The sequence below is a fragment of the Brevundimonas sp. 2YAF1 genome, from assembly GCF_052114745.1.
GTDB lineage: Bacteria > Pseudomonadota > Alphaproteobacteria > Caulobacterales > Caulobacteraceae > Brevundimonas.
Genome location: NZ_JBFRFI010000004.1, coordinates 1 through 56,269, shown reverse-complemented (window position 1 = coordinate 56,269; position 56,269 = coordinate 1). Strand labels below are relative to the sequence as shown.

The window sequence follows — 56,269 nt, the reverse complement described above, 5'->3', positions numbered from 1 at the left end:
CACGGGTATGCCCTTTCGACGTTGAGCGCGCCCGACGGCGAAGGCGTGAGGATCAGCTCTTCCGGCGCCGTCAGGTCGAGCCAGTGGACGCCGGCGCCGGGCGGCAAGACGACGATCTGCCGGTCGTGGAAGGGCGCAATGTCCGGACCCGGGGCCGTCGTCAGCATGGCGAAGGCGCCTTCCCTGACGATGCCGGCGATCCAGAACCACGGCTGGTCCGCCATGGTGAAAAGCCATTTGGTCTTCTTGCCCTGTACCCGGGGCTCCGTGAACTCGTAGAAGCCGTCGGCCGGGATCAGGCAGCGGGTCGAGCTCGAGAAGGAGCGGCCGTCAGATCGAAAGTTGAAAACCGGCTTTCCGGCAGGACCCTTCCAGGCCCAGGGCGTCATGGCCAGTTGCGGCGAGCCGTCGGCCAGGGTGACGACAGGGGCGCTGTCGCCGATATGGTAGTCGGCGGGCGCGAGGTTCGGAAAGCCGCCGGAGAAGGCCAGTGACCGGCCGGCGTCGCGAAACGGCGCCGCGAGCTGTTTGGCGGGGACGTGCAGGCGGTAGTTGTTGCACATGGGCGGAACCTGACACGCCGTTCTCCCATTGTGGAGTCGTAACGGGCGAGTAGCGGCGGCCCGACGACAAGCGCTCTGGATCCCTTCCTTGACTATGGCCTCTCGCCCTTGGCGGCGGGGGGCTTTTTTTGATCGGGTATCCGCGCGCTGTCGGCTCCTTGTCGCGGTGCTCGTTCATCTCACACCAGGTCGGCCAAGTTCAGACCCATCTCCTGCCGTCCCATGATGGGAGGGGGAGGGGGGGAGGGATGCCGCATGACTCGACTTCCGCAACTACGGCGGGCTTACTCCTTGGTTCACCTGGGGAGGGCAAATGAAGCTCAAAGCACTCGGCCTTTTCGCCGCCGCCGCCGCCATGACGCTGGCGTCCGCGAGCTACGCCGGCTCGCACCGCTCGTCGGGCTCCCGTCCCCACTACAGCGGCAGCCGTCACTCGTCGTCGCATGGCGGGTCCTATCGGGGCGGACGGGGCTCGTCGCACCGTGGCGGGCACTACGCAAACCGATCAGGGGCTCGCCAGTACGGCGCCCATAGCGGCCGTCGACACTAGCATGAAGCTCGCCCTCATCGCGGCGTCGGCCGCAGTCCTGGCTCTGCCGGTTGCGGTTTCGGCCCATAGCGGCGGCGTCAACGCCGATGGCTGCCACAATAACCGGAAGACGGGCGACTATCACTGTCATGGGGGCGGACGGCGAAGCTCCGCTCCGGCACGGCCTCAGGGCCTGATCGGAAGTGCGCCCTCAAAGCGAGGCGGCGGCGCGTATGCGAACTGCGCCGAAGCCCGGGCGGCGGGGGCCGCTCCGATCAGGCGCGGCCAGCCCGGCTATGGCGCTCACCTCGACCGCGACGGAGATGGCGTCGGGTGTGAGCGGGGCTGACCAGGTCTGCAGCCCCGATAAGGCGACGCCATGGACGAGGGCGACGATCGTCATTTCCGCGCAGGCCAGCTCATATGCAAACGCTTCGGAGTGATGATGCGGTTGAACGCTATGCCCCATGGTCGACACAGGACCCCAGGCGATCCTCGAAACACTGGCCTCACGCCACTCAGCGCTGGGGGAGCGGATCAGGCAGACAATCCGCGTATGCGAGACCCAGAGGGAAGTGCTGCGGTTGCGCGATGACAACCGATCGGCGCGCGCTCAGATGGCCGCAACGTGGAGCATCCACCTTCAATTTACCTAGTCCAGCGAATGCTTGTGTTCTGGTCCTGAACCACAAGCCGGGGGCGTTGCGTCTGGCGACGACAAAGGTGCGGATACAGTGATCGAGCGGATGCTCAACCTGATCAGGCGAGCGAAAGGGGCTCATGATGCTGGTCATGGCAACTACCGCAACGTCGGCGAGACGAACCTCGCGTGCATTTCCTGCACGATGTCTGTGACCTAAGCTGCACCAATTCACCCCTGAACCTCAGGAGTTCCCCGTGGCCGATAATCTAGTGGTGGGACCTGCGTCCTACTTTCCGTCCATCGAGAAGAAGTATGGACGTCCGATCTCTGATTGGCAGGAAATTGTCCGCAACGCCTATCCTGCCAAGCACATGGAACTGGTGGCGATGCTGAAGAATGATCATGATCTGGGGCACGGACACGCCAATGCCATCGTCGCCTATACCTTGGCCGAGGACGGCCTGAGATGACTACGTGACCCCTCGCGCCCCACACCGAGGTTCACATTATCGAGACTAAGAAGCAGGCTCGGCAAATCTGGAATCCATGTGCAGATGGCGGGCCCGCCTTTCCAAGGCGGATCGCGCCCGTGGCCGGCGCCTCTCGTCTAAGCCCCGCCAAGGCCGTTCATGCGTGAAGTGCGGCTCTTTCGGCTCCTCCATCAGAAGGACCCGCTCCGAGGCGGAATGGCCTGCTTTGTTTTGGGGGCCGGTTTATCCCTCGGGGACATCCTAGCGGCCCGCCAGGCAGCTGTTGAAGCGACGAAAGCCCGCTCCGGGCAAAACCGGAACGGGCCTCGAAGGCGGAGCCTTTTTGCTCGACGCGACGATCAGTCCCGGACCAAGCCTAAGCCGGTGTCTGATCCCAGATTGAGGAACGGTGGCGGCGCGGAAAGGTTGCCCTCTGGAGCGGACCCCTGCGCCGGCCAGCCAACTCCTTAATCCTCTTTCGCTGAAGACCCGGCAGAGACCCCGGGCTTGTGCATACCTCGACGGCAGGTCCCTTGGGATGGAGCGGCAGAGACGAAGGACCCACCCGAGAGGAACGGCAGCTCAAGAGGCTCGCGCCAACTCGAGCGCGGAACGCGCCGCCTTCCAAACGACTTAGCGCAGGGTCCGTTCAATGTTCAGAGATTTGGCCATGCCCGACCGCTTGAAGATGCAGGATCCGCGTCATCAGTATCCGCAGCCGCCATTTCCCGGCCAGCCGCAGCCCGCCCCTGGCCTGGCATCCCAGATGGAGCCCAAGCCCGATCACGGCGAGGATAGCTACCAGGGCTCAGGACGGTTGAAGGGGCGAAAGGCCCTGATCACCGGCGGGGATTCCGGCATCGGTCGCGCCACGGCCATCGCCTATGCCCGCGAAGGCGCCGATGTGGCTATTGGCTACATGCCCTCGGAAGAAGTCGACGCGAAGGATGTCATCGCTCTGCTCGAGAAGGCAGGGGTGAAAGCCCTGGCCCTGCCCGGCGACATCTGCGACGAAGGTTGGAACGCGACGATGGTGAACCGAGTGCTCGACGCTTTCGGCGGGCTGGACATCCTGGTCGTGAACGCTGGGCATCAGCAGTTCCGCGAGGACATATCCCATGTTTCGACGGACGATTTCGACGCGACGCTCAAGAGCAACCTCTACGCTCTGCACTGGCTTTGTCAGGCGGCCGCGCCTCATCTGCCGCCTGGCGGAGCCGTCATCACCACCGCATCGATCCAGGCCTATGAGCCGTCTGACATCCTTCTGGACTACGCCACGACCAAGGCCGGAATCGTCGCTTACACCAAGGCGCTGGCCAAGCAGATGATTGAGAAGGGCGTGCGCGTGAACGCCGTCGCCCCCGGCCCGTTCTGGACCGCGCTGCAGCCCAGCGGCGGCCAGCCCCAGGAAAAGGTCGAGAAATTCGGCGCCCACAGCGCCTTCGGCCGCCCTGGCCAGCCGGTCGAGATCGCCCCGGTCTATGTTCTGCTGGCGTCACAGGAAGCAAGCTTCGTCACCGGCGAGGTCTGGGGCGTCACCGGCGGGGCCGGAATCGGCTGATTGATAAACGCGAGGGGCACATCGCTCCGGTCCAGGTCGAGTCCGACAGTTGAACGAAGGATCGTCCATCCAGCCGACGCCAAGCCTGGTGCCTTGCGGAACCAAAGATGCTGACCCGACCTGAATCCCCTTCGTCAGGAGGCGCTCATGTCGACGATGAAGAAGCTGATCCGGGCGCAGGCTGGCTTTAAGCTGGAGCGGATCGAGCACCTGGGGGCCAGACAGCGAAGAGAAGTCTGGTTTAAATTGTCGAGTGGTCGAGCCGCGCCTGGACGCATCATTGCTGATGAAGCCGAGGCGCAGTTGGCCTTTTCCCGTGAAGTGGCCGCCTTGCTGGAGGACCCCTTCACAATGGGGCGGATCAGACAGGGCGCGCTGGACCATTGAGAACGAATCCTTCGCCAGCCGGGCACAGGGACGCCCGCAGCGATAGGCCCGGGGCCGCGGCAGCCAGAGCCAATGAATATGGCGACGCTGGCGTCGTGCAGTGTCGTTGTGCCGTATCTCAACCGCGACGCTGAAACTCTCAGGCCACGAGCCGATTATCCCTCTGTCTCAATCGAACAGCAGGTGACGATCATGCAGAACGCGGACGAGCACGCTGGATTAGGCGTGACTCAGACATCATCGACGGAGCTCACGGCGGCTGCGGGAAAGCAACTCCAGGCGGGGGGAAGGGAAGACGAGGCTCCGGGTGGAGCCACGTCATCCGTTGGCAAGCCAGCCAGTCCGTCCAAGGCGGGAGGAAAAACCTTGAGCAAGGGGAGGGGGAACGGCGCAGATTCCACCGACGCCATTGCGTTGCTCAAATCTGATCACCGCCGGGTGGAAGGTCTCTTTGCGGAATACGAAACGGCCTCCCCTCCGCGCAAGCAAGAACTGGTCAGCCAGATTTGCAGGGATCTGATTACTCATACCATTCTGGAAGAAGAGATCTTCTACCCCGCTTGCCGCAGGGCGGCCGCCTCCGACGACGAGCCCCTGGACGAAGCCCAGGTGGAGCATGACAGCGCCAAGCTTCTGATCATAGAGCTTCTTGACGGGCGGCCGGATGACGGTTTTCGCGATGCCCAGGTCAAGGTGTTGTCGGAGCAGATCAAACACCATGTCGCCGAGGAGGAGGCCGCCGGAACCGGCATCTTCGCCAAGGCGCAGGCAGCCGGCGTCGACACCGCCGAGCTGGGTCGACGTATCCAGAAGAGACGGCGTCGGCTTGATGAGCAGGGCGGACCTCTTCGTCCAACCCGGCCCGTGTCGTTCCAGCAACTTCAAAATACAGATTCATCAGGCGAGGAGTTTGACATGGCTAGACATCAAGGTCCCGAGCGCGACGAACGCGGCCGTTTCATCGGCGATGACGACGATCGCGGTTCGCGAGGCGGCTATTCTTCAGCCGGATCTCGCGGGGGCGGCTCGAGAGAGGACGACGATCGTCGCGAAGGCCGCGGGCGGAGCGGTTGGTTTGGCGACCCCGAGGGCCATTCCATGGCGGCGCGAAGCCGCGGCGAGAGCCGCAGCTACGAGGATGACCGGCGTGATTACATGGGGTCTGACGACCGGCGTCGCGACGACGAGGGCCGCTACATGAGCCGTGACGATGACTACCGGGCTTCGGGAAGGCAGGAGGTCGGTGGTGACGGGCGCCGCGGATGGTACGGAGATTCTCGCGGCCACGCTGAGGCCGCTCGCCGCGGCTGGGATGAAAGGGGCAGGTCATCGCGGGACGACGACGTCGGCCGCTCCTCCCGGGAGATGTCTGATCGTGAGAGGGATGATCACGGCCGATTCATGAGCCATGACGATGATCGCTCATACCGCAGTCGCGAACGAGATGATGACATGAATCGCTCCCGTTCCGGAGACGACGGCGACGGACGGGGTTGGTATGGCGATTCCCGGGGTCATGCAGAAGCTGCGCGACGCGGTTGGGAAAGCCGCGGGAGGAACGAACATTACGATGACAATCGTTCCTCGGGTCCCTCTGATCAGGGCCATGGGGGATGGTTCGGGGACTCCCGTGGGCATGCGGAAGCGTCCCGGCGTGGCTGGGAACACCGCCGTTAACTGAGAAGGCGCAAGGACGACTGCGGCGACCCGCGTGCGGGTCGCCGTTCTTTGCCGAGGCGCTGCGTCCCAGGTCTAGGCCATGGTCGCCGCAACCGCCTTGGCGAGCTGAGCCTGGGAAAAGGGCTTGGAAAGCCGGGGCAGGCTGACTCTGAGAGCGCTGCTGTCCGGGTCGAGATCCGCATAACCCGTGGCTAGAAGGACCGGCAGGTCCGGTCGTCGCTGCCGCACGGCGGCTGCGAGTTCGGACCCCGTCATACCGGGCATCATTTCGTCGGTTACGATCAGGTCGATGTCGGGACGATTCCCAAGCGCGCGCAGCGCCTCCGCCCCGGACCTGGCTGCAATAACGGCGTGCCCGAGATCATCGAGCATCGCGGTCGTGTTGACGAGCACCAGATCATCATCGTCCACCACGAGAATGGTCGTCCTTCCCGTGGAGACGGTCGCGGACTCAGGGGAACGAACGACATGGCCCCGGCGCTGCTGCTCGCTGTCGGCGACGGGCAGCCAGAGATGCACGGTCGTTCCCCGATCCAGCTTGCTTTCAAGGACGACGGCGCCGCCCGCCTGAGCCGCGAGACCATGGACCATCGACAGACCCAGTCCGGTCCCCTTGCCGACGCCCTTGGTGGTGAAAAATGGCTCAGTGGCCCGGGCGAGCGTCTCGGGGGCCATGCCCGCGCCGTTGTCCGCCACGCTCAGCACCACGTAATCCCCGGCGGCGAGGCCGGAAGTCGCGCGGGCGGCATGCTCGCGCCGGGCCGAGACGGTCACTTTTCCCCCGCCCGGCATGGCATCCCTGGCGTTCACCGCTAGATTCAGAATCGCGGCCTCCAGTTGGCAGGGGTCGGTCAGGACGGGCGGAAGATCGGGCGGCAATGATAGGCCCACCTCGATCGGACCGCCGATGGTGCGCTGGAGAAACTCCAGCATTCCCCCGACAAGGTCGGGCAGGTCGACGGTTTCGATCTTGAGCTCCTGCTTGCGCGCAAAGGCCAGCATGCGCTCCGTGAGGGCGGTTCCCCGCTCAGCAGCCTTGATGGCGTTCTCGAGAAGCGGGGTGACGCGCGGATCGTCGGAGATTCGTTTGCGAACCAGTTCCAGGCTGCCGAGAATCGCCGCGAGGAGATTATTGAAGTCATGAGCGACGCCGCCGGTAAGTTGGCCCACCGCCTCGATCTTCTGTGACTGAAACAGGGCTTCGCGCGTGGCCGCGAGCTCCCGTTCCTGTTCCAATCGGGCCGTGATGTCGCGCGTGACCTTGGCGAAACCAATGACGTCGTTCTGCTCGTTCCGTATGGCGTCGATCACGACATGGGCCCAGAACCGGTCGCCCCCATTTCGGACCCGCCATCCTTCGGTCTCGAAACGACCTTCGGAGGCCGCGATTTCCAGGTTTCGTCGTGGCGCGCCTCCAGCCTGATCCTCGGGCGTGTAGAAACGCGAAAAATGATCGCCGATGATCTCCTCGGGCCGATACCCCTTGATCCGTTCGGCGCCGGCGTTCCAGCTCATGATTTCGCCTTGCCGGCCCAGCATGTAGATCGCGTAATCGGTGACGCCCTGGACGAGCATCCGGAGTTGCTCCTGGGTCTTGCGGAGGGCCTCCTGCGCCTGCATCCGTTCCGTTAGATCGCGGGTGATCTTGGCGAAGCCAAGGAGCTCTCCTTCGGGGCTTCGCACAGGGTCGATGACGACATGGGCCCACAGACGTGTGCCGTCCTTGCGAATCCGCCAACCCTCGGCCTCGAAGCGTCCCTCTTCGACGGCGCGGGCCAGGGCCTTCCGGGGCAGGTCTCTCGCGCGGTCTTCTCCTGTGTAGAATCGCGCAAAGTTCTCGCCGATGATTTCGTCTGCCTCATAACCCTTGAATCGCCGCGCTCCGGGGTTCCAGCTGGTGATGCGCCCATCCGTATCCAGCATGTAGATCGCATAGTCGGTGATGGATTCGATGAGGAGACGATATCGATCGTCCGTCGGGCTCTTGGCCATCTGCGGTCTCGATTTCAACTGACTTCCCCCCGCGGCCACGCGTCCAGCAACGTACGCCGTAGGACGTCGGTTCCGCGATGTCGAAGTCCAATAGCGTAGGAGCAATCCCTCCAGCCTTGGTCTCCCCGCGCCCCCGACTGCTGCCGCAAGCGCAATGCGACAGATTTTCCCGCGGCGCATCGATGTGCAGCCAGCACGTCCTCTAGGACCGTAGGAGGAACCATATCCAGGTCCCGGCGCTAACTCGGTGCACCCTCTCCGTCCAAAGGTGCACACGGCCCGGATTGCCAGCCCGTAGCGGCGGCGTCCGGGTCGTTCCTCCTTAAAGAAGCCCCTCAAAGCGGAACGCTTAGCTTGCCGTCGGGCATGACCGTTCGCCTTTGCGACCGCCCCACCTCTTCGTAGCCCGCCACGGCCCGCCGTTACGCCTGTACGTGCCGCGGCTGTGGGCCGCCCGAAGGTCACACAATGTCCCGGGTAGGCGAGGGGACTACTCACCTGTCTGGCGGTGAGGCGCATCGACAGGCTTGGATTCCGGCGATTCCCGCTGCCGCAGGTAGATGGACAAGACCACCAGCACTGCGGTGGAAAGGAATTCGCTCTGCCAGTTCTGGAAGGATTCGAACCAGAGCTGGGGATCGCCCAGATAGGCGACGACGCCTTGTGGGATTTCGCCATGCAGAACCGCTTCTTCTGCGGCGACCCGGGCGCTCTGGGTCCAGTGGATGACGAAGGACATGACGAACAGGAGAGCGAGCGTCAGGCCCAGCGACCGCGAATAGACGGCACGCGAGAAGGCCCCCCAGCGTAGGGCGGAAGGCGCGGAGGCGTCGCGGGCCTTACGCTCCAGATTGTCGTCGCGCGGCGGCGCATCCGGATTCCGGGACTCGGAGGATCCGCGCTGGATGAGAAGGGCGGTGAGGACGACATAGGCGGCCATCTGGAGGAATTCACTCTCCCAGTTCTCAAAGACGCTCGAGAGGAACTGCGGACTGACCACGTAGGCGGTGAGCGTGGATGCATCTTGACCATGACTGAGCGCATCCGAAATACCGACGCGCCACCCCGCCAGGGCATGACCCAGTATGCTGGCTGCGAAGAGCAGCATGAGAACGATGGTCAGCCCGTTGTCGCGCAATATCTGCATGGTCTTCTCCGCATTTTGTTGTGGGGCAACGTCGCGGTCGCGGTATCGCTCCCGAACCGTCAGGCTCCCAGAAGCCGATGCGGGGGCTGGCCAAGACTTTTGAAGCGAACCCAGGCGCGCCCGTCGGAATTCGACGCCTTTGGGCGGCCGGCCGAGCCGCCCCGGGAAGTCGTGCGCCGGGCTTGATGGCGGGGTTCGAACGCATCGAGGCGACTTGAAGCGTTTTGGAGCCGCCAGGAATTTGGCGGGAAAGGGCCGCAAAAGGGAAACCCCATTGCCGCCCGCGCGCTTCTGTAATCACACAAACGGGAGAACCGAGATGAAGCGTGACGCCCTCTTCGCCGCTGCTGCGGCTGCGTTCCTTGCCGCCTGCAGCCCTCAAGGAGGAAACAAGGCCGTAGACAAAACCCAGGACGCGATATCGGCGCCGGTCGGCCAGACCTCTGCAGCCACCCTGGGAAGCAACCTCGTGAGCGCCTATGTGCCGGCGGCCGCCATGGGAGACATGTATGAAATCCAGGCGGCGAATATTGCGCTCGAGCGCGGCGCTCGCGCCGATGTCAAAGCGCTCGCGCAGATGATCAAGACCGATCACACCGCCGCCAGTAACGCCTTGAAGGCGGCAGCGCCGACGGCCGCGCCGGGCGTCGCCCTCCCTACGGAGCTCGACCAGCGCCGCAAGGGGCTTCTGGACAATCTCCAGTCCGCCGCCGCAGCCGATTTCGACAGGGTCTATATCGATCAGCAGGTGGCCGCTCACCAGGAGGCCCTGACCCTGCATCGCGGCTTCTCGGACAACACCGACGCCCCGGTGCTCGCCGAGCATGCGCGTAGCGTCCTTCCTAAGATCGAGGCCCATTTGCAAAAGGCGCAGGAGATCCAGAAGGCTATATCCGCCTAGGTCAAAGCATGGCCCTGAGGCTGAAGATCTTTGAATGGTCGGACGGCTTTCACCGCTTCACCGTGGCGGCCTCCTCGCGGCCCAAGGCCCTGGCGGCGTGGGGCATCCAGCAGGATATCTTCGCCTCGGGTCTGGCTCGAGAGGCGCCGGACAGCGAGGACGCTGAGGCAGCACGCGCCGCTCCAGGCCAGGTCATGGAGCGCGGTCTGGTCGTCGACGTCGGGCAGGCTGAACCTCGCCCCGAAAAGAAGAATATCCCGGCCGGACCGACCGCCGCTCAGAGGCGCCGGGTCGAAATCCTGGAAGGCCAGTTGCAGGACCTCAAGCGGTCGCATGCCGAAGCCATGGGCGACCTGGAGCGCGACATGAAGGCCCTTGAGGGGCGGCAAGATGAAGAGCAGCAGCGTTTCGGCGACGCACAGGCCCGGCTTGTCCGCGATCTGGAAGCGGCTCGAGAGAAGCTCTGACCGCAATGATCGGGCTTTACGCCCGATCCATCACGGAGGTGAAGCCGAGGGAGTTGGCGTCGACAGGCTTTCTGGATGACGATGCCCGTGAGGGCGCCACATCCATCCATGCGGTGATGATCGATCGGCCGCGTTCGGAACTCTACGCCTTGGAGTTTCGGAACCTGCCCTTGTTCATGGTCGATGGCCGTTGCCTTGCCGAGGAAGGCAGGCGCTGGATGATCGCCGCGCCAGGCGGCGTCCACATCGATCTGGAGACCTCGCCTGCAGCGGCGCATCCATGGAGCCGCCCTCATTCGTTCTGCGCCGTCAGCGCCGCCGTGCGAACTTTGCGATCAGTGCGAGCCTTAACGGAGTTGGCTGTCTTTGCTGCCCCGGCGGTTGATGCCGCCTATGACTATCCGGCCATCGCGACCGGATTGACACGGAACACACGTCCTAACGCCTGGCATAGCCAGGCGCCGGGCTTCGGTAATGGCCTCACCGCATTCGACGCACTCCGCCGATCCAGGACCTGTCGGGATTCGAGCGCGAGCCGTGAGTACCCCGTCGACGACCGTGTCATGAATTTGGTCCAGAACGGCGCCGTCTCGGGTCCATCCGCCAGCCATGCTTCCTCCAACGAAAAGGACAATATGGTTATAGGGGCGTTGATCCAAGCGGCGCCGCAGATGCGCTCGAGTTCGTAGCTTTCGCACTCCATCTCGGGCTGCCGCCCCGGTCGTCGCCAATGGCGTCGTTGTTCCTTTCCCGGCCACCGCAAGCAAATCGCCGGACGCGATCTCCCGGGAAGACGTTGGGGGATGCTGCGCGAGCGGCGGCGAAGTGTTTTTGCGCTCACGACTTCAGTTGCTCCATCCGACACTGCTCCGCCGCCTTGTCAGGTCTGAAGCGCAGCAATCCTGTCCCATGACGGAAGCGCTCGTCCGTTACATAGTCGAACGACACCTCCACGACCATTTCGGGCCGCAGCGGTTCCCATTCGGCGGACTGGCCTTCGGACCAGCGGCTCGGCCCCCCTGGCGTCCGTCCGGTGAAGCCTGTTCCCCCTCTGAGCGCCTCTAGTCGATGGGTCAGTTCCGCCCTGTCGACGCCGGCGAAACCTGAGGTGAACCCGACATGGTTAAGGCGACCCGCGTCGTCGTAAAGTCCAAGAAGCAGGGAACCTGCGACGCGGCCGCTCCTGGCGTAGCGGAAGCCGCCGACGACGCAGTCGGCCGACCGTAGCCGCTTGATCTTCACCATCGCCCGCTCGCCCTCGGCGTAGGGGCCGTCCAGCCTTTTGGCGACGACGCCTTCCAGCAGGGCGCCATCGAGCCAGGCCTGAGCCTGGATCGGATCGGCCGTTCCCGGACTGAGCGTCAGCCCGACGTCGCCGTGGATCTCGGTGAACGCCTCCAGCCGCGCATGACGGTAGCTCAGCGGCTCTTTTCGAAGGTCAGCGCCGTCGGTATCGACCAGCATGTCGAAGACGGCTAAGGCGGCCGGTGTTTCGACAGCGAGGCGGCGAACACGCGACGCTGCAGGATGCAAACGCGCCTGCAGAACTTCAAAGGACCAGTCGTCGCCGGCCTGCGCCAGCAGTTCGCCGTCGAGTCCGAACCGGGCCTCGGGCACGGCTCTGAGACGCTCCACAACCTCGGGGAAGAACCGGTTCAGCGACTTGCCGGATTTTGCCAGCAGTTCCACCCGATCGTCCGCCTTGAAGGCCAGGCACCGGAAACCGTCCCATTTGGGTTCGTACCACCAGCCTGGCCCCTTCGGCAGCGCCCTTGCCGGCTGAGCTTCCATGGGCCTGGCTGCCATTATTTCGCTCATGCGGTCTCACCCTCCATGGCGCGGAAAAAGCGGGATCCGGCTTCGGCGAACCGCCAGGGCGTAGCAAGGCCGACGCTGATTCCGATCCGCCTGCCCCGGGTGATCGCAGGGGCGGAGGGCGCCATGGACATCGCCATCGGCGTCTCGAGGACGGACGCGCCGTTCAGACCGCTGTCGATCGCAAGAGCCTGACAGAGTTTCCCGGGGCCGGAGCAGAGATCGCGGGCGGTCGCAACACCGCGGCGCGCGCGCATGGTTTCAATGCCCACAGTCGGTTCGAGAGCGCGAACCAGGACAGCGCTGCCCGCATTCGACGCATCGCAGACGATGTTGAAGCACCAGTGCAGGCCGTAAACCCGATAAACGTAGGCCCGGCCGGGCGGTCCGAACATTGGCGCGTTGCGCGCGGTCGGCCCTCGAAAGCTGTGGGAAGCCGGGTCACCCGCGTCATAAGCTTCCGTCTCGACGATGCGGCCGCCCACACCATCGACCATTATGGTCGCGCCGATCAGTTCGCGGGCGACGGTTTCTGCGGGACGATCAAAAAACTCGGGAGCCATGCCTCTTCCAACGACTGGCCGTGACGCAGGCGCTTGAGGCTCGCCTGGGCTAGAAGAGGAAAGGCGACAATCGGATCTTTCGAGCGACATGGCTACATCGGCGAAAGTGGTTGATCGGCGCAGGCGGAAACCAGGGCGAGCAGAATAAAGCCCCCGCCGGCTTGGCGAGGGCTCCTGGCAAGGCTCAGCGATATCGCGAGCGTTCTTCGTTGATCTGGTCGATGGAGTAGGGATCGGATCGAGGATCAAAGGTTGTCCAGCCGCTCTGGCGATAGGCCTCGCCTCGCGTAGCCGCATCGAACCCCCGGCGGCCCTGGAGAATGGTTTCGACCCGGGCGCGATCAGCATCGGTCGTTTTGACGCTCACCAGGGTGCCGCCACGGCGAACCCCTTCTGCGTATACATTGGCTTCCTCGTCATTATGTCCAGCCTCTTTGAGTGCGCCGAGCAGGCCACCCGTGGCGCCGCCCGCTGCACCGCCAACGACCGCGCCCAGGGCTGCTGACGCCAGCCAGCCCGCGGCAACGACAGGGCCAAGGCCAGGAATAGCCAGCATGCCCAGCCCAGCCAGGATGCCCGCTCCCGCGCCGATTGCGCCGCCAGTCGCCGCGCCCTTGCCGGCTCCGTGGGCGACATCGTTCTCCCCGGCGCCGTTCCGATCGCCCAAGGCGCCATCCGCCCCGTCGATGCGGTCATGGCCGGAATGCCAGTTGTCGGCGTTGTTTGACACGATGCTTATGGAGGAGTGGTCAAACCCCGCCGCCTCGAGTTCAGCCACGGCGTCAAGCGCCTCGGCATGATGATCAAAAAGTCGCGTGACAGTAGCCATGAAGAGCTCCTTCAAAAGAGTGGGGAAAGGCCTGGGGGTCAGCCAGCGACGACTTCGCCCTTGTAATCGACCGACACCTTGGTCTTAGCGCCGTTCTTGGTGGCCGTTGCGCTCCAGATGCCCTGGGTGTCCTGGCTCAGGGGACCAATCGCGGTGTAGCCTTTCTTCTCGATCGCCGATCGCGCCTGGGCTTCAGTGAAGGAGTTCGCTCCGGGAGTCAGAGGTTCTGTGCCGCCGGTGTCGACCGCAGGATTTCGCGGGCTTTCGGATGGGGCCACTGCCGGACCTTCGACGCGGCCTTCATCGGCCTTTTTGTGGTCGCTGCATGCCGTCAGAAGTAAAGCTGTCGTGACGAGAGCCGGGAGCAGTAGTTTCATGGACAGATCCTCTCCGATTTGCGTCAAAAGAAGGCTGGCGCGGCTCAAACGGTTCCCAGGAAATTTCTTGATGTCAGTGGAACCTGCCGTCGGGCGGGGGCGTGAATGCAATGACTTTCGGGGTCATGGCTGAGAGGTCCAAGCAGAGCGGCTAAACTACAATCTGGGATTGCCTGCCGGGACGGACGGTGCCGCCTTGGCGAACCCGTCGTCTTCGTTGCTGTCGGTCATGACGGTCGTTCGCTTTGACCGCGTCGCTTGCGTTGCCCATGGCGATGGAGAAGCCGCTTTTTTGAATATCATGTCGTCGTTGGGCGACCTGCTCGGGCGTGATATCCACCCGCTTGGCCAGCGTGAGGAAGACAGCGCCCTTGTTTGCTTCGGGCCCGACCCCCGACCAGCCGGACCAGATCCGCGCGCGCGGCGGTATCACGCCGAACAAGGCCGCCACGCCGGGCCAGGTCTCGAAAGTGGTTTCGAGGATCAGGGTGTAAGGCTCGTTGCGAAGACCGATCTGCGCCTGCGGGTCGACAGGCGCTCGCTCGGGTGAAGGGCTAAGCAGCCTCTGCGCACGCTGTCAGGATAGAGGCGAGCAGGCGGTCCCATGCGATAAGCGCTGAACGCTTCTCCGCCATGAAGTCGTAAAGGGCGTAGGTCGAAAGTGTGACCGCAGCAGCGCCGCCTTTCTCGCTCGTGTGATTGAGAATTCGTCCGATGACGAAAGGTGAAATCCGAAGACGTTCACTCGCCATATTACTCGCCGCCGTACGTCTCAGGTCGTGCGGGGTAAGCGTTGGCAACGAGAGGGCGCTTCGTACATCCCGCAGGGCGCGACTCAACGCAGCTGGAGTCAGCGATTTGCTGCGGTCCCACCGTGCGGGAAAGACGAACGGCGTGGGTTCGTTGACGAGCGCCATCGCCTCCCGAATGAGGGCCAAGGCGCACGGTGACAGCGGCACATGCGTAGCTCGGCCGTTCTTGGTTCGCGAGGCCGGTATCGTCCAGACAGCTTGTTCGAGGTCGACCTCCGCTCGCGTCATATTTGCGACCTCATGGCGGCGCTGCAAGGTGAGGAGCAGCAGCTTGATCGCAATGCCGACGGGGCGGCTGACGTAAACGCGCTGGTTCTTGCGTCGTGCGCTCTTCGCGCACGTCAGGACCGTTGGGTCGTCCAAGCCTCGCCAAATCGCGCCGATCTCTTCGTCGCGCAGTACGCGGTCACGGGGCGACTCGTCTCCCAACGGCGGAACCTTGGCGACGGGATTCACTGTGACCGCCTCGGCCTCCAGAATCGCATAATTGAACATCTGACGGATCTGTGCGCGGACGCGATTAGAGCTCGTGTCCTGGCCCTTCGCGATCAGTCTCCGCAGGAGCGTCTTAATGGCCGCCGGGGTCACGTCCTCAAGTCGAAGCGCCCCAAGAGTCGGTTCGATATGCTTCGTCCAAAGCCATTGCTCGCCGGCGATCGTGGACTCCCGCTTGCGTTTTCCGCGTGGCTTCCATTCTCCGCGTTCAGTGGCTGCGAAATAGGCGACGCTGAGATCCTGGAATGTCTTGATGGTCTGCGAGCGGCGCTCGACCTTCTTTCGACGCTTCTCACCAGAGGGATCGGCGCCATCCGAGGCCTGGAGGCGGGCTTGGGCGCATCGCTTTCGAGCGTCGGCCAGTGAAACAGCGGGATAGATGCCGAGGCCGAGGCGGCGCTGGTCGCCGTCTTCGGTCCGGTAGCGGAGCGTCCAGGACTTCCGCCCGGTTTCGCTAACTCGCAGCATGAGGCCCGCGCCGAGTGGGTTCTCGTCGAAGATGTCGAGCCGCATCCCCGACGGGGCGGCGATGGACGCAACGTATTTGTCTGTCAGGCGGACCTTGGGCATGAGGCAAGTATGCCAGATTTGTCTGTGCCCCAAAGCATTTTGGGGCACATATGGGGCACAAAAAGCAGAGACTACATGGAAAGCGTTGGACGGTACTGAGCGGGAAAATCAAATATAAACAGGTATTTATCAAATTACCTGAAAAGCCCTGAAACCCAATGAAATCAATACTTCGTCTTACTTTTAATCAGAGGGTCCTCGGTTCGAGCCCGAGGGGGCGTACCATCTCCCCTTTTTTCTGAACTCCCAGGCCCGGCGACGGAACGACCGTTCGTCGCCCTTGGTTTTGGTCAGAAGTGCAAGGGAGATCGGCCATGCCGCATCAGAACACCACCTCTTCCAACGCCACGTCCCAGAACGCAGTGAACGATCCGTCTGCGCCGAACGATCAGGCGCGCGAGCAGAACCGAGCCGTTCACCCCGAACCCAAGTCCTACACCGCGCACGACGTGGCCGATTCGACCCTGGCGGCCCCGGCGGCGGGCGAGGTGGCGGAATATGCTGACGAGGGCGACGCCACCGGCGCCGAGGGTCAGCAGCAAGGTCGCAATCACAACACCCGCCCTATCCGCACCGAGGCGCACGGTGGTCAGGGCAAGAAAACGCGCAAGGCCAACCAGGACCGCTTCAACGCCCGCCCCATCCGCTGACGCCTTATCCGTCGACGCCCCATCCGCTCAAGGGCGACTTCACCCCCGGCGTCCGCCATGATCTAAGGCGGCATGCGCATTGTTCTGCTTGTTTCCGCTGTGATGGCGACGACCTTGTCTGGCTGCAACGCCGGCCGTTCCGCTGTGGGCGGCGCGCGCGAGGTCGGGGCCGGCTTCGGCGAGGCCGCCACTGCGCCGCTGGAGGACTTCAACCTGCGTCGGGAATACATTCCGACGGTGCTGCTGCAGGCGGAATCCAATCCCTATGATCTGCGCAACCTGAACCAGTGCACGACCATCGGCGCCGAGATCGCGCGGTTGGACGAGGCGCTGGGTCCGGACGCCGACCGGCCGCCGTCGCAGGACGGAAGCTTCCTCAGCGAACGCGCCGCCGACGCGGCGGCGCGCGCCACACTGGAGGCCATCCGCAACACGACGACGGACTTCATCCCCGGTCGCAACTGGATCAGGAAACTGTCGGGCGCCGACCAGCACAGCAAGCACGTCCAGTCCGCCATCCAGGCGGGGCGGATGCGCCGCGCCTTCCTGAAGGGCATAGGGATGCAGCGGAACTGCGCCCCGCCCGCCGCCCCCGACTGGTTCCGGCCGAGGCCTGCGGTGCAGCCGAGCTAAGCGTCGTCAGCGTTTGACGTGGCGGGCGTGGAAGTCGCGCCGGAACTGTTCGAAGCGGCCTTCGCTGATCGCTTCCCGCATCGCCGCCGTCAGGGCCTGGAAGAAGGCGATGTTGTGCCAGCTGAGCAGCACCTTGCCGAGAATCTCGTCGGCGCGGATCAGGTGGTGCAGGTAGGCCTTCGAATAGTCGTTGGACGCGGGGCAGGGCACGGCCATGTCCAGCGGGTCCTGATCCTCGGCGAAGCGGGCGTTCTTCAGGTTGATCGGCCCGTCCCAGGTCCAGGCCTGACCGTGGCGACCAGCGCGGGTCGGCAGGACGCAGTCGAACATGTCAACGCCGCGATAGACCGCCTCGACCAGATCAATGGGCTTGCCGACGCCCATCAGATAGCGGGGGCGGTCCTTGGGCAGGAACTCGGGCGCATAGTCCAGCACCTCGCACATGGCTTCATGGCCTTCGCCGACAGCCAGACCGCCCAGGGCGTAGCCGTCGAAGCCGATCTCTTGCAGCCGTTCCGAGGATTCCCGGCGCAGGTTTTCATAGGTCGAGCCCTGCTGGATGCCGAACAGGGCCTGTGTGTCGCGCGTGCCGAAGGCGTTCTTGGAGCGCTGCGCCCAGCGGGCTGACAGCTCCATGCCCTGACGGGCGCGCTTTTCCTCGGCGGGCCAGGCGACGCATTCGTCCAACTGCATGACAATGTCGGAGCCGAGCCGGTCGGCCTGAATCTGGATCGAACGTTCCGGCGTCAGGACGTGCTTGGAGCCGTCGATATGGCTGGAGAAGGTCACGGCCTCCTCGGTCAGCTTGGAAATGCCCGACAGGCTCATGACCTGGAAGCCGCCGGAGTCGGTCAGGATCGGCTTGTCCCAGCGCATGAAATTATGCAGCCCGCCGAGGCGCTCCATCCGCTCCGGGCCGGGGCGCAGCATCAGGTGATAGGTGTTGCCTAGCAGGATATCCGCGCCTGTCTGCTTGACCTGATCCACCGTCAGCGCCTTGACCGTGGCGGCGGTGCCGACGGGCATGAAGGCGGGGGTGCGGATGTCGCCGCGCGGGGTCTTCAGCACCCCGGTGCGGGCGCGGCCTTCGGTGGCGGAAATTTCAAACGGGAAGGGCAACAGGGACTCCGCTCATCCCGGCGGACGCCGGGATCCAGTGAGAGCCGCAGACTGGCGGCGTGAATTCGAGATTGCTCAACCACGGAACGGTCCGCCCTGTCACCCAAAGAACTGGATCCCGGCGTCCGCCGGGATGAGCGGGGGAAGAAAGTTAGCGCAGGCTTTCCAGCATTTCGGCGCGCTGCAGGTCCTTGGGCCGGCCGAACAGGCGGCAGGTCTCGATCTGCTCGGTGATCGACGGGGTGAAGACGGTGAAGTCCTCCAGCACGATCGGCACGCGGGTCGAGAAGGTCACGGGCACCCAGTCGCCGCCCGCCCGCACGTCCAGGCCCGCCATGACGTCCAGCGGCACCGGCGTGGTCAGGATCTGGCCGAACACCTGCGAACGGAACACGCCCTCGCCGGGGTCTTCGACCACCTGGCCGTGCAGGGCCTCGATCAGGCGGCGGGCGTCGCGCGGGCTGGCCATGATGTCAATGTCGGGCGCGCGCCAGTCCTGAAGCCCCGCCAGCACCATGGCCGCCCCGCCGAAAATCCACCACGGGTCCTGAAGCTCGCTCGCCGCCGAGGCGAGGATGTCGAGAGAGGCGGCGAGATCATCGGGCAGGTCGTCGGTCATGCGTCGCTCCGGAACAGCAGGCTCCCGTCGCCATAGGAATAGAAGCGATAGCCGCTGTCGATGGCGTGGGCGTAGGCGGCGCGCATGGTCTTGATGCCGGCGAAGGCCGAGACCAGCATGAACAGGGTCGAGCGCGGCAGGTGGAAATTGGTCATGAGCACGTCGCAGGCGCGGAAGCGGTAGCCGGGCGTGATGAAGATGGCGGTGTCGCCGTGGAAGGGCTGGACCACGCCGTCCTCGGTCGTGGCGCTTTCCAGAAGGCGCAAGCTGGTGGTGCCGACGCAGACGATGCGGCCGCCGGCGGCGCGGACGGCGTTCAGGGCTGCGGCGGTCTCGGCCGAGACCTCGCCCCACTCGCTGTGCATCTTGTGATCGGCGGTGTCGTCCGCCTTGACGGGCAGGAAGGTGCCGGCGCCGACGTGCAGGGTCACGGCGTGGGTGCTGACGCCGCGCGCGCGGATGGCGTCCAGCAGGGTGGGGGTGAAGTGCAGGCCCGCCGTGGGCGCGGCGACCGAGCCGTCATAGGTCGCGAAGACTGTCTGATAGTCCTTCAGATCGCGGTCGTCCTCGGGCCGCTTGGTCGCGATATAGGGGGGCAGGGGCATGACCCCGACGTCGCGGATGGCGTCGTCCAGCGCGGGGCCGGCCAGATCGAAACGCAGGGTGATCAGGCCGTCTTCGTTCTTGGCCTCGACCGTGGCGTCCAGCCGACCCAGTTCGCAGGCGGCGTCGCTGTTGCGCCCGAAATGGATCCGGTCGCCCGGCTTGATGCGCTTGCCCGGCTTCATGAAGGCGGACCAGACGTCGGGGGCGTCGCGGTGGTGCAGGGTGGCCTCGACCTCGACGGTCAGGGTCTCGCCTTCCGGCCCCCCGATCACGGGGTTGGGGCGCTGGCGCACGCCCGAGAGGCGCGCCGGGATCACCCGCGTGTCGTTGAACACCAGGGCGTCGCCGGGCTGCAGGAAGTCCGGCAGGTCGTGGACGATCCGGTCGTTCAGCGCGCCGTCCTTGACCACCAGCAGGCGCGCGGAATCGCGCGGCTCGGCAGGGCGCAGCGCGATGCAGTCATCGGGCAGGTCGAAGTCGAAATCTGAGGTCAGCATGAGGTGGGGCAAAGGCCATGACCGCGCCGCCGGGTCAAGGCGGGCGGCGAGACAGGGCGGTTGGTGCGGTCGCGCGAACCGACTATCTGAAGGCCGAATTCGCATGAGGAAGACGACATGGCCGATCGCTATCTGGACGACCTGACGGTCGGCGAGAGCTGGGAGGGCGAGCCCTTCACTATCACCGAGGCCGAGGTGATCGCCTTCGCCGAGCAGTTCGACCCCCAGCCCATGCACATTGATCCCGCCGCTGCCGCCGAGGGCCGGTTCGGTGGTCTGATCGCCAGCGGCTGGCACGTCGCCGCGCGGGTCATGCGAGAATACGTGGACGCCGCCTATTTCGGCGCGACGCCCATGCTGGGCCTCGGCATCGACGACCTGCGCTGGCTGCGCCCGGTGCGGCCCGGCGACACGCTGAAGGCGCGTCGCGAGATCCTCGAAATCCGCCCGTCCAAGAGCCAGCCCGACCGCGGCGTGGTCCGCACCAAGACCTGGGTCACCAATCAGGACGGCGAACTGGCCATGAGTTTCGAGAACCAGATGCAATTGCCGAGGCACGCATCCGCGCGGCTCTAGGCCCCTCCGATCAGGCGTGGACGCCCCAACTGTTGAACCAGAGGGCTCCACATCGTGGCGATATGGCTGCCGCCATAGACCACGAGGAGGCGACGATGTGTCTCCAGCCGCGACCGGATCAGGTCGAACAGATGCTGATCCCTGATTTTCATGTGCAGCTTCAACTCGCGCTGGACCGGCCCTGCGTAGTCGGGATCATTGCTCGCCAGCCAGTTCAGATCGGCGTTCAGGTCGAGGCCGGAGCGGTCGCGATACCAGGCGCGAAAGGCGAGGGCGCTGGTGTCGGGCGCTGGCGTCAGGTCGCGCGCGTTCCCTTTGGCCCAGCGCTCAAAGGCGGGATCGAAGCGGGGGTCGTTCGGTCCGCTGATGCCACCCTCCCTCACGCTCTGGGCGAGCGGGCCGAAGAGGAAGGCGTAGAAGGCGTCCTCGGGATCGCTGCCTGCCGCCAGCAGGGCGGAGAATATGTCCTGATCGGACGGCTCGCCGCCCCAAAAAGGGATGTCGCGGTTCATCGCCAACTGCGCCGTGTAGACGGCTTCGCCTGCCGCGAACGGGTTCGAAGGCGCCTTCAGGCGGCGAGCCTGGTCCACGATCGGACGCGGCCGTTCGCCCAGCGCCGTCTCGATGCCTTCGATGATGGCAGCGCGGGGCTGGACTGCATCGAAGGCGGTTCGCACCAGAGCGAAGGTCGGATGGTCGCCGTCGATGGAATGTCTCGCCGCCACAAAGCCCAGCGTCTGGTCGCCGCGCTCGAACACGGCCAGGAAGGGCGGCTGGCGAGGCAAGCGGGACTGCAGCGCCAGACTGAACTCGGACACGCCTTCGGATGACAATGGGGCGGACGTGCATCCGGCGGCCGAAAGACCGCCGAGGAGCGCTAATCTACGGTTCAGCTTGACCATGGCGCAGGATGAACACAGCGGGCGGGCCGCGCCTACTTAAATGCCTGTCATGCTCGCTGCGCGGCTCTGATCCGCCCGCTGCTGTTGACCCCGCGCGTTCAAGGCTTCAAAGCCCGATGCATGCTTCAGAACCTTGAAACCCTGTCCCGTGAGGCCCGTTCGTGGCCGTTTGAGCAAGCGCGCAACCTGCTGGCCCACGTGCTCAAAAAACGGCTGTCGGATGCGGAGCGCGATGCGGCGAAACTGCTCATCGACGCGGGCAAGGCGGACGAGGCTCTGGCGACCTTCGAGGCGTTGAACGCGCCGGTGATCCTGGAGACGGGTTACGGCCCGTCGGGCCTGCCGCACATGGGCACGTTCGGCGAAGTCGCGCGCACGACCATGGTGCGCAACGCTTTTCGCGCCCTGACCGGCGACCACTGGCGCACGCGCCTGATCGCCTTCTCGGACGACATGGACGGCCTGCGCAAGGTGCCGGAGGGCATCCCCAACGCCGAGATGCTGCGCGAAGACCTGAACCTGCCGCTGACCAAGGTGCGCGATCCGTTCGGCACGCACGACAGCTTCGGCGCGCACAACAACGCCCGCCTGCGCGCCTTCCTCGACAGCTTCGGTTTCGACTACGAGTTCATGTCCTCGACCGAGACCTATCGGTCGGGCCGGTTCGACGCGACCCTGCTGACGCTGCTGGAGCGCTTCGACAAGGTCATGGGCATCATGCTGCCGACCCTGGGCGAGGAGCGCCGCGCCACCTATTCGCCCTTCCTGCCGATCAGCCCGATCACCGGCCATGTGCTGCAGGTGCCGACGCTGGAACGCGATGTCGAGCGCGGCACCATCACCTTCGACGACCCGGCGGGCGGTCGCACCGAGGTCCCCGTCACCGGCGGCCATGTGAAGCTGCAGTGGAAGCCCGACTGGGCCATGCGCTGGACCGCCCTGGGCGTCGACTATGAGATGTCGGGCAAGGACCTGATCGAAAGCGTGCGCGAGTCGTCCAAGGTCTGCCGCGCCCTGGGCGGCGTGCCCCCGGAAGGCTTCAACTACGAGCTGTTCCTCGACGTCGAGGGCAAGAAGATCTCCAAGTCCAAGGGCAACGGCCTGACGATGGACGAGTGGCTGCGCTATGGCACGCCCGAGAGCCTGTCCTGGTATATGTTCCAGTCGCCGAAGTCGGCCAAGAGCCTGCATTTCAACGTCATTCCGCGCGCGACGGACGACTATCTGTCCTTCATCGAGCAGTACAAGACGCAGGAACCGGCCAAGCAGATCGACAACGCCGTCTGGCACATCCACTCAGGGACCCCGCCCGAGAGCGCCTCGCCGGTGTCCTTCGCCCTGCTGCTGAACCTGGTCGGCGTGGCCAACGCCTCGACCAAGGATCAGCTGTGGGCCTATTTCGCCAAGTACCTGCCCGAAGCCACACCCGAGAACGAGCCGGTGCTGGACCGCCTGATGGGCTATGCGCTGAACTACTACGAGGACTTCGTGAAGCCCTCGAAGACCTATCGTCTGCCCGACGACAAGGAGAAGGCGGCGTTGCTCGATCTGGCGGAACGTCTGAAGGCCCTGCCGGTCGACACGACCGACGGCGAGGCCATCCAGGGCGAGGTCTATGCCGTGGGCAAGGCGCACGAGTTTGAACCGCTGCGGGCCTGGTTCCAGGCCTTGTACGAGGTGCTGCTGGGCGCCTCGCAGGGGCCGCGGTTCGGGTCGTTCGCGGCCATCTATGGTTTGCCGCAGACCATCGCCCTGATCGAAGCCGGGGCGAACGGCGAATTGGCTGAGGGCTGAATGATCTGGGGTCGTCGCGGGAAACCGCGGCGGCTCTTTTTCTTCTCGGCCTCAAGTAGCGCCTTAACCATTATGAACCGAGAATAACGGCGAGGCTCCGGGAGCCTTCACCTTGAGCTAGGCATTCTTTCCCTCACGACCCTCGATGACAGGAGAGAGAGTATGTCGAAATTCTTCAAGGCGGGCCTCGCCGCCACCGCAATGTTCGCCGCCCTCGGTTCGGCCGCCGTGCCGATGACCGCCAGCGCGCAAGCCAACGGCATCACCAACTGCGACGCCCCGGGCGGTCGCCAGCAAGCGGGCGCGGCGATCGGCGCCGTGCTGGGCGGCCTGGCCGGCAGCCAGGTGTCCAAGCATGAGCGCGCCCTTGGCGCCGTGGTCGGCGCCGGCGCCGGCGCCGCCGCCGGTTCCTACGTCGGCTGCAACCAGCAACGTGCGCGTGCGGCCAATCAGGCGGCCGCCAACTCGTACCGCGCGAGCTCGAACCTGCGCATCCGCACGGGGCCGGGCACCAACTATCGCCAGACCGGCAGGCTGTCGGCCGGCCAGCCCTTCACGGCCATAGGCTCGCAAGGCGAGTGGGTGCAGATCGCCGGCGGCGGCTGGGTGAACGCCCACCACGTTACGCGGAACTAAGGGTCTGACAGGCTGAACAAGGAGGGCCGTCCATCGGGGGCGGCTCTTTCTTTTTGCGCTATCGGCCTTCGGCCTGCTTGAGCGCGGCTTTGTGCGCCACCGGCCTTTGGCCCGTTTGAGCGCGCTACTGGCTGACCCACAGGATGCGGGCCATCCAGAGGATGTCGCGGCGGGGCAGGGCGCGCGGCGGATAGGCGGGATTGATCGAGGCCAAGGTGACCTCACGCGCATTCATGGCCGCGATCTCCTTGGCCAGGGTCTCGCCGTCGGTGGTGCGCACCGCGACCCGGTCGCCGCGCCGCACGTCGGACGCTTCCAGGTCCACGATCACGCGATCGCCGGGCCGATAGAGCGGGGCCATGGAATCGCCGTCGATCGTCAGGCTGAACAGGCTGTCCTTGCGGGTCGGCAGGTCGGTCTGGTCCCACCCGTCGGCCAGCGGCAGGCCAGCGTCGTCGAAGAAGCCGTCGGCGCCCGCCTTGGCCAGGCCCAGCAGGGGAATGGACCGATCCTCAGGCGGCGCGTCGTCGGCCAGGGCGGCGAAGGCGCCGAGGGAAACACCGGTCGCCTCCAGAACCCGGGTCAGGCTCTCCGTCGAGGGCCAGCGCGGCCGCGGCGGCTCGCCCGGTCCAAGCCGTTTCGACGGGTTGAAACTGGTCGCGTCCAGACCGGCGCGCCGCGCCAGGCCGGAAGGCGAGGTGCCCTCGCGATGCGCCAGGGCGTCGATCGCTTTCCAGAGTTTGGCGTGGGACAGAGGCACTGACGGCGTTCCGAGACGGTGACGCCGCAGCCTATCGTGAGATGATAGGAATATCCACCTATTCGGCTTCGGCGCCGATGGCGCGCCGTTCCTGCCAGGCCCAGAAGGTGCCGACGGCGATGGCCAGCATGATGCCGTAGCCGGTCATGTTGACGACCGTGTAGAAGGCCGAGATCGGCGTCCGTAGATCCGCCATGATCATGACGTGGCTGGTCACGACCAGAAGTTGCAGCGCGCAGGCCCACACCGGCCAAGACCGCGGCGCCTTCCAGACCATAGCGCCGAAGATTATCAGCATCACCACGTCGATGGCGAACATCGCCCATTGGACGCCGCGACCGGCGTTGCTCTGCACCATCACCGAGGCGAACCAGCCAAACAGGAAAGCGCCTGCGCCAATCTTTTCAGGTTCGCCGCCTTTCAGGAAGGCGAACAGGCCAACGGCCACGACGAGGCCCGCACCCACATAGGCAGCAATGGTCTCGAACAACGAACGCCCCCACCGTCGCAATGACAATGGGGGCGAACATATAGCAAAGTTGTCAGGAACCGGAGACCCGATATCCTAGATTACGGTTATTTCACGCAACGCGCAGATGCGAGTCCTTGCGGGTCATCGGACGGTCGTCCCATTCGTCGGGCTTGTTGACCGGGCCGACCGAATAGACGCCGTAGCCGAGGCGACGGTGGTCCTTCTGGAGCTCGGCGTGGCAGGCCACGACGGCGTCGCGGGCGGTGCTGAGGGCCATGATGGCTTCGATAGCCTTGGCCTGCGAACCGGCGCCGGCCACCGGCGAGATCGACAGGGCGGCGCGGGCGCCGATCATCGACTGGACCAGGGTGGTGGCGTGGGTGATGGCGGCATCGACCGCATTTTCGGTTGCGTAGAGGTCGCCTGCGACGCTGGCGACGATTTCAGTGCGGTCCATGGCTTTACCCCTCAATAAAGGACAACGGCCATTTCTTAACGCGCATTAAGGGAATTTGGCAACGATTTGTTTACCAATGGTTACGATTCAACTTTTAGTTAACAGTAATTAACCATTTTAGGTTGCATCATCGCCCTCGTCGAGCAGGAAGTGAGCCGTCAGGGCGGCGATGGGATGGTCGCGACTTTCCTGCCAGGCCTCCGCCACTACATGGGCGACGCGGCGACCGGCCTTGTTGATCCGGGCGCGGGCATAGACGTCGCTGGGCTTGCCCGAGCGCAGATAGGCCACGGTGACGTTGATCGGGCGCGGCAGGCGCAGCCGTGGGTAGGTCAGCGACACCTGGGCGACGGCGGTCATTTCCAGCAAGGCCGCGGTCGAGCCGCCATGCAGGGCCGGCAGCATGGGGTTGCCGATCAGCTTGTCCTGGAAGGGCATGACCACGGTCAGCTCGTTGCCGTTGACCTGAGTCCTGAGGTCCAGAAAACGGGCGTAAGGCAGGCTGTCGAGCAGGGGAGCGATCATGCGGCGTCTCCGGCGGCGCGGGCCGCGCGCAGGTTGGCGCCGGCGCGATGATCGCCCTCGGCGCTGATGACATAGGCGGACTGGGCGGCCGCCACCGGATCGGCGGGATCGTCCTCGAACGCCCAGGCGCGAACGAAGCCGAGGGTGCGCGTCAGGCGATAGCAGCGCGCCTCGGCCAGCAGGTCGCGGCCGGGAATGGCGGCGCGCATATAGTCGACCCGAAGATCCAGGGTGGCGATCGGCTGATAGGTCTTCAGCGCCACCCAGACCGCCAGACCGCCGACATGGTCGAGCAGGGTGGTGACCAGGCCGCCCGCCAGGACGCCGGTTTCGGGATCTCCGACCAGATCGTCGCGGTAAGGGACGCGGATTCGCACGCGATCGCCCTCCAGGCCCTCATAGCCGAAGCCGAGCGCGTGGGTGTGGGCGGCCCCCGAGGCCAACTGGGGCAGGAGGGTCGTCAGAAACGTGTCGGTCATCAGGGCGTCCTGTCTTGGCCGGCGCCCGAACGGGCGGCCTGATCAGCTCGACCTTCGTGAACCCGCGCGCGCAGCCTTGTCCAGCCGTGCTCGGCCGGGGGCGTTCAGTTCAGCAGCGGAAGCGGATGGAGTCGCCCGGACGCCCGGCCCGGGCGGGACGCGTCAGGCGACGCCGCGTTCGCGCGCGATGTCGGTCGCGGCCGGATCGGACGCCAGCGCCGCGTTCATCGCCATTCGCAGGCGTTCCGGCTTGATCGGCTTTTCGACGACCGCCGCCATGCCCGCCGCCAGATAGTGTCTGGCGTCCTCGGGATCGGCGTTGGCGGTCAGGGCGATGATGGCGATGTTGCGCGCGTCGCCGCTGAGGGCGCGGATGGCCTGGGTCGCCTGGACTCCGTCTAGGCGCGGCATCTTGATGTCCATCAGGATCAGATCGAACGGACGCGCTTGCACGGCTTCCAGCGCCTCCTGGCCGTCCTCGACGGTTTCCGAGGTGCAGCCGAACATTTCGCACAGGGCCTGGGCGACGACGCGGTTGGTGGCGTTGTCGTCGGCGATCAGGATGTGGGGGCGGGCCTGCAGGTCCAGTTCGCCCAGGGTGGAGACGTTCGACGGCTCTTCCTGCTGGATGACGGCGCGCAGCGCCGACAGGTCGAAGGCGAATGTGGCGCCGCGACCGGCGTTGTTCTCGGCCCAGATGCGGCCGTCCATCTGTTCGACGATATGGCGGCAGATCGACAGGCTGAGACCGGCGCCGTCCGGGCCGGCGGCGTGGTCGAAAATCTGATTGATGCGGGCCGGGTCCACGCCGGGGCCGTCGTCGCGCACGCGGGCCTCCAGGCGGACCTGATCGCCGACGACGTGCGCCTTCAGACTGGCTTCCACCATGCCGTTGCGCGCGAATTTCAGCGCATGGCCGATCAGGTTGTTGAACACCTGGCTCAGACGCCGGCCGTCCAGCACGCTCGCCAGTTCGGTGTCGCCCTCATAGCCGACCATCAGGGTGACGCCGTCCTGGGCGGCGCGCGGCGCCCACAGGGCCTGAACCTCGTCCATCACGGCGCGCAGCGGCGTCGGCGCGAGCGTCAGCTCAAGCTCGCCAGCCTCGGCGCGGGCCAGATCCAGCGCGTCCTGCAGGGTGTCCAGCAGGGTCTCGGAGGAATCGATGATGGTCTGGACGTGGGCCAGGGCGGCGTCGTTCAGCGGTTGGCGACGCAGCAGTTCGGCCACCGCCAGCACGCCGTTCATCGGCGTGCGCAGTTCGCGGCTCATCAGCCCCATGAACTGGCTCTTGGCGCGAGCGGTCGCCGCGGCCTGGATCTCGGCGTCGCCGAGCGCGCGCACCTGATCCGACAGGTCGCGGTTCTGCTGGCGCTGGATGGCGTTGAGGGCGCGCAGCAGGGACACGGCCGTGCCGACGCCGCGGTAGGCGCCATTGCGGGTGACGATGAAGCCGCGCATCAGCGCGCCGGGGCCGCTCTTCAGAATGATGTCGGAAAAGGCGTCGATACGGACGCCGGCCTCGACCACAGCGGGCTCGTTGTCCATGATGTGGATGACTTCGCGGGCGCCGTACAGGCTCTGGCCCAGCGGTCCGGCCAGCTTCATCAGGAAGTCGCTGCGTTCGATCAGGCCCAGAGGGCGGTCGCCGTCGACAACGGGGATGACAAGGGTGTCCGGCTCCCGTTCAAAACGAACGAAGACCTCGCCCGCCATGGTGGTGGCGGTCACCGGCTCTACGCGCTCGGTCAGCACTTCGATCGTCGGCATACGGCCGGCACTCCACTATGGAGTTTTACATTTGATGAGAATCCTTTGCGGAAGGGTTAAGGACGAATCGAATTTGCTCACCTTGACGAAAAGGTCGGAGGCGACGCCTTTTGCGGCGGCGGGCTGACTGGCGTATAGGAAGCGTCGATCCATTTTTTCCGGTCCTTCTTTGGATGCGCGCGGCCGCCGGCCGACCGCAGGTTCGTCATGAGCGTTACGTCACAAAACTCTGAAAAGTCGGCCCTTGTCCTGTTCTCTGGCGGGCAGGACAGCGCCACCTGCCTGGCCTGGGCGCTGGAGCGGTATGAGCGGGTCGAGACCGTCGGCTTCGACTATGGCCAGCGCCATGCGGTCGAGATGCAGGCGCGCCAGACGGTGCGCGCCGAGATGGCGACCGTCCTGCCGCAATGGGCCGACCGACTGGGGCCGGACCATGTCGTTGATCTGACCGGCTTCGGGGCCATCGGCGAGACGGCCATGACCACGGATCGCGCCATCGAGGCCGACGCGCGTGGCCTGCCCAATACCTTCGTGCCGGGGCGCAACCTGATCTTCCTGGTCGCGGCGGCGGCGCTGGCGGACCGGCGGGGGCTCCAGGTTCTGGTCGGCGGCATGTGCGAGACCGACTTCTCGGGCTATCCCGACTGCCGCAACGACACGATCCAGGCCATGGCCCACGCCCTGACCCTGGGTCTGGCCAAGCCGTCGCCGGTCGAGACGCCGCTGATGTTCCTGACCAAGGCCGACACCTGGGCCCTGGCCGAGCGGATCGGCGGGGCGGCGCTGGTGGAGATGATCGTCGAGGCCAGCCACACCTGCTACCTGGGCGACCGGACGCATCGGCACGACTGGGGTTATGGCTGCGGGACCTGCCCCGCCTGCGAACTGCGCGCGGCCGGATACGGCGAATGGGCGGCGCGCGCGTGACCTATTCCGCCAAGGAAGTCTTCCTGACGGTGCAGGGCGAGGGCGGTCAGGCCGGGCGGCCCGCCGTCTTCCTGCGCTTTGCCGGGTGCAACCTGTGGAGCGGGCTGGAGCGGGACCGCGCGACCGCCGTCTGCAGCTTCTGCGACACGGATTTCGTCGGCGTGAACGGCGACGGCGGCGGCAAGTTCAAGACCGCCGACCTGCTGGCCGACCATGTCGCCGGCATGTGGCGGGGCCGCGAGGGCGATCCCAAGCTGGTGGTCTGCACCGGCGGCGAGCCCTTGATGCAGTTGGACGCGCCGCTGATCGACGCCCTCCACGCGCGCGGGTTCGAAGTCGCCATCGAGTCCAACGGCACACTGGCCGCGCCCGAAGGCATCGACTGGATCTGCATCAGCCCCAAGGCCGACGCCCCGGTGGTCCAGACCTCGGGCCAGGAGCTGAAGCTGGTCTATCCGCAGCCCCTGGCCATGCCGGAGCGGTTCGAGGGCCTCGATTTCGAACGCTTCTGGCTCCAGCCCATGGACGGCCCCGACCAGGCCGCGAACACCGCCGCCGCCATCGAATATTGCCTGACCCACCCCCAATGGCGGCTCAGCGTCCAGACGCACAAATACATTGGCGTGCGATAGGGCGGCGCGCGCCAGCGGGAGGCAAACGTTGCTGACCGCGCCGCGCGCCGTCGCACAAGAGCCGGCGGCCGGGAGGCCGGGTCGTTTTTCATTACGTTACGAAACAAGAGCCGCCCGCCGCATCTCATAATAGGAGGGCGCGCGAAAAAGTATTCGGAAGCGTTTTTCGATCACAGCCATCGGCATTAGAGGTTCCGCGCGCTGATGCGACAACGTGAAGCGGGTCGATCGTCATTTAGTTTTGGCGCGCCTGCCTTTGAAGCCGGATGCCGCACGCATTGCGGAGGACGAAAAGCCCGCGTCTTTCTCTGCTCACTACCTCGAAACTGTCGGTGGGATGCCCGTCGCGCTGAGTCAGCTACGCGCTAGCTACGGGTAATTACCAATTCCACGCTCCGACTGCCCATCCTAGTGGTCATGGTGCCGTCGTCAAAAAGGATATTTGTCGCCATGGATCCCGCCACAAATAATTTTCCGAAGGCGTCATGAACGCCGTCCCCACGGGAAATGTATCGGACCTGCTTTCACACCATGACGCCGTACGTCAGGGTGTGAAGGAGGGGCGTTGCCACACCGTAAGCCTAGCCCCAGTGCGCGAGGCTTTGGGGGCTCGGTGGTCCAGGCACGAAGGCTTGGTGGAGGATTTTGTTTTGCGCTCGTTCCGGCGAGGAGCGCTGGACGACGATCTGATCCTCAGGGTCAACGACGTCGACTTTGTTCTGATACAGCCCAGCCGTTCTCCGATGAGCGCCCTGAACCGGGTGGCGTTGCTCACCCGCCTGACCTTGGGTCACTTCCTGGGTCAGGTGCAGCCTGACCATATCCGGATCTCGATTATTGAACAGGCGGAGCCGGGCCAGATTGAAGCGCGGCGTGTGACGCCGGCTCAATTGGAAGAAGCTGCTCGATTGACAGTTTCGCTAGCGGATCCCGATGAAGACTCGCCGCCATGGGAGGCTTTCGGCACGAGACAAAAGCCGCGCAAAGTCGTCATCTTCAAGCGGCCCGAGGGCGGTGAGTTAGAGGCGCTTTATTACTGCGAGCCGATATGGAACACCGCCCACGATGCCGTAGCCGTCTTCCACCTTCGCGCCCAAACCTTCCATACGCTCCCCACTCAGCGCGCCGTGGTGTCTCCCGATGATCTCACCTCGCGCGCTCATGGCCTGATCGCTCATCGGCGCCTTCGACATGCGAGTGAAATCCTATCTCAATCGTCCCATCAGAATGTCGCCTTATCGGTCCCTTTATCCCTGGACGCCTTCGCCCATTCGTCCAGCCGCATCGCGATCATGCGCAAATTAAGGAAGATTGCGGACAATGAAGAAATCGGACGCCGTCTTTTCGTCGAACTGACTGATCTGTCTCCTAATGTTTCGGTCACCCGTGTTGCGGAGGCGGTCGCCCAGATTAGGGGGTTTGTACGCCGGACCACCGTTCGGCTACCCCGCCATTGCGCGGACTATTCGCAATGGGAACATACAGGCGCGGATGGACTAAGCGTGTCGCTCGACGGATGGGCGACCGAACGCGGCGCACGACGGCGCTTGGTCAGCCTCAGGGAACACGCACGACGAGCCGGAGCGTTCGCTGCAGCGGACGGCATTCGGGAGCCTTCTATGGCGGCTCTTGCTCACGCAAGTGGTTTGAAGGAGCTGTCCGGCGACCTGATCACACATGCGTTCGGCGATGGTTTCGAGGTTCGCCCTCTCGCTCTAGAGGGTGTGCTCACGCCGCGGTTTGCGGCATGAGCGTCGTTTGCGTGACTTGGGACGGCTTTACCGCCGACTTACAGGTCGTTGGCGAAGGCGACGTGCGAAAATCTTTTCGCCGCGATGTCCGCATCCCACTTTTTGAGGTCTATCAAACTATGGGTGAGCCTAAAGTCAGTTGAGGGTCGAATTCGGTCTAGGGCCTCAGCGCCGAAACCAGACATTGGCTTCTTGGCCAAGGAGCGGACTTTGCTTTCGTCCGCTAGGGATGGTTAGCGGGCCTCCCTGTGTAAGGTTGTTGAATGATGGTTTCGTTCTTCAGTCTCACGCCACTTATCGCGGCTTTGGGCTCCAGCTCGGCACCGCTTTATACCGGCTGCCGAGACGACGGCCCGCTTCCGGACCATCAGTTCGCGCGGACTTCTCGGGCCGCGGTCGGACCAGCGAAGACGAGCGACACATTCAGTCCTCCAAATGCGAAGGCGTTCTGCAGCAGAAGACTGCCCTCGTTCAACGGGCGCGCCACACCGATGACGAGATCGAGGTCACAGGCCTCGTCGCGCGCCGTGAAGTTCAGGATCGGCGGGGCGAGACGCTCATTGAGCGCCGTCACGCCCAGAACCGCCTGTAGGGCCGCCGAGCCGCCGATGACGTGGCCATGGGCGCTCTTGGTGGCGATGACCGGCAGGTGACGACCCCGTTCGCCAAAGACCGCCAACAGCGCCAGGGTCTCGGCCGGGTCATTGAGCGGCGTGCCGGTGCCATGGGCCGAGATGAGCACGTCGCCTGTCTCCAGGATGCCGGCTTGGCCACAGGCTTTGCGGATGGCGCGCGCCTGGCCTTCCGGCGAGGGCTGGGTGATGTGGAAGGCGTCCGACGACATGCCGACCCCGACCAGTTCGGCCAGGATCGGGGCGCCGCGCGCCAGGGCATGGTCAAGATCCTCAAGGACAAGTGCCGCGCCGCCCTCGCCGATGACCATGCCGTCGCGGTCGGCGCTGAACGGCCGACAGGTGGTCGGCGACGTGGCACGGATCGCCTCCCAGCACCGCAGGCTGCCTCCGGTCGAGATCGCCTCGCTGCCGCCGACAATCGCCACGTCCGCTAGGTCGGCGAGGATCAGGGCCGCGCCTTGGGCGATGGCGTGAGCCGATGAGGCGCAGGCGCTGGAGACGGCGAACACCGGCCCGTGCACGCCGAACGCCATCGCCGCGGCGCTGACGGCGGCGCTCTGCATGACCCGCGATATGGTCGCCGGATGCACGCGTGTCGATTTCTGACCGAAGAACCGCTCGTAGGCGGCCTCCATGGTTTCCAGCCCGCCGAGACCATGGCCGAACACGATCGCGGTCCGCTCCTCCAGCACCGGGGCCCCGCGCAACCCGGCCTGGTCGAGCGCCTCCAGCGCCGCGGTCAGGGACATACGGGCGAAGGGGTCGAGGGACGTGATGATCGGGCGGCCCAGCCGCTCATCGACATCGGCGTCGTAGCCGTCGGCGACCCGCGCGGCGGGCATTTCGACGGCGGATGGGGCGCTGTCGGGAACCGACGCGGTCTGGAGACGGATGCCGCCCCGTCCGGCAACAGCCGAGGCCCAGTTCTCGGGTAGCGATTTCCCGAGCGCCGATACCGCGCCCATGCCGCTGACGGCGATCCGTCTTGCGCCGAGCGTCATCGGATCAGGCCGCTGCGGCGAGGCGACTCTTGAACAGGTCCAGCATGTCGCCGAGCGTCTTGCACCCGCCGATTTCCTCGCCCTCGAGTTGAACCCCGTAGCGATCCTCGATCTCGAACAGGATGGAGACGACATCAAGGGAATCGATGCCGAGGTCTTCAAGCGGCAGATCCCGCTTGAGCGTGGCTCGGTCTTTCAGAGCCTCCTTGGCGATGATGTCGAAGAACTCGCTGTCTGTGGGCAGGGCTTGAGGCATGATGGCCGCCATCGAAAAGTTGTCGTCGGGAGACGCGTCGGCGTCTGAGCGACGCTGTCACCGGTCCAACGCTCCACACCTCGTTTCAGATGCAAAAAAGTACGCCGTCCTCCATGCGCGCCACCCGGCTTGCATGCGCCATGAGCCGGGGGTCATGGGAAACACAGACAATGGCGGTGCCGTCCTCCTGCGCTGCGGCGCTCAGCATCCGCGCGATCTGGCGGCCGTTTTCGGAATCGAGGGCGGAGGTCGGCTCGTCAGCGAAGATCACCTGCGGGGCCTTGGCCAGCGCGCGCGCGATGGCGACCCGTTGGCATTCACCCCCGGACAGTTCGGCCGGGCGATTGGCGAAGCGGCTGGCCAGGCCCACGCGTTCGAGGGCGTGGCGGGCCCGTTCATAGGCCTCGGCCCGACTCGCGCCCTGTCGTTCGAGCAGGATGCTCACCTGCTCGACGGCGGTAAGGGCCGGCAGCAGATGGAACCCCTGGAAGACGAAGCCGAAGTGGGCGAGGCGGAAATGATCGAATTGGTCGCGAGTGAGCCCGGCCAGATCCTGGCCCAGGACCTCGACGCGCCCCGCGGTCGGCCGCAACAGACCTGAGATGATCGCCAGCAGGGTCGATTTCCCAGAGCCCGATGGTCCCGAGATCACCAGGAACTCGCCTCTGGCCACCGACAGGTCCGTGGGCGTCAGGGCGACGATGCGCGTGACGCCCTGATCGTAGGTCTTCTGGATGCCCGACGCCGCCAGGACCTCCATCCTCAGCCGCCCGTGACCAAGGCCAACTGCAGTTGGGCGATCAGCACCCGAGCCGCCGCCTGGTCGTGATCTTCCATCGCCGCGGCCTGACGATCCTCCAGCAGGGCGAGACCGAGGCCGTCGAGGGTTCCGGCCGTATGGCGAATCCGCCCGCGCCGGACCGCGTCCTGGGCGTCGGCAAGGCCGCCCCGCGCCTGGTCCAGCACCGTCCTGGCGGCGGTCGCATCGACTACGGCCTGGCGCACTTCGGCCCAGCCCTGAACCACGACCTTTCGATAGGCGAGGTCGGCGGCGTCGGCCTCGGCGGTCGCGGCGTCGATCCGGGCGCGCCCGGCCTGTCCGTCAACCAGAGCCTGGGACAAGGTCGCGGCCAGCGCCCAGGCCAGCGACCGAGCATCCAGCAGGTTCACGATGGCGGCGTCGGGAGCGCCCAGCGCGGCGCTGATCATGAACTGAGGTTGGGCAGAGGCGACAGCCTGGGCCCGGCGGGCGTCGGCGGCGGAAAGGCGGGCGAACGCGGCCATGACGTCGGGACGGCGATCGACGACGGCCGAGGAGATGCTCTGGGGAAGCGCCTCGGACGGCGTCGGCAGGCCGCTCCCGCCAGGCGGCGTCCAGGGCTGGGTTTCAGCCAACAGCGCGCCCAGACGGATCTTCTGGCGCTCGACCTCGCTCGTCGCTTCCTGGAGCCGGACCTGGGCATCGACCAGATTGCGACGGTAGGTGGCGACATCCTCGCCGCCGGCGGCGCCTGCCCCCGCGCGCAGGCTGACCAGATCGTAGGCGCGCTGGCTGAGATCGCGGCGTTGACGGGCGGTCTCCGTCGCCGCCTCGGCCCCGCGAAGGGCGACATAGATCCGCGCCGTCTCCTCGCCGACCAACAGCCGAGCCCGCGTCAGGTCGAAGGTCGCGGCCTGGGCGTCTTCCGCGGCGGCGTCGCGGCCCTTGGCCAGTTGGCCCCACAGGTCGATCTCGTAGCTGGCCTCCAGGGACGGAACCGCTCCGGAAGCCGACGACGAGAAGGTGCGCCCGCCAACGGCGGCGTTCGCGCCGATGCCGACCTGCAACGACCCGGCGGCCTTGGCGGCGATCACGTCCGCATGCGCGCGGGCCAACCGCGCCAGAGCGGTCTTTTCATCCAGCGAAGCGGCGTCGACGCGACGCAGCAGATCCCGAAGGACCGGATCGTTCAGGTCCTCGCGCCAGACGGGTTCGCCCGACGGCTTCAGGCGTTCCAGCACCGACGTGCGGGGCGCCCGGTCCGCCGCCGTGATGTGCGCGCAGCCGGCGACGGCGAAGGCCAGGACGACCGGAATGATGGCGTGGGATCTCATGGCGAGAAGCGCACCAGAACCCGCTGCCCGAGCCGTAGGTCGGCGGGCTCGTCCAGTTCAAGCGTCACGGACACCACGCGTGTGTCGGCCTGGGCGCTGGGGTCCTCCAGCGACGGTCCGCCGAAGATGTCGGCGACCCGGATCACGCGGGCGCGATAGTCGCGGCCCTGTTGGAACTCCTTCGTGACCACGGCCGACATCCCGGGCCGGACCCGGTCGGAGAAACTCTCGTCCAATTCGGCGCGAACGACGCGCTGGCCGTTGGGTTCGATGATGAACAGCGGCGTCGAGGCCGCCGCCCAGGCCCCGGAGGCGACAGCGCGGCGCACGACCTTGCCGGCCAGCGGCGCACGGACGATGCGCGCCGTCACCTCGTAGCTGTCGAGCCGCTGCTGCGCCTGGGCCGCCAGGGCCGCCTGCCGCGCCTGGTCATACTCGCCTCGCGCTACCTGAGCGGCGTTGGCGGCCTGGTCGGCGTCCTGACGCGTGGCGGCGTCGGCGGCGGCCAGGCCGGCCAGCCGGGCGGCCTCGCGTTCCATGCCAGCCAGCTTGGCGGCGGCCACCTCTACCTGGGCGCGCTTCTCACCTAGCGCGGCCGTGGTGGCGGCGGCGCTCAATCGCGCCTGAGCGTTGTCCATTTCGGCAAGCGGCTGGGCTAGCGCCACGGTGTCGCCCTCCTGGACGAGGACCCGCCGCACCAGCCCGTCACGCTGGGCCACGACGGTGATCAGTCCGCCTCTGGCCTCGATCACGCCCTTTGCCACAGCCGCGGGCGGCGACGTTTGACCCTTGGCGCTCTCAGGGGGCGACGCGGGGGGGCTGCAGCCGGGCTGGAGCATGATGATCCCCAGCAAGGGCCAGAGGCGAAGGAAGGCGGCTGGGGTCATAGGAGCAACGTGGCCGGATCGGCCTGGCCCACACGGCGCAGGGCGAAGAGGCCTGACCCCAGGGCGACCAGGATCACCAGGGCGGCGGCGATGACCATCATCGGAGCGGACAGGAGGATCGGAACGGCGTTGGCGCGAGCGACCGCGACCATGATCACGGTGAGCAGCGCGGCGACGATCAGGCCGCCACATCCCACCCAGGCGCTCTGCGCCAGGACGATGCGCCGCAGCGCCGACATGGAAAAACCAAGGGCGCGCAACGCGGCATACTCCTTGATCGAGCCGGCCACAGCCGCGCTCAGGGTCTGGCTGGTGATCACGACCGCGACGAGCAGGGCGACCAGACTGCCGAAGACGAAGGCGACGCCGGCCCCTGATTCCGTCAGCCAGTAGCGGGTGGTCCGGCGCGCGAAACTGTCGCTCGTTAAGGCTTCGAAGCCCCGGCCGGCTCCGGCGACATTGAGTGCGCGAGCGACGTTCGGACCGGCCCTGGGGTTGTCGAGCTTGGCGAGGAAGTAGGCGACCTGGTTGTCGGGGCCGGCGGACGGATCGAGCGTTCGCGTGGTGGACAGCGAGGCGATGACGTTGACGCCGCCCAGGCCGCGCAGCCCCTTGGTGCTGCCGACGATGCGGACCCGATGGCCGTTGATCTCGCCGACGTCGCCGACCCTGGCGGCGAACTTCCGCAGGTCGCCCTGATCCACCAGGACGGCGTCGGGTTCCGCGACGCGCGCGCGCAGGTCCGGCGACAGGACATCGGAGAGCGCCATGGCGTTCGGCTGTGTGTCGACGCCGACGATGTAGACATTGACCTCTCCCTTGCGCTGGGTCCGCCATGCGCCGGACCCCCAGAGGAAGGGTTCGACCCTGCGCACATTGGGGTTCATCCAGATGAACGGCTCGGCCTGACCCGCGATTGGCCGTCCGAGATCGAGGCTCTGCACGCCTGGGAAGCCGACCCACAGGTCCGCCGCCGACCGCGTGACATAGACGCTGGAGAGCGAGAAGATGCCCAGGATCAACGCCGCCTGGAGCAACACCAGAAGCCCCGAGAAGGCCACCGCCACGACAGCCGGCGCGAACCTTGGCCAGTCGTAGATCAAGGTCTTCAGCGCCAGTGAGTTTGATCGGATCACGGCCGGGCCTCGCCGCTGCCGATCAGCCAGACCCCGCCCAGGATCGCCATGCCGCCGCCGACCTGCAGGAGGCTGATGGGCTCGTTGAACAGGGTCCAGCTGGCGATGATGACCAGCACGTAGCTGAAGGCCGACAACGGAAAGGCGGCGCTGAGCTTCATTTCCGACAGCACCACCATCCAGGCGACGAAGCTGGCGATTTCCAGGCCCAGCAGCAGGCGCGCCCAGGGCAGGGCGGCGGCCTGCACCAGCCAGGCCTGGCCGAAAGGGATGTGCTTGAGGGCCCTGGCGGTCTGTTCGGCGGCGATCTGGTAGCCAAGGGCCAGCAGCGGCAGGGCGCACCACAGGGCCCATATGGCCCCCCGACGCCGCCAACTCGGTCGATCCGCCTCGCGGCTCCATACGCTCATGAGGCCCGCGCCTCGGCGAGATCGGTGGAGAATAGCGGCGCGACCAGTTGCAGGGCGCCGTTCAGCATCGGGTTGCGATGCCTGAAGTACATCGTTGTCGGCGTCAGCCGGCTGCCCAGCCTGAGCTTGTTCTCGTAGGCCGCCTGTCCGCTCTGATACCGGACGAGGCCACGTTCCAGGCACAGCCGGACATTGGTGAACCAGCTGAGGAAATAGAGGCTGAAGGCCCGCCCTCTGGCCGCGTCCATGCAGAAGAACTTGTCGAGCAGGGTCGCGCCGTCCTGAAGCAGCAGGTTGGCGGCCAGCAACTCGTCTCCCGCGTAGTAGAGGACATAGAAGGCGCGCGTCGGCATCTGCCTGATCACCCCCACGAAGTAGGCCGGGGTGAGGGCCTCGAACTGCATCTCGGCCCGGGCGCGGGTCTCACGGTACAGGTCCATCACCCGGTCCAGCACGCCGTCGAGGCTGGCGCGAACCTCCACCCGCACATGATCGAGGGCGCGCAGCTTGCGGCGCATGTCCTTGCGGGTCCCGGGCGAGAGGCGGCCGAGGTAGGTCTCCAGATCGGGGAAGTCGATATCCAGGTGGGCGACCGGCAACCCGGGGATCGAGCGGTAGCCGACGGACCCGGCGACGCCGTCCCAGAACGGGCGGTCAGGCTCGGGAACATCCTTGACGCCCAGCAGGCCGCAGCCTTCCTCACGGGCTTCCGTCTCAAAGGCGCCGAGCAGCCTGCGCAACATCAGCGCGCGTTCGGCAGCCGACAGCTGGGGGGCGTAGCCGACCGACAGCGTCTCGGTGCAGGGCGATCCGAGGCAGGCGAGATTAAGGGTCAGCGCATGGGGCAGGACCCGCCGGACGCCGTCAGCCAACCGCCGGCCAGCGCCGGTCAGCGTCGTCTCCAGGGCATACGAGGTCAGGAAGCCCGGCGCGACCGCCAGAAGCCGCATCCCGTCTTCCACGAGGACATAGCGCCAGCGAAACCCTTCCAGGCCAGAGGCTTCGACGGCCGCCAGATAGTCGTAGGGCTCCAGCGCGTTCGGAAAGAGCGCATCCCAGCGCGCGGCGCCGATATCCGCGATCGAGGCGACCACCCTGGCGTCAGGCATTGGCGGCCTCCAGGATCGGCTGTTCGGCGACGATCGCGCTCTCGAAGAACGTGGCCGTCATGTCGGCGACCAGCTTCCGTTCCTGATCTATGTGGATCATGTGATAGCTGTCTTCGAGCAGGCGCACCTCGACCAGGCCGCCCAACGCATCGCGCAGACGCCAGGCATTGCGGGGATGGCTCATGTCATCTTCGCGCGCATGCAGGATGAGGGTGGGCGCGCCCACCCGCCGGCCAATGGTCTCGACATGACGTCCCAGCCGATAGAGCTGGTAGAGGGCGCCGAGCGGCATCCGGTCGAGCGCGCCTTCGATGAAGGCGTCCGGCGAGCGCATGGCCCATTCGCGTAACCGCTCGTCCTTGAGGCCGAAGGGCGGCGGCTCGGCGAAGCTGATGTGGCGTATGCCGGGCAGGTTCGCGACCAGTTGGATGATCGGCGCGGCGGCCATGAGCCTCGGCATGTTCCAGCCGTCGTACTCGAAGGTCATCGAGTAGACGGCGACGCCCGCAATCTCGGGATGGTCGGCCGCGAGCCGCAGGCCCAGCGCGCCGCCCGCGCAGATTCCGGCCACGAAGACCTGATCGACTTCGCCGGCCAGTTCGAGATAGGCGGTCCGGGCTGTCTCCAGCCAATCGCGCCAGTCCGTCTTCAGCAGCGTCGCCTGGTCGGCGCCGTGGCCCGCAAGCTGCGGCGCGGAGATCGCGAAGCCTCGCTGGTTAAGCCGCCGGGCGAGCATCTTCATCTCGGCGGGGGCGCCGCTCATGCCGTGGATCAGCAGGACGCCTTTCTCACCCGGCCCCGAGAGCTTGAAGCCGCGATCCTTCACGGGCGCGCCGGTTGCATCTCGATTTGGCTCGCGGTTGTTCTGCGCCAAGAAGCCCAGCGCGTGCGGGGGGGCGATGACGTGGACGCCGGCCGCCTGTTGCTGGGCGGCGATCGCGCGATGCAGGGCGGGCAGCCGGGTCCAGTGAACGGCGGGGCGATAGTGATGCTCGGCGTGGTGGCCGTTGTTGAACCAGGTCAGATTGTAGAGCCGCGCATAGGTCGAAACGCCCCAGGCCAACGGCGTATCCGGATCGCCCCTGAAGTGCTCGTAGTAGCCGTTGAGCTGCGAGAGGCACTCGCCGAGATAGTAGAACGGGATGAGGAACAGCACCGCCTTCCAGCTGATCAAGGCCATGGCGACGACGAACAGGGCGAAACTCCCGATCTCCAGCCGTCCCCAGTCGGCGTCGAATGGGCGGCGCTTTTTCAGGGCCTGGTAGATCGGCTCGCCGCCATCTCGGAAGAAGCCGAGGAAGACATAGCTCCAGACGCTTTCGGGCTGTCCATTGCGACCGTGACGGTAGATCGACAGCCAGTCTCGGGTGGTCCCGTCGGGGCCCGGCCGGTCGCTGTTGCCTTCGTGGTGGCGTAGGTGAACCCAGGTGTAGAAGACCTGAGAGAAGCCGATGGCCACAGACTCCAGCAACGAGAAGGCGTAGTTCAGCGGCTTCCAGCGGAAGTAGGGCGTATGCAGGAAGTTGTGCGAGACGCTGTTGATGTTCCAGCTGATCGCCAGCGCGTAGAGCCCTCCGCACACCAGGTTTTCCCACCAGGGACGCTGATCGAAGCCGGCGACTATCCAGACGACGAAGGCGAGGTGGGCGATCGCCGCCGCGACAGGAACCGCATCCCAGTTGGTCAAGGCGAAGAGCCCCTTGGTCTTGCGGGGCAATCGGAAGTCCGGCGTGACCATGGCTGAGGCTCCTTTCACCCGAGGCCCGACAGGCCGACACAGATAACGCCCAAGGCGACCAATCCGGCGCCGGCCATCTGTTTGCGGGTCAGGGGCTCATGCAGGATCATGGCGCCGGCCAGGGGCACGGCGGCGTAGGTCAGGGTCATGATCGGGTAGGCGATGGTCAGCGGCGCCTTCTCCAGCACCAGCACCCACGCGACCACCTCCACCGCCCAGAACACCAGCCCCAGCCACAACAGCGGATGCAGCGAGAGGCCGATGACATAGCGCGGCGCCTGCTCGGCGCCGTTGGCGGCCCCCTTGAAGCTGAGTTCGCGGCCGACCTCGGTCACGATGCAGAAGCCGAGCAGGGCCAGAACCAGGGGCGTGAGCGGGTGCTCGATCATCGACCCATTTCCGCGAACAGGTCGAGGAGTTCGAGGTTGACCGGTTCGTTGAGGGCCTGGACCGCGGGAGGCGGCGCCCGCCAGGGCTGGTCCATCAGCGCCTCGCCCCGCTTGAGCAGGCTCGCCAGCGCGCCGCCGCCAAAGACCGGCTTGGACCAGTCGCCGACCACGTCCGCGCCGATGATGCGATGATGCTCCGCCAAACCCCGGAGCATCTGGCGAAGGAAGGCGACGCTGGTGCAACCCTGATCCCAGTTCGTGGCGGCTTCGTCGGCGCGCAGCACGTCCTTGTCGATCGTGATGTAGATGGCCTCGGTCGCGATGCGGCCGGCCATGAAGCGGGTGAAGTCCTCTTCGCCCATCGACAGGATGCTCGGCCATTCGCGACCGCAGAGCTTCAGGGTCTCCGCGCCGCGCGGGGCCACGTAGGGATAGAGTTCCAGGCGATCCTCAACGAGCAGGTCAAGGTCGGCTTCGGCGGCGCGAGGGCGGTCGATGTCGATGCTGCAGACGCCGATCGTCACCACCTTGGCCACGCCCGGCATGCGGGCTGCGCGGCCCACCCAGGAACCGCAGTGCAGGCCCGGCCCGAACTTGACCCAGTCCGGGTGGTTGTCGAAATGCACCAGCGTGACCAGGCCGTCGTCGGCGGTCTCGACGGCGCGGGCCAGCAGGATAGGCGTGACATGATGAAAATCGCCGGAGCCGGCGAAAACGGCCACGGGACCAAGGCTCGTTGGCAGGTCGCGGCTCAGGCGTTGGCGCAGGCGGTCCAGCGGCTCTGGCCGGCTCCACAGGCGCAGGGCTGGGCCCAAATCCCGATAGTCGAGGTCTGATCCCCGCTGGTCCAGAACCTCGCGCCGCAGGGCCTGCTGGGGCCTGAGCGCCTCGTCCAGATGCAACAGCGCGCCCGCGCATCGCCCTCTCACGGCTCGACGCAGCGGCGCAGCAGCGCGTCGAGCAGTTTCAGGGCGAGATCGATCTCCTCGCGGCTGATCTCCAGCGACGGCGCCAGGGTGATGACGTTCTTGTAGTAGCCGCCGATATCCAGGATCAGGCCGTAGCGCTTTCCATCGACCTCCAGATCGCCCCTCATGCCCTCTTCGGCCATGCGGTCGAGCAGGGCTTTGCTGGGCGTGAAGCCATCCGCCTCGCAGATCTCGGCCCGCAGCGCCAGGCCCAGGCCATCGACGTCGCCGATCTGGGGCCAGCGGCGTTGCAGCGCCTGGAGCCCCTCCAGGAAGTAGGCGCCTTTCTCGGCGACCTTGGTCTCATAGTCGTCCTCGGCCATCATCCGCATGGCCTCCAGGCCCACGGCGGTTCCCATCGGATTGGCGTTGAAGGTCGAATGGGTGGAGCCGGGCGGAAAGATCTCCGGGCTGATCAGCGCTTCGCGCGCCCACAGCCCCGACAGCGGATTGAGCCCGTTGGTCAGGGCCTTGCCGAACACCAGCACATCCGGTTGGACGCCGAAGTGCTCGATGGACCACAGTTTTCCGGTCCGATAGAAGCCCATCTGGACCTCGTCGACCACCAGCAGAATGCCGTAGCGGTCGAGGACCTTCTTCAGCTCGACGAAGAAGTTGCGCGGGGGTACGACATAACCGCCGGTGCCCTGGATCGGCTCGACATAGAAGGCTGCGAACTCCGCCTGGCCGGTCTTGGTGTCGAGCACGCCGTTGTATTCGGTCTCGAACAGACGCGCGAATTTCTTTACGCATTCAAGGCCATACTCTTCCTTGCTCATCCCCTTGGGGCCCCGGAAGTGGTACGGAAACTCGATGAACTGCGCCCGATCGCCGAAATGCCCGAAGCGGCGGCGATAGCGGTAGGACGAGGTGATCGCCGACGCGCCCAGGGTGCGGCCGTGATAGCCGCCCTCGAACGCGAACATCAGGCTCCTGCCGCCGCAGGCGTTGCGCACCAGCTTCAGGGAGTCGTCGATCGCCTGGGCGCCGCCGACATTGAAATGGACGCGGCCCTTGGTCCCGAACCGGGCCTCGGCGCCCTGGGCGATCATCGCCGCCAGTTCGATCTTCTCGCGGTGCAGGTACTGCGAGGCGACCTGCGGCAGCCGGTCGAGCTGTCGGTGAGCGGCGGCGTTCAGGCGCGGGTTGCGATAACCGAAGTTGACCGCCGAGTACCACATCTGCAGGTCCAGATACGCGCCCCCCTCGGCGTCGTACATGAAGGAGCCTTCGCAGGACTCGAAGAACTTCGGCTCGGGCAGATAGTGGACGGTGTCTCCCCAGGAGCAGTATTCCGCCTCAAGGCGACGCAACTCGATCTCGTCGGCAGGCATGGCGTCGTACATGCAAAGCTCCTGGATCAAGCGTCGGCCCTAACGCGGGGCTGGGCCAGCAGGCCGCTCAGTGTGGCGGTCACGTCGTGGAACGTGTCGAAGGCGATAAAGGTCCAACCGCGTTCGGTCGCGTATTCCGCGAGTTGGCCCTTTGCGAACAGGATGTCGGCGCGGGTCGAGACGCAGTAGTCCGAGCGGCCATCGCCGATGAAAACCAACCGGGTCTTCGCCGATGGCGCGGACGCGGCGACGGCGGCGCATTTGCAGACGCCTGATCCCGCCGCGCATCCCTCACGTCGCCAGGGTTGCTTCAGCTTGCGGCCTGTCAGGCCGTTGGCGACTAGCGGCAGGTGATCGAAGCCGTGGCGGGCCAGGATCCGGTGGATGAAGTAGTCGACCCCGTCGCTGACGACGCCAACGGGCAGGGCGTTGGCCGCGCAGAAGGCGATGAAGGCGGGAAAGCCGGGATCGAGGTCAACCTGATCCAGAACGGCGTCGAGAACGCCGTCGTCGGCGGGGAGCAACGCGATCTGCTGTCGCATGCATTCGGCCGCCGTGATGTCTCCGGCCACCCAGCGCGCTTCGAGCGTCCGCCACTCAGGGTCGGCCAGAGCCTCGAGCATCTGGTCGGTCGTGTCGGTCGTGGTGATGGTGCCGTCGAAGTCGCATATGATCCGCATGCATCCATCCCTGGCTGGAGGCGGCCGGAAAGCGCCTCGGCCCGGCGTCCCAGCGGAAAGATCGCCGCGCCTTGATCGGCCACGGTCGCTTCCGGAGACGCCTTTTGGTTTGGTCAACCGGGGCTATGGTTAAGGGGGGAGGGAGCGCATCCGTTCCAAACAGATGGAGCCAAGGTCCTTCTCGAAGACAGTATTCTGACCTGCGCGACCTTCGAGGTCGTCCGGCCAAGAATCGGCCCCATCGACTTCAGGCGGCCTAATGATCCTGGCCGAGGCGGCCCTGCAGCCCTTCAATCCAGGCATCCAGCGTCCCGAGCAAGCTGTGAAAGCCGAGGACCAGCGCCGCTCATCCGGCTGAGTAGTCATGACCAGTTCTGGCGCATTGGTGACCTGCGCCGAGGGTATCGATCTGAGGGGCGGAGCAGTCGGTAGGGGGCTGGCAAACAGCGCCTAGATGGCTCGCAACAGCGCCGGTTCGCTTTCAGTTTTACGATGCCGGACAGAGACGCTCGTGCCGGGCGCGAGGTCCTTCACGGTGATCGACGCCCCGAGTTGATTGGCCAAGGCCTTCACGATGGCCGTTCCCAAACCCGGGTCCGACGCGCCCGGGCTCTTCGGCATGCCGACGCCGTCATCCGAAATCGTCAGATCCCAGCCCTCGGCTCGCGACTGATAGTCAACGCTCACGAGACCCTTCCGCCCCTTGGGAAAAGCGTGCTTCAAGGCGTTGATCACCAGCTCGGTGACGATGAGGCCGATGCTGACCGAGACCTCGGCGTCCACGGCGCTGCCGTCGCCGCTCACCTCGATCCGCAACTGCTCATGGTCGGCGATCATGGACGCGCCGATGCTGCGACACAGCTGTGTCAGATAGGGTTTGAGGGCCACATCCCCCGCCTGGGTCAGGGAAAGCTGACGCTGGACCTCGGCCACGGACAATACGCGATTGTGAGCCTCCGTCAGATGAGCGCGGCTCTCGACCGAGTCTACTTTTCGGGCGGACTGAAGCAGGACGCTGGCGATGATCTGGAGGCTGTTGGCGACACGGTGCTGAACCTCCTGGAGCAGGATCTCTTTCTGCCTGACCAGATCGTCCATCTTCCTTTGGGCCGCGTTGGATGCGGTGACGTCCACGATGGTCAGCAACAGCCGCACCGGCATGGCGTCGGAGAACGGCAGCCGCTCGGCGTTGAGGCGCAGGCTACGCGGGGCGGCGCCCTCAACGGGCATCTCCAGCTGATAGTCGGCGACTTCAGCGTTGCCCGAGCCCACGGCGCCCAATAGCGAGCGCAGCCGAGGGAGATTCCATTCGCCGCCGCCAAGGGAGAAGATCGAGCGCCCTCGAACGGCGTCGTTGTGAAGTCCGAACTCCTGAAGGAACGACTCGCTGGCCGCGACGACGTTGAACTGTTCGTCCATGAGAAGCAGCGGCGCGCGGGACACCGAAATGACCGCCAGGGCCAAGGCGGCGCCGACTTCTGTATCGTGAAATGCGGGAGCCATAGGCTTCCCTTTCCGATCCCGTCGCGACGTCCAGATTGGAAATCAAGCCTCGGGTGTTTAGACGCGCCGAGACGTCCCTGGAACACCGTAGCATGAGCGGGCGCAAACCCGTCATTGAAGATGGTGATGTTCTTCGACCATCATTTCTACGGTCTCTAGCGACGGAAATCCGCCGGCTTGAGACCATGACGCTTGAGCTTGTCGTAGAGGGTTTTTCGGGGGATCTTCAGCTGGCGCAGCGCTTCCGCGACATCGCCGTCCAGGGCTTCAAGGGTGTCGTGAAGGATGCGGCCCTCGAAGTGGGCCACGCGCTCGGCAAGCCCGCTGCCGGGATCGCCGACCATTTCGTCATGACTTTCGAGGCCGAGGGCGAAGCGTTGGGCGAAGTGGGACAGTTCGCGGATATTGCCCGGCCAGGCGGATTCCAGCAGGCGTGACCGGACAGCGTCGGTGATCGGCGGGACCAGACCGTCGGCCCGGATCTGGGCGCGGGCAAGCAGGTTGGCGAAGAGCAGGGGGATGTCCTCGCGACGTTCTCTCAATGGCGGCATGCGCAGGCGCACGGCGTTAAGGCGGTAATAGAGGTCCTCGCGCACGCGTCCATGAGCGACAGCTTCGCCCAGGTCGCCGGTCGATGAGGCCAGGACACGCAGATCCACGACACGCGGCGCGTCGGAGCCGATGGGGTGGATTTCGCGCTCTTCGAGGACGCGCAGCATCTTGACCTGAACCGACAGGGGCATGTTGTCGACGGCGTCCAGAAAGAGCGAGCCGTTGTGCGCCCGCTCGACGTGGCCGACGCGGCGGCGCATGGCCCCGGCGAAGGCCCCCAGTTCATGGCCGAACAACTCGCTCTCGATCAGCCCCTCGGGCAGGGCGCCGCAGTTCACCGCGACGAAGGGCTGGGGGCGGCGTCGACCGCCATAGTGCAGGGCGCGCGCGACGGCTTCCTTGCCCACGCCCGTCTCGCCCTCGATCAGGACGTCCATGCGGGCGTCGGCGATCTGGGCGATGGTGGCGCGCAAGCGCCGGATTGCGCGGCTCTCGCCCAGCAGCGGCAGCTCCAACCCGGCCTCGGACGACAGGGCCGTCAGGCGTCGGTTGTCGAGGACCAGCGACCGCTTCTCCAGCGCCCGGTTCAGGCTTTCGTGCAGGCGCTCGAAAGCGAAGGGCTTGGCCACGAAGTCGTAGGCGCCGGCGGTCATCGCGGCGACGGCTTCGGCGATGTCGCCATGACCCGTGATCAGGATGACGGGCAGGGCGGGATCCAGCGCCTGAAGCCGGGTCAGCAGTTGTCGTCCGTCCATGCCGGGCATCCGCAGGTCGGTCACGACGACGCCCGGAAAATCAGCATCGATTTCGGCCATGGCGGCCTCTGCGGATCGGAAGGCGTGAACGGTCAGGTTCTCGAGTTCCAGCCGTTCGATCAGAGCGGTGCGGAAGTCATCGTCGTCTTCGACCAGAGCGACGGCGTCGAGGCGCGGAAAGTCCATCAGGCGCTCCTCAGGGCGACGACGAAAGCGGCGCCGCTTTCGCTCGGGCGCAGATCCAGCTCGCCGTTGAAAGCGGCGACGATGTCGCGACTGATGACGAGGCCGAGGCCCAGGCCGGTCGCCTTGCTGGTGACGAAGGGCGTGAAGAGCTGTTCGCGGATCGCTTCGGACACGCCGGGGCCGTTGTCGGCGATGGTCAGCTCCACCTTGCCGCCCCGACGCAGGATGGACAGGGTGATAGCGGCGTTCGGCGTGCCTTCCAGCGCTTCCACTGCATTCTGGATCAGGTTGACGATGACCTGCTCCAGCCTGAAGCGGTCCGCCATGACGACAGTGTCTTCGCCCTTGTTGCGGATCAGACGGACGCCGGCCTGACGCACCCGCCCGCCCAATAGTAGAAGAGCGCCGTCGATCGCTTCGGTCAGGGAGACGACCGTCAGGCCGGGCTCGCTCTTGCGGGAGAAGGCGTGCAGTTCCCGGGTGATGGCGCCGATGCGCGCGGTCAGGTCGCCGATGCGACCCAAGGCGCGGGCGGCCTTGGGACCTTGATCTCGTTCCAGGTAGGCGGCGGCGGATTCGGCCTGGGTACGGATGGCGGCGACGGGCTGGTTGATCTCATGCGCCACGCCGGCGGCGATCTGGCCCAGCGCCGCCAGCTTGCCGGCTTGCACCAGTTCGTCCCGCAGGGCTTCGCGGCTGGCCTCGGCGCGCATCCGTTCCTCGATCTGGCGGTTCAGGGCCTCGTTGGCCTCGCTGAGGTCGCGGGTGCGCTCGGCGATCCGTCGTTCCAGATCGTGGCGGGCGGCTTCGGCCGCCCGCTGGCGCGCGGCGGCCTGCTGGCGACGACGCAGCAGAACGGCCACGACGCCGAAGAAGAGGGTGATGATCAGGGCAGCCAGGGCGCGGGCGTTGGCGACCGCCGCATTGATGGCCCCGCGGGTGGACGTCAGCAGGTGCAAGGTCCAGCCGGGCGTCGCGGTCTTGGACGAGGCGTGCATCCAGTGGCCGGGGGTTCCATCTATCGTCGCATTGATCAGCTGAGGCCGGCCGGTCTGCGGGGTTTGAAAGGCCAACGGCGTCAGGGCGCCGTGGCCCAGCGTCTGGTCGGCTAGGGTCAGCTTGCGGCTGTCGGCGTCCAGCGGGCGCAGGGTGCGGAAACGCCAGGCCGGAACACTGGTGATCAGGATCACGCCGCCGGGGTCCGTGACATAGGCGGGCTCTCCCGACGCGCGCCATTCAGCCTCAAGAGCGTCGAACTCGACCTTGACCACCACTACGCCCAGGCCGCGTCCGCTTCGATCCGAGACCCGCCGCGCCAGGAACATGCCGGGCTTTCCGCTGACGGTGCCCAGGGCGAAGAACTCGGCGGCCCCGTCGCGCATGGCCTTGATGAAGTAGGGACGGAAACCGTAGTCGGCGCCCACGAAGCTGACCGGCTGGCGCCAGTTGCTGGCCGCGCGGGTTATGCCGTCGGCGTCGATGACATAGATGGCGGACGCCCGCGTCTGATCCGCGAGGGCTTCCAGCCGGTCATTCAGGTCTGCTGTGTCTGATCCGGTGTGAGCCATCAGAAGGCGCGCGACGTCGGCGTCGGTCGCCATGGCCGGCGGAAGAGACCGGTACTTCTCAAGCTCGCTGCGCAGGACGGCGGCGTGAAGCGCGGCGGCGCTTTCAGACTGGCGCGCCAGCGCGGCCTGCGCGCTGCGGCGCGCTGTCTCGCCCGCTCCGTAGGCGCCAAGCGAACCCAGCAGCAGCCAGGTCAGACACAGGACTAGCAAGGCTCGGCGGCTGTTGAGCTGTGGCGTTGGAATGGAAGAGAGCGCCGGATCGGTCATCTCTCATGTGTGCGACATTTCGCACAAATGCACCACAAAGATGGGTGGTTTTCGGCACATTTGACCTGGCATCGGTCGACGAATTTAACATAATATATTTAAAATCAAATAGTTGCCTCCTTTCTTGAGTCGGGTTGGAGGGCGAGGATCTGTCGATCAAACTGGGCTTCAAGCGTGACGCAGATCGCGCGGAGGAAGTCGCGAGCCGCGCTCGCTGTCAGGAGCATCACTTGATCCCCATCGCGTCCGCGCCGACGACGGCTGTCCGTCGCCCCTTCTATCGGCATCTGTATTTTCAGGTCCTGATCGCCATCGCGCTTGGCGGCGCCATCGGCCATTTCTGGCCTGACTTCGGCAAGGACCTGAAACCGCTGGGCGACGGCTTCATCAAACTGGTGAAGATGGTCATCGCCCCGGTGATCTTCCTGACCATCGTCACGGGCATCGCCGGGATGCGCGACATCGGCCGGGTCGGTCGGGTGGCCGCCAAGGCGTTCGGCTATTTCCTGGTCTTCTCGACGCTGGCCCTGATCGTAGGCCTGATCGTCGCCAATGTGGTGCAGCCGGGCCGCGGCCTGAACATCGATCCCGCCACCCTGGATGCGGGGGCGGTGTCGCAGTACGCCCAGGCCGCGCATGAGACCACTATCGTCGGCTTCCTGACTGGCATCATTCCGGACACGGTCGTCAGCGCCTTCTCGACCGGCAACATCCTGCAGGTCCTGTTCGTCTCGATCCTGTTCGGCATCGCCCTGGCCCTGATCGGCGATCTGGGCAAGCCGGTGCTGACCTTCCTGGAATCGGTCAGCGCGGCCTTCTTCAAGCTGGTCGCCATTCTGATGAAGGCCGCGCCCATCGGCGCCTTCGGGGCCTTCGCCTTCACCATCGGCGCCTATGGCATCGCCTCGGTCGCCAACCTGTTCGCCCTGATCGCCACCTTCTATCTGACGGCGATCATCTTCGTCGTCGGCGTGCTGGGCCTAGTGGCGATCGCCAACGGCTTCAATATCCTGAAGCTGATCCGCTACCTGAAGGACGAACTGCTGCTGGTGCTGGGCACCTCCAGCTCCGAAGCGGCCCTGCCGAGCCTGATCGCCAAGATGGAGCGGGCGGGCGCGTCGAAGTCGGTCGTCGGTCTGGTCGTGCCGACCGGCTATTCGTTCAATCTGGACGGCACCAACATCTATATGACGATGGCGGCCCTGTTCATCGCCCAGGCGCTGAATATCGACCTCAGCCTGCAGGACCAGATCCTGCTGCTGCTGGTGGCCATGCTGTCGTCCAAGGGCGCGGCCGGGATCACGGGCGCAGGCTTCATCACCCTGGCGGCGACGCTGTCGGTGGTGCCCACCGTGCCTGTCGCCGGCATGGCCCTGATCCTCGGCATCGACCGCTTCATGAGCGAATGCCGGGCCCTGACCAACTTCATCGGCAATGCGGTGGCGACCATCGTCGTCGCCCGCTGGGAGGGCGAACTGGATCGCGACGCCTTGAAGGCCGCGTTGAACGGCGACCCGTCGCCCCTGGCCGCGGCGCCCGATCCGGCCGCAGGGCCCGGCGACGACACGGCCGTCGTCGAAGACTGACCGCAGAAACTCAAGAAACGGAACGCCGGAAACGGCGACAAGGGAGTAAACATAATGATCAAGCTGAAGCAGGCGCTGTTCGCCAGCGCCGCCACGACCGTGGTGCTCGGCCTGGCCGGGACGGCCTGGGCTCAGGAGGCGTCTACGCCTTCGCGCGCTCCGTCGAATGAAGACGCCACCACGGTCGACGAGATCGTTGTTGTCGGCTCGCAGATCCGCGGCGCCAGCACCACCGCCGCTCTGCCGGTCGTCGTCATGGACGCCGAGGAGATCGCAGCGACCGGCGCCTCCAGCGGCGACGAACTGCTGCGCACCATCCCGCAGATGGGCGACGTGCTGTTCGACAGCGCCAACAACCCCCAGACCTCGAACTCGGCGCGCGGCGACGTGAACTCGGTCAACCTGCGCTCGCTGGGCGTCGGCAACACCCTGGTGCTGCTGAACGGTCGCCGCATGGTTCAACACCCCACCAGTCAGGGTACGTCGGACACGGGCACGGTGCCGGTCCTGAGCTACAACTCCAACGCCATCCCCGTGTCGGGTCTCCAGCGTCTGGAGGTCCTGCTGGACGGCGCAGCCGCCATCTACGGCGCCGACGCCGTGGCGGGCGTGGTCAATACGGTGCTCAAGAACGACTTTGACGGGCTGAAGCTCGAGGCACGCTACGGCGGCGCCGAAAGCACCGGCCTGCGCGAGTTCGAGACCAACCTCTTCGCCGGCAAGAATTTCGACCGGGGCAATGTCTCGCTGTTCCTGAACTACACCGACCGCACCATGCTCATGGCGGCGGATCAGGACTTCACCCGTTCCGACGACCTGCGCGCCTTCTTCTCGGGCTTCGCAGGCTACGAGACCTCGGCTGTGCCGGATGGTCGTTCGTCGCATTCGCCCTGGGCGCAGCTGAGCATTCCCGCCACTACCGCAGCCCTGCGTCCGACGTCGAACGGGGTGATCCTGACGACGGCGGCGGGGGCCTTCCACGTCCAGCCGCAAAGCTTCGGCTGCGGCGCCGGCGTGACCGTGCCCTCGGGCCTGTGCCTCACCAACGGCACGGTCGCCTACACCGGCGTCAACCGCGAGATGCGCTTCGACACTCGGCACGGCACCTCGGTGCGTCCGTCGGTCGAGCGCGCCAACCTGTTCCTGACGGGGCATTACGATCTGCCGTCCGGCATCACGGCTTTCGGTGAAGTCGGCTACTACGCCGCCCAGAGCCGGGCGATTCAGCCGGCCGTCGTGAACCTGAACAAGCTCTGGATCCCCGCCTCCAACTACTACAACCCCTTTGGCCCGATCACCTTCGCGGATGGGAGCGTCAACCCGAACCGCCTGCCCAACCTGACCAATGTTCCGGCGGCTGGCCTGCCGGTCTATCTGGGCAACTACCGCTTCGTGGACACGGGCTACCAGGAGGTGAAGGTCAACAACTACCAGGCCCGCCTGTTGGGCGGCCTGCGCGGCGAATGGCGCGGCTTCGACTGGGAGACAGCTCTGGTCTATTCCGAGGCCGAGGCCGAGGACATCTCGCCCAACATCAACATGACCAAGCTGCAGCAGCAGATGGCCCTGTCGACGCCTGACGCCTACAATCCCTTCAGCGGCGGTTGCGTGGACACGCCCAGCTGGGGCGACTGCACGCCGTCGTCCAAGGCGGCGACCGACGCCATCTTGTTCGACATGAAACGGGTGTCGCGCACGACCCTGAGCATGGCCGATTTCAAGCTGTCGCGCGGCGATCTGTTCAACCTGCCAGGCGGCCCTGTCGGCATCGCCCTGGGCGCGGAAATCCGCCGCGAGACGCAGCGCGACGACCGTGACGCCAACCTGGACGGCACCTTCACCTTCACCGACATGGTGTCGGGCGAGAAGAACCTGTCGAACGTCTCGGCGGTCAGCCCGAACCCGGACACCAAGGGCTCGCGCGACGTGGCGGGGGCCTTCATCGAGTTCGCCCTGCCGCTGGTCTCGCCCGAGATGAACATCCCGCTGGTTCACAGCCTGGATATGCAGCTTGCGGGTCGCTACGAGCACTATTCGGACTTCGGCGACGTGGCCAAGCCCAAGGTCGCCGTCGCCTGGGACATCGTCGATGGCCTGCGGGTGCGCGCCTCCTATTCCCAGGGCTTCCGCGCGCCGAACCTGGAGCAGGTGAACGCCTCCCAGTATGCGCGTCTGGCCAGCGCCCCGGACTTCATCCGCTGCGAGGCCGACATCCGTCGCGGCACGATCAAGAACATGAGCCAGTGCGCCCGCACGGCCAGCGTCTCCCTGCTGATCGCCGGCAACCCGGACCTCAAGCCGGAAGAGAGCACCAACCAGTCCTACGGCCTGGTGTTCCAGCCGCGCTTCGTCCCGGTGGAGTGGGGCGACTTCACCTTCACCGTCGACCGCTGGAAGATCGAGCAGACCGACATCGTCGGCCTGCTGGGCGCCCAGTCGGCGCTGGCTGTCGAATACATGAACCGCGTGCAGGGCGGGACCAATCCTCTGGTCGTTCGCGCTGCAGCGAACGCCGACGATGAGGCCCTGTTCGACGGCACGGGCCTGACGCCGGTCGGCCAGGCGCTGTCGGTCAGCGATCAGTTCATCAACCTGCTGCCGCAAACGGTCGAGGGGCTGGACCTGAGCTTCAACTGGCGCAAGCGCCGCACCGCCCTGGGGTCATTCAACTTCCGCCTGAACGCGACCAAGATGCTCCAGTTCTCGCGCGCGCCCGGCGACATCGTCGACAGCCTATATGAGGCTCGCAAACAGGGGATCATCGATCCGCTGACGCCGCTGCCCGACTCGACCCAGCTGATCGCCCAGAACGGCCGCCCGGAGTGGAAGGTCTCGGCCAACCTCACCTGGAACAAGGGACCCTGGCGCGCCGGTCTGTCGACTCAATATGTCAGTGAGATCGAACAGAGCAGCCTGCTCAGCAGCACGGGCACGCCCTGGATCGTTGGCTCGCAGATGGTCGCCAACGCCTATGGCCAGTACGACTTCGACGCGGTCGACACCACGCTCCGCGTTGGCGTGCGCGACCTGACCGACGAGGGGCCTTCGCTGGCTGACGGCGGCTATCGCGGCACGGTGCATCAGCCCTACGGCCGCTACTGGTACGTCAACGTCTCCAAGACGTTCTGACGCAAGAGACGGGGATGGCGATGACGATGCGACGCGGATTGAAATGGCCGGCCTTGCTCGGGGCGGCGTGCGTATTCGCTCCGGCTTCGGCGCTGGCCCAGACCGCGCCCGCGCCGTCGTCGCCGTCCCCTGCCCAGGCCGTCTGTCCCGACACCCTTCCACAGCGGGCGCACTGCTGGTCGGGACGGGCGGCCAAGGGCGGCTACTACTGGATCGCCGTGCCAGAGAACTGGAACGGCGCGCTGATCGTCCACGCCCACGGCGGTCCGCGCACCGGCGAGCCCAAGCAGGACGATCCGCTGGAGGACCTCAACCGGTTCTCGATGACGGTGAAGGAGGGCTTCGCCTGGGCCGGCTCGACCTACCGGCGCGGCGGCTACGGCGCACGCATGGCGGCCGAGGACACTGACGACCTGCGCCAGATCTTCTGGGACGCGTTCGGGCGGCCGCGCCGCACCCTGCTGCACGGTCAGTCCTGGGGCGGCAACGTCGCCGCCAAGGCCGCCGAGCTCTACGCCCGCGACGCCGAGGGCCAGGTGGTCTGGGACGGCGTCGTCCTGACCAATGGGGTCCTGGCCGGCGGGACCGAGGCCTACAGGTTCCGCGCCGATCTGCGCGCCGTCTATCAGTACTATTGCCAGAACCATCCGAAGCCCGACGAGGCCCAGTATCCGATCTGGCAGGGCCTGCCCGAGGGCGTTCGCATGAACCGCGCCCAGTTGGCCGAGCGGGTCAAGACCTGCACCGGCGTCGGTCTGCCCGAGGCCGAGCGTTCGCCCGAACAGAAGCAGCGGCTGGCCGATATTCTCAACGTGGTCGGCGTTCAGGAGGACCAACTGGTCGCCCATCTCGCCTGGGGCACCTTCCTGTTTCAGGATCTGGTGCAGCGTCGGCTGGACGGGCTGAACCCCTTCTCCAATGTCGACACCGTCTATGCCGGTTCGCACGACGACGCGGCCCTGAACGCCGGGGTGCAGCGGTTCGCCGCCGACCCAATGGCCGTGGCGCGTCTGGCCTACGACGCCGACCTGTCGGGCCTGATCGTGGCGCCGACCGTGACCATTCACGGCAAGTACGACCCCACCGCCTTCGTCTGGCATGAGGCGGTCTATCGCGAGCGCGTCGCCGCCGCTGGGCGCTCTGAACTGCTGGTCCAGACCTTCACCGACGAGGCCGAGCACAGCGCCCTGAGCGCGCCGGAATACGTGGCCGTCTTTGAAGCCCTGATGGTGTGGCTGGACCAGGGCGTTAAACCGGACGCCCGCTCCGTGGCGGCGCTCTGCGAAACCGCGCGATCCCGTTACAAGACGGCCTGTCTGTTCGACGAGGACTTTGCTCCGATCAGACCCTGATGACGTCAGGTGTGCGGCCCTGAGCCACGGCGGCAGGACCAGGGAGGGCGAGCCTGGTCTGGCTCCTAACCCGCCGAGTAGCTGGTCTTGATCTGGGTGTAGAACTCCACCGCGGCGAAGCCCTGTTCGCGGGGGCCGTAGGAGGACTTCTTCGAGCCGCCGAAGGGCACGTGGTAGTCCACCCCGGCGGTGGCCAGGTTGACCATGGTCATGCCGGCGCGGGCGTTCCTCTGGAAGTCGCGGGCGTGTTTCAGTTTGGCGACATGGTCTAGCGGCCCGCCGACCCGATGTGAACCTTCAAGACGGCATTTCTTGCGGTGAGATTTGTCCGCAATGGGGGGCGAGCTCAACTGATCGTTGCCCGCTCTCCGCTATAATGACCAAGGCGGTGAGGCTGGCGGCGACCAGGAACGCCACGCGCAGATTGCCGGACCATCGCGGTTCGGGCGCGGCCCATAGAGGGCTTCCGTTGTCGTGTTGCATCGGGGATGGTGTCATCGCTCGCGATTAGGAACGATGGTATCGCCGTGCGTCCTGATCCGCCTCCCAATACGGCAGGCGTAGCGGCCATCTCGGATCTCCAACTCAACAGCAGAGCCATTCGGGATATCGTGAATTGTTGTCGCGTCACCTTGCTCGACAACAAGGTGTCCGGGGCTGCCGAAATTGCAATGCCCGGCCTCTGTCTGGTGGAAACGGCAACTAAGCGTTCCTCTCTCGGTGCGCAGCATCCATGCGCCAACAAGCAGCCTATTCGGAAATCTCTCTGTATGAGCTGGCGCCGAGATGGCGACTGGGCACGGAACCTGTCCGGCCGCTTCGGCAGGGACGTAGGTCCAGGGCAGGTCGGGCACGACCGTCGCTTGGGCGGCCAAGGCCATGACGATCGTCAGCATTGAATTTCCTCATGCGTCGTGCGTCGGCGCGCGAGACGCCGCGCACAGTCATAACGTCTAATATCCCCAATGTCCGCAATGGGTGGTGGGCTCAACTGATCGCTGCAACACACGCAGCGAAGGTCTCCGCTGGCGTCCGATAGAGCAAGGTCTTTCTTGGCCGTTCGTTGAGCTGGCGTGCGATGGCGCTGAGCTGGGCCTGGCTGTGGAGGGACAGGTCGGTTCCGTG

General features: G+C 65.9%; 55 protein-coding genes and 2 pseudogenes (1 of these 57 cut by a window edge). 18 read left to right on the top strand and 39 right to left on the bottom strand.

Going from position 1 to position 56,269, the window contains the following annotated elements; genetic code table 11:
- Positions 1-563 carry the 5' portion of an SOS response-associated peptidase family protein gene (locus AB4Y68_RS07100; RefSeq protein ID WP_441454815.1) on the bottom strand. It extends 1 nt beyond the left edge of the window, so only the first 563 of its 564 coding nucleotides appear in the window; it begins with the start codon at positions 561-563; only part of the stop codon is in view: it crosses the left edge, with 2 bases visible at positions 1-2.
- A 443-nt stretch (positions 564-1,006) separates the two neighbouring features.
- Here AB4Y68_RS07100 and AB4Y68_RS07095 point away from each other — a divergent pair, with 443 nt between their 5' ends.
- From AB4Y68_RS07095 to AB4Y68_RS07075, 5 genes are all read left to right on the top strand, one after another.
- On the top strand, positions 1,007-1,441 hold the full coding sequence (locus tag AB4Y68_RS07095) for an excalibur calcium-binding domain-containing protein (protein ID WP_441454814.1): 435 nt from the start codon (positions 1,007-1,009) through the stop codon (positions 1,439-1,441).
- 548 nt (positions 1,442-1,989) lie between these two features.
- On the top strand, positions 1,990-2,205 hold the full coding sequence (locus tag AB4Y68_RS07090; protein WP_441454813.1) for a DUF4287 domain-containing protein: 216 nt from the start codon (positions 1,990-1,992) through the stop codon (positions 2,203-2,205).
- Positions 2,206-2,875: 670 nt separating this feature from the next.
- The gene (locus AB4Y68_RS07085; protein WP_441454812.1) at positions 2,876-3,769 is read left to right on the top strand and encodes an SDR family oxidoreductase; all 894 of its coding nucleotides are present in this window, start codon (positions 2,876-2,878) and stop codon (positions 3,767-3,769) included.
- 147 nt (positions 3,770-3,916) lie between these two features.
- Positions 3,917-4,156 (top strand): hypothetical protein, encoded by a 240-nt coding sequence (locus AB4Y68_RS07080; RefSeq protein ID WP_441454811.1) that lies wholly within the window; start codon positions 3,917-3,919, stop codon positions 4,154-4,156.
- Between the two features lie 78 nt (positions 4,157-4,234).
- Positions 4,235-5,833, top strand: a complete 1,599-nt coding sequence (locus AB4Y68_RS07075) for a hemerythrin domain-containing protein (protein ID WP_441454810.1) — start codon at positions 4,235-4,237, stop codon at positions 5,831-5,833.
- A gap of 75 nt (positions 5,834-5,908) precedes the next feature.
- On the opposite strand, the gene AB4Y68_RS07070 is transcribed toward AB4Y68_RS07075, so the two are convergent.
- Together AB4Y68_RS07070 and AB4Y68_RS07065 are read right to left on the bottom strand one after the other, a co-directional pair.
- A complete protein-coding gene (locus AB4Y68_RS07070; protein WP_441454809.1) occupies positions 5,909-7,828 on the bottom strand; it encodes a PAS domain S-box protein in 1,920 nt (639 codons plus the stop codon).
- A 490-nt stretch (positions 7,829-8,318) separates the two neighbouring features.
- Entirely contained in the window at positions 8,319-8,975 is a 657-nt protein-coding gene (locus AB4Y68_RS07065; protein WP_441454808.1) for a DUF6766 family protein, read from the bottom strand.
- A 319-nt stretch (positions 8,976-9,294) separates the two neighbouring features.
- On the opposite strand from AB4Y68_RS07065, the gene AB4Y68_RS07060 reads away from it, so the two are divergent.
- Both AB4Y68_RS07060 and AB4Y68_RS07055 read left to right on the top strand, forming a co-directional pair.
- A complete protein-coding gene (locus tag AB4Y68_RS07060; protein ID WP_441454807.1) occupies positions 9,295-9,876 on the top strand; it encodes a DUF4142 domain-containing protein in 582 nt (193 codons plus the stop codon).
- Positions 9,877-9,884: 8 nt separating this feature from the next.
- Entirely contained in the window at positions 9,885-10,343 is a 459-nt protein-coding gene (locus AB4Y68_RS07055; RefSeq protein WP_441454806.1) for a hypothetical protein, read from the top strand.
- A 347-nt stretch (positions 10,344-10,690) separates the two neighbouring features.
- Here AB4Y68_RS07055 and AB4Y68_RS07050 read toward each other — a convergent pair whose 3' ends face one another.
- From AB4Y68_RS07050 to AB4Y68_RS07020, 7 genes are all read right to left on the bottom strand, one after another.
- Positions 10,691-10,954, bottom strand: coding sequence for a DksA/TraR family C4-type zinc finger protein (locus AB4Y68_RS07050; protein WP_441454805.1), 264 nt, complete (start codon positions 10,952-10,954; stop codon positions 10,691-10,693).
- A 226-nt stretch (positions 10,955-11,180) separates the two neighbouring features.
- Positions 11,181-12,161, bottom strand: coding sequence for an ATP-dependent DNA ligase (locus AB4Y68_RS07045; protein ID WP_441454804.1), 981 nt, complete (start codon positions 12,159-12,161; stop codon positions 11,181-11,183).
- Positions 12,158-12,721, bottom strand: a complete 564-nt coding sequence (locus AB4Y68_RS07040) for a DNA-3-methyladenine glycosylase (protein ID WP_441454803.1) — start codon at positions 12,719-12,721, stop codon at positions 12,158-12,160. The genes AB4Y68_RS07045 and AB4Y68_RS07040 overlap by 4 nt, the downstream gene beginning before the upstream one ends.
- Positions 12,722-12,905: 184 nt before the next feature.
- Positions 12,906-13,550: a hypothetical protein gene (locus AB4Y68_RS07035; RefSeq protein ID WP_441454802.1), complete on the bottom strand. Its 645-nt coding sequence runs from the start codon at positions 13,548-13,550 to the stop codon at positions 12,906-12,908.
- Positions 13,551-13,588: 38 nt separating this feature from the next.
- Complete coding sequence (locus AB4Y68_RS07030) at positions 13,589-13,927, bottom strand: hypothetical protein (protein WP_441454801.1); 339 nt, start codon at positions 13,925-13,927, stop codon at positions 13,589-13,591.
- 151 nt (positions 13,928-14,078) lie between these two features.
- Complete coding sequence (locus AB4Y68_RS07025) at positions 14,079-14,378, bottom strand: hypothetical protein (RefSeq protein WP_441454800.1); 300 nt, start codon at positions 14,376-14,378, stop codon at positions 14,079-14,081.
- A 103-nt stretch (positions 14,379-14,481) separates the two neighbouring features.
- Positions 14,482-15,804 (bottom strand): tyrosine-type recombinase/integrase, encoded by a 1,323-nt coding sequence (locus AB4Y68_RS07020; protein ID WP_441454799.1) that lies wholly within the window; start codon positions 15,802-15,804, stop codon positions 14,482-14,484.
- Positions 15,805-16,118: 314 nt separating this feature from the next.
- On the opposite strand from AB4Y68_RS07020, the gene AB4Y68_RS07015 reads away from it, so the two are divergent.
- Together AB4Y68_RS07015 and AB4Y68_RS07010 are read left to right on the top strand one after the other, a co-directional pair.
- Entirely contained in the window at positions 16,119-16,454 is a 336-nt protein-coding gene (locus AB4Y68_RS07015) for a hypothetical protein (protein WP_441454798.1), read from the top strand.
- 72 nt (positions 16,455-16,526) lie between these two features.
- Positions 16,527-17,087, top strand: coding sequence for a hypothetical protein (locus AB4Y68_RS07010; RefSeq protein WP_441454797.1), 561 nt, complete (start codon positions 16,527-16,529; stop codon positions 17,085-17,087).
- Between the two features lie 6 nt (positions 17,088-17,093).
- Here the strand turns inward: AB4Y68_RS07010 and tgt are convergent, their stop codons facing one another.
- The 3 genes from tgt to queA form a co-directional block, all read right to left on the bottom strand.
- A complete protein-coding gene (gene tgt / locus AB4Y68_RS07005; protein WP_441455006.1) occupies positions 17,094-18,209 on the bottom strand; it encodes a tRNA guanosine(34) transglycosylase Tgt in 1,116 nt (371 codons plus the stop codon).
- A gap of 148 nt (positions 18,210-18,357) precedes the next feature.
- Entirely contained in the window at positions 18,358-18,825 is a 468-nt protein-coding gene (locus AB4Y68_RS07000) for a nucleotidyltransferase domain-containing protein (protein WP_441454796.1), read from the bottom strand.
- Positions 18,822-19,928, bottom strand: a complete 1,107-nt coding sequence (queA, locus tag AB4Y68_RS06995; RefSeq protein WP_441454795.1) for a tRNA preQ1(34) S-adenosylmethionine ribosyltransferase-isomerase QueA — start codon at positions 19,926-19,928, stop codon at positions 18,822-18,824. Before queA ends, AB4Y68_RS07000 begins: the two co-directional genes overlap by 4 nt.
- Before the next feature lie 117 nt (positions 19,929-20,045).
- Between queA and AB4Y68_RS06990 the strand changes: the two genes are divergently transcribed.
- Entirely contained in the window at positions 20,046-20,504 is a 459-nt protein-coding gene (locus AB4Y68_RS06990) for a MaoC family dehydratase (protein ID WP_441454794.1), read from the top strand.
- On the opposite strand, the gene AB4Y68_RS06985 is transcribed toward AB4Y68_RS06990, so the two are convergent.
- Positions 20,501-21,322, bottom strand: coding sequence for a hypothetical protein (locus AB4Y68_RS06985; RefSeq protein WP_441454793.1), 822 nt, complete (start codon positions 21,320-21,322; stop codon positions 20,501-20,503). The genes AB4Y68_RS06990 and AB4Y68_RS06985 overlap by 4 nt on opposite strands.
- 204 nt (positions 21,323-21,526) lie before the next feature.
- On the opposite strand from AB4Y68_RS06985, the gene AB4Y68_RS06980 reads away from it, so the two are divergent.
- The gene (locus AB4Y68_RS06980; RefSeq protein ID WP_441454792.1) at positions 21,527-23,200 is read left to right on the top strand and encodes a lysine--tRNA ligase; all 1,674 of its coding nucleotides are present in this window, start codon (positions 21,527-21,529) and stop codon (positions 23,198-23,200) included.
- A gap of 162 nt (positions 23,201-23,362) precedes the next feature.
- Positions 23,363-23,836: an SH3 domain-containing protein gene (locus tag AB4Y68_RS06975; protein ID WP_441454791.1), complete on the top strand. Its 474-nt coding sequence runs from the start codon at positions 23,363-23,365 to the stop codon at positions 23,834-23,836.
- Between the two features lie 124 nt (positions 23,837-23,960).
- On the opposite strand, the gene AB4Y68_RS06970 is transcribed toward AB4Y68_RS06975, so the two are convergent.
- The 6 genes from AB4Y68_RS06970 to AB4Y68_RS06945 form a co-directional block, all read right to left on the bottom strand.
- Positions 23,961-24,596, bottom strand: coding sequence for a S24 family peptidase (locus AB4Y68_RS06970; protein WP_441454790.1), 636 nt, complete (start codon positions 24,594-24,596; stop codon positions 23,961-23,963).
- Positions 24,597-24,654: 58 nt separating this feature from the next.
- Positions 24,655-25,086 carry a hypothetical protein gene (locus AB4Y68_RS06965; protein ID WP_441454789.1) on the bottom strand — a complete coding sequence of 144 codons (432 nt, stop codon included), beginning with the start codon at positions 25,084-25,086 and terminating at the stop codon, positions 24,655-24,657.
- A gap of 91 nt (positions 25,087-25,177) precedes the next feature.
- Entirely contained in the window at positions 25,178-25,525 is a 348-nt protein-coding gene (locus AB4Y68_RS06960; RefSeq protein ID WP_441454788.1) for a hypothetical protein, read from the bottom strand.
- Between the two features lie 117 nt (positions 25,526-25,642).
- Complete coding sequence (locus AB4Y68_RS06955) at positions 25,643-26,050, bottom strand: PaaI family thioesterase (RefSeq protein WP_441454787.1); 408 nt, start codon at positions 26,048-26,050, stop codon at positions 25,643-25,645.
- Positions 26,047-26,529 carry a PaaI family thioesterase gene (locus AB4Y68_RS06950; protein ID WP_441454786.1) on the bottom strand — a complete coding sequence of 161 codons (483 nt, stop codon included), beginning with the start codon at positions 26,527-26,529 and terminating at the stop codon, positions 26,047-26,049. The genes AB4Y68_RS06955 and AB4Y68_RS06950 overlap by 4 nt, the downstream gene beginning before the upstream one ends.
- Before the next feature lie 162 nt (positions 26,530-26,691).
- Entirely contained in the window at positions 26,692-28,299 is a 1,608-nt protein-coding gene (locus AB4Y68_RS06945; protein ID WP_441454785.1) for a response regulator, read from the bottom strand.
- A gap of 207 nt (positions 28,300-28,506) precedes the next feature.
- Here AB4Y68_RS06945 and queC point away from each other — a divergent pair, with 207 nt between their 5' ends.
- The 3 genes from queC to AB4Y68_RS06930 all read left to right on the top strand — a co-directional run bounded on the left by queC (position 28,507) and on the right by AB4Y68_RS06930 (position 31,609).
- Positions 28,507-29,226 carry a 7-cyano-7-deazaguanine synthase QueC gene (gene queC, locus AB4Y68_RS06940; RefSeq protein WP_441454784.1) on the top strand — a complete coding sequence of 240 codons (720 nt, stop codon included), beginning with the start codon at positions 28,507-28,509 and terminating at the stop codon, positions 29,224-29,226.
- A complete protein-coding gene (gene queE, locus AB4Y68_RS06935; protein WP_441455005.1) occupies positions 29,223-29,858 on the top strand; it encodes a 7-carboxy-7-deazaguanine synthase in 636 nt (211 codons plus the stop codon). The genes queC and queE overlap by 4 nt, the downstream gene beginning before the upstream one ends.
- A 485-nt stretch (positions 29,859-30,343) precedes the next feature.
- Positions 30,344-31,609: a hypothetical protein gene (locus tag AB4Y68_RS06930; protein ID WP_441454783.1), complete on the top strand. Its 1,266-nt coding sequence runs from the start codon at positions 30,344-30,346 to the stop codon at positions 31,607-31,609.
- Between the two features lie 367 nt (positions 31,610-31,976).
- Here the strand turns inward: AB4Y68_RS06930 and AB4Y68_RS06925 are convergent, their stop codons facing one another.
- From AB4Y68_RS06925 to AB4Y68_RS06850, 16 genes are all read right to left on the bottom strand, one after another.
- The gene (locus tag AB4Y68_RS06925; RefSeq protein WP_441454782.1) at positions 31,977-33,245 is read right to left on the bottom strand and encodes a beta-ketoacyl-[acyl-carrier-protein] synthase family protein; all 1,269 of its coding nucleotides are present in this window, start codon (positions 33,243-33,245) and stop codon (positions 31,977-31,979) included.
- Positions 33,246-33,249: 4 nt separating this feature from the next.
- Positions 33,250-33,501: an acyl carrier protein gene (locus tag AB4Y68_RS06920; RefSeq protein WP_441454781.1), complete on the bottom strand. Its 252-nt coding sequence runs from the start codon at positions 33,499-33,501 to the stop codon at positions 33,250-33,252.
- Between the two features lie 85 nt (positions 33,502-33,586).
- Complete coding sequence (locus AB4Y68_RS06915) at positions 33,587-34,261, bottom strand: ABC transporter ATP-binding protein (RefSeq protein WP_441454780.1); 675 nt, start codon at positions 34,259-34,261, stop codon at positions 33,587-33,589.
- A gap of 2 nt (positions 34,262-34,263) precedes the next feature.
- Positions 34,264-35,595, bottom strand: a complete 1,332-nt coding sequence (locus AB4Y68_RS06910) for a TolC family protein (protein WP_441454779.1) — start codon at positions 35,593-35,595, stop codon at positions 34,264-34,266.
- Positions 35,592-36,347: an HlyD family efflux transporter periplasmic adaptor subunit gene (locus AB4Y68_RS06905; RefSeq protein WP_441454778.1), complete on the bottom strand. Its 756-nt coding sequence runs from the start codon at positions 36,345-36,347 to the stop codon at positions 35,592-35,594. Before AB4Y68_RS06905 ends, AB4Y68_RS06910 begins: the two co-directional genes overlap by 4 nt.
- A gap of 131 nt (positions 36,348-36,478) precedes the next feature.
- The gene (locus AB4Y68_RS06900) at positions 36,479-37,618 is read right to left on the bottom strand and encodes an ABC transporter permease (RefSeq protein WP_441454777.1); all 1,140 of its coding nucleotides are present in this window, start codon (positions 37,616-37,618) and stop codon (positions 36,479-36,481) included.
- Positions 37,615-38,028, bottom strand: coding sequence for a hypothetical protein (locus AB4Y68_RS06895; RefSeq protein ID WP_441454776.1), 414 nt, complete (start codon positions 38,026-38,028; stop codon positions 37,615-37,617). Before AB4Y68_RS06895 ends, AB4Y68_RS06900 begins: the two co-directional genes overlap by 4 nt.
- Positions 38,025-39,122: a peptidogalycan biosysnthesis protein gene (locus AB4Y68_RS06890; protein WP_441454775.1), complete on the bottom strand. Its 1,098-nt coding sequence runs from the start codon at positions 39,120-39,122 to the stop codon at positions 38,025-38,027. The genes AB4Y68_RS06895 and AB4Y68_RS06890 overlap by 4 nt, the downstream gene beginning before the upstream one ends.
- A gap of 7 nt (positions 39,123-39,129) precedes the next feature.
- A complete protein-coding gene (locus tag AB4Y68_RS06885; RefSeq protein ID WP_441454774.1) occupies positions 39,130-40,875 on the bottom strand; it encodes an alpha/beta fold hydrolase in 1,746 nt (581 codons plus the stop codon).
- 14 nt (positions 40,876-40,889) lie between these two features.
- Positions 40,890-41,264, bottom strand: a complete 375-nt coding sequence (locus AB4Y68_RS06880) for a permease (RefSeq protein WP_441454773.1) — start codon at positions 41,262-41,264, stop codon at positions 40,890-40,892.
- On the bottom strand, positions 41,261-42,193 hold the full coding sequence (locus AB4Y68_RS06875; protein WP_441454772.1) for a hypothetical protein: 933 nt from the start codon (positions 42,191-42,193) through the stop codon (positions 41,261-41,263). Before AB4Y68_RS06875 ends, AB4Y68_RS06880 begins: the two co-directional genes overlap by 4 nt.
- Positions 42,190-43,578, bottom strand: a complete 1,389-nt coding sequence (locus tag AB4Y68_RS06870) for an aspartate aminotransferase family protein (protein ID WP_441454771.1) — start codon at positions 43,576-43,578, stop codon at positions 42,190-42,192. Before AB4Y68_RS06870 ends, AB4Y68_RS06875 begins: the two co-directional genes overlap by 4 nt.
- Before the next feature lie 14 nt (positions 43,579-43,592).
- Positions 43,593-44,246 carry an MtnX-like HAD-IB family phosphatase gene (locus AB4Y68_RS06865; RefSeq protein WP_441454770.1) on the bottom strand — a complete coding sequence of 218 codons (654 nt, stop codon included), beginning with the start codon at positions 44,244-44,246 and terminating at the stop codon, positions 43,593-43,595.
- A 450-nt stretch (positions 44,247-44,696) separates the two neighbouring features.
- Positions 44,697-45,749, bottom strand: a complete 1,053-nt coding sequence (locus AB4Y68_RS06860; RefSeq protein WP_441454769.1) for a sensor histidine kinase — start codon at positions 45,747-45,749, stop codon at positions 44,697-44,699.
- A 155-nt stretch (positions 45,750-45,904) separates the two neighbouring features.
- The gene (locus AB4Y68_RS06855; protein ID WP_441454768.1) at positions 45,905-47,242 is read right to left on the bottom strand and encodes a sigma-54-dependent transcriptional regulator; all 1,338 of its coding nucleotides are present in this window, start codon (positions 47,240-47,242) and stop codon (positions 45,905-45,907) included.
- Positions 47,242-49,020 carry a sensor histidine kinase gene (locus AB4Y68_RS06850; RefSeq protein WP_441454767.1) on the bottom strand — a complete coding sequence of 593 codons (1,779 nt, stop codon included), beginning with the start codon at positions 49,018-49,020 and terminating at the stop codon, positions 47,242-47,244. Before AB4Y68_RS06850 ends, AB4Y68_RS06855 begins: the two co-directional genes overlap by 1 nt.
- Positions 49,021-49,307: 287 nt before the next feature.
- On the opposite strand from AB4Y68_RS06850, the gene AB4Y68_RS06845 reads away from it, so the two are divergent.
- The 3 genes from AB4Y68_RS06845 to AB4Y68_RS06835 are packed head-to-tail and all read left to right on the top strand — an operon-like array spanning position 49,308 to position 55,144.
- Positions 49,308-50,663 carry a dicarboxylate/amino acid:cation symporter gene (locus tag AB4Y68_RS06845; RefSeq protein ID WP_441454766.1) on the top strand — a complete coding sequence of 452 codons (1,356 nt, stop codon included), beginning with the start codon at positions 49,308-49,310 and terminating at the stop codon, positions 50,661-50,663.
- A gap of 54 nt (positions 50,664-50,717) precedes the next feature.
- The gene (locus AB4Y68_RS06840) at positions 50,718-53,792 is read left to right on the top strand and encodes a TonB-dependent receptor plug domain-containing protein (RefSeq protein ID WP_441454765.1); all 3,075 of its coding nucleotides are present in this window, start codon (positions 50,718-50,720) and stop codon (positions 53,790-53,792) included.
- Between the two features lie 14 nt (positions 53,793-53,806).
- Entirely contained in the window at positions 53,807-55,144 is a 1,338-nt protein-coding gene (locus tag AB4Y68_RS06835; RefSeq protein WP_441454764.1) for a hypothetical protein, read from the top strand.
- A 65-nt stretch (positions 55,145-55,209) separates the two neighbouring features.
- Here the strand turns inward: AB4Y68_RS06835 and AB4Y68_RS06830 are convergent.
- From AB4Y68_RS06830 to AB4Y68_RS06820, 3 genes and pseudogenes are all read right to left on the bottom strand, one after another.
- Positions 55,210-55,398, bottom strand: a pseudogene (locus AB4Y68_RS06830) (aldehyde dehydrogenase family protein); the annotation flags it as partial.
- A gap of 240 nt (positions 55,399-55,638) precedes the next feature.
- On the bottom strand, positions 55,639-56,040 hold the full coding sequence (locus AB4Y68_RS06825; protein WP_441454763.1) for a hypothetical protein: 402 nt from the start codon (positions 56,038-56,040) through the stop codon (positions 55,639-55,641).
- A 91-nt stretch (positions 56,041-56,131) separates the two neighbouring features.
- A pseudogene (locus tag AB4Y68_RS06820) lies at positions 56,132-56,269 on the bottom strand (IS30 family transposase); the annotation flags it as partial.

Coding starts and splice junctions, on each gene's coding strand:
- AB4Y68_RS07095 (WP_441454814.1), top strand. CDS start 1,007: ATGGCGGGTCCTATCGGGGCGGACGGGGCTCGTCGCACCGTGGCGGGC.
- AB4Y68_RS07085 (WP_441454812.1), top strand. CDS start 2,876: ATGCCCGACCGCTTGAAGATGCAGGATCCGCGTCATCAGTATCCGCAG.
- AB4Y68_RS07080 (WP_441454811.1), top strand. CDS start 3,917: ATGTCGACGATGAAGAAGCTGATCCGGGCGCAGGCTGGCTTTAAGCTG.
- AB4Y68_RS07075 (WP_441454810.1), top strand. CDS start 4,235: ATGGCGACGCTGGCGTCGTGCAGTGTCGTTGTGCCGTATCTCAACCGC.
- AB4Y68_RS07070 (WP_441454809.1), bottom strand. CDS start 7,828: ATGGCCAAGAGCCCGACGGACGATCGATATCGTCTCCTCATCGAATCC.
- AB4Y68_RS07065 (WP_441454808.1), bottom strand. CDS start 8,975: ATGCAGATATTGCGCGACAACGGGCTGACCATCGTTCTCATGCTGCTC.
- AB4Y68_RS07060 (WP_441454807.1), top strand. CDS start 9,295: ATGAAGCGTGACGCCCTCTTCGCCGCTGCTGCGGCTGCGTTCCTTGCC.
- AB4Y68_RS07055 (WP_441454806.1), top strand. CDS start 9,885: ATGGCCCTGAGGCTGAAGATCTTTGAATGGTCGGACGGCTTTCACCGC.
- AB4Y68_RS07050 (WP_441454805.1), bottom strand. CDS start 10,954: ATGGCTGGCGGATGGACCCGAGACGGCGCCGTTCTGGACCAAATTCAT.
- AB4Y68_RS07045 (WP_441454804.1), bottom strand. CDS start 12,161: ATGAGCGAAATAATGGCAGCCAGGCCCATGGAAGCTCAGCCGGCAAGG.
- AB4Y68_RS07040 (WP_441454803.1), bottom strand. CDS start 12,721: ATGGCTCCCGAGTTTTTTGATCGTCCCGCAGAAACCGTCGCCCGCGAA.
- AB4Y68_RS07035 (WP_441454802.1), bottom strand. CDS start 13,550: ATGGCTACTGTCACGCGACTTTTTGATCATCATGCCGAGGCGCTTGAC.
- AB4Y68_RS07030 (WP_441454801.1), bottom strand. CDS start 13,927: ATGAAACTACTGCTCCCGGCTCTCGTCACGACAGCTTTACTTCTGACG.
- AB4Y68_RS07020 (WP_441454799.1), bottom strand. CDS start 15,804: ATGCCCAAGGTCCGCCTGACAGACAAATACGTTGCGTCCATCGCCGCC.
- AB4Y68_RS07015 (WP_441454798.1), top strand. CDS start 16,119: ATGCCGCATCAGAACACCACCTCTTCCAACGCCACGTCCCAGAACGCA.
- AB4Y68_RS07010 (WP_441454797.1), top strand. CDS start 16,527: ATGCGCATTGTTCTGCTTGTTTCCGCTGTGATGGCGACGACCTTGTCT.
- AB4Y68_RS07000 (WP_441454796.1), bottom strand. CDS start 18,825: ATGACCGACGACCTGCCCGATGATCTCGCCGCCTCTCTCGACATCCTC.
- queA (WP_441454795.1), bottom strand. CDS start 19,928: ATGCTGACCTCAGATTTCGACTTCGACCTGCCCGATGACTGCATCGCG.
- AB4Y68_RS06990 (WP_441454794.1), top strand. CDS start 20,046: ATGGCCGATCGCTATCTGGACGACCTGACGGTCGGCGAGAGCTGGGAG.
- AB4Y68_RS06980 (WP_441454792.1), top strand. CDS start 21,527: ATGCTTCAGAACCTTGAAACCCTGTCCCGTGAGGCCCGTTCGTGGCCG.
- AB4Y68_RS06975 (WP_441454791.1), top strand. CDS start 23,363: ATGTCGAAATTCTTCAAGGCGGGCCTCGCCGCCACCGCAATGTTCGCC.
- AB4Y68_RS06960 (WP_441454788.1), bottom strand. CDS start 25,525: ATGGACCGCACTGAAATCGTCGCCAGCGTCGCAGGCGACCTCTACGCA.
- AB4Y68_RS06955 (WP_441454787.1), bottom strand. CDS start 26,050: ATGATCGCTCCCCTGCTCGACAGCCTGCCTTACGCCCGTTTTCTGGAC.
- AB4Y68_RS06950 (WP_441454786.1), bottom strand. CDS start 26,529: ATGACCGACACGTTTCTGACGACCCTCCTGCCCCAGTTGGCCTCGGGG.
- AB4Y68_RS06945 (WP_441454785.1), bottom strand. CDS start 28,299: ATGCCGACGATCGAAGTGCTGACCGAGCGCGTAGAGCCGGTGACCGCC.
- queC (WP_441454784.1), top strand. CDS start 28,507: ATGAGCGTTACGTCACAAAACTCTGAAAAGTCGGCCCTTGTCCTGTTC.
- AB4Y68_RS06930 (WP_441454783.1), top strand. CDS start 30,344: ATGAACGCCGTCCCCACGGGAAATGTATCGGACCTGCTTTCACACCAT.
- AB4Y68_RS06925 (WP_441454782.1), bottom strand. CDS start 33,245: ATGACGCTCGGCGCAAGACGGATCGCCGTCAGCGGCATGGGCGCGGTA.
- AB4Y68_RS06920 (WP_441454781.1), bottom strand. CDS start 33,501: ATGCCTCAAGCCCTGCCCACAGACAGCGAGTTCTTCGACATCATCGCC.
- AB4Y68_RS06915 (WP_441454780.1), bottom strand. CDS start 34,261: ATGGAGGTCCTGGCGGCGTCGGGCATCCAGAAGACCTACGATCAGGGC.
- AB4Y68_RS06910 (WP_441454779.1), bottom strand. CDS start 35,595: ATGAGATCCCACGCCATCATTCCGGTCGTCCTGGCCTTCGCCGTCGCC.
- AB4Y68_RS06895 (WP_441454776.1), bottom strand. CDS start 38,028: ATGAGCGTATGGAGCCGCGAGGCGGATCGACCGAGTTGGCGGCGTCGG.
- AB4Y68_RS06885 (WP_441454774.1), bottom strand. CDS start 40,875: ATGGTCACGCCGGACTTCCGATTGCCCCGCAAGACCAAGGGGCTCTTC.
- AB4Y68_RS06880 (WP_441454773.1), bottom strand. CDS start 41,264: ATGATCGAGCACCCGCTCACGCCCCTGGTTCTGGCCCTGCTCGGCTTC.
- AB4Y68_RS06870 (WP_441454771.1), bottom strand. CDS start 43,578: ATGTACGACGCCATGCCTGCCGACGAGATCGAGTTGCGTCGCCTTGAG.
- AB4Y68_RS06865 (WP_441454770.1), bottom strand. CDS start 44,246: ATGCGGATCATATGCGACTTCGACGGCACCATCACCACGACCGACACG.
- AB4Y68_RS06860 (WP_441454769.1), bottom strand. CDS start 45,749: ATGGCTCCCGCATTTCACGATACAGAAGTCGGCGCCGCCTTGGCCCTG.
- AB4Y68_RS06855 (WP_441454768.1), bottom strand. CDS start 47,242: ATGGACTTTCCGCGCCTCGACGCCGTCGCTCTGGTCGAAGACGACGAT.
- AB4Y68_RS06840 (WP_441454765.1), top strand. CDS start 50,718: ATGATCAAGCTGAAGCAGGCGCTGTTCGCCAGCGCCGCCACGACCGTG.
- AB4Y68_RS06835 (WP_441454764.1), top strand. CDS start 53,807: ATGGCGATGACGATGCGACGCGGATTGAAATGGCCGGCCTTGCTCGGG.
- AB4Y68_RS06825 (WP_441454763.1), bottom strand. CDS start 56,040: ATGCTGACGATCGTCATGGCCTTGGCCGCCCAAGCGACGGTCGTGCCC.